56 protein-coding genes, 1 tRNA gene and 1 rRNA gene (1 of these 58 cut by a window edge) are annotated in these 56,263 nt (G+C 71.1%); 20 read left to right on the top strand and 38 right to left on the bottom strand.

The window, feature by feature from the left end; all coding sequences use genetic code 11:
- The 4 genes in view from ACBJ59_RS39065 to ACBJ59_RS39050 are tightly spaced (at most 46 nt apart) and all read right to left on the bottom strand, a layout consistent with a single transcriptional unit that may run on beyond the window.
- Positions 1-531, bottom strand: partial view of an SRPBCC family protein gene (locus tag ACBJ59_RS39065; RefSeq protein WP_364113303.1) — the 5' portion only. It extends 75 nt beyond the left edge of the window; the window shows 531 of its 606 coding nt (coding positions 1-531); its start codon is at positions 529-531; the stop codon falls past the left edge of the window.
- 31 nt (positions 532-562) lie between these two features.
- On the bottom strand, positions 563-940 hold the full coding sequence (locus tag ACBJ59_RS39060) for a hypothetical protein (RefSeq protein WP_375115174.1): 378 nt from the start codon (positions 938-940) through the stop codon (positions 563-565).
- Positions 937-1,299, bottom strand: a complete 363-nt coding sequence (locus ACBJ59_RS39055) for a hypothetical protein (RefSeq protein ID WP_375115173.1) — start codon at positions 1,297-1,299, stop codon at positions 937-939. The genes ACBJ59_RS39060 and ACBJ59_RS39055 overlap by 4 nt, the downstream gene beginning before the upstream one ends.
- A gap of 46 nt (positions 1,300-1,345) precedes the next feature.
- Positions 1,346-2,032, bottom strand: a complete 687-nt coding sequence (locus ACBJ59_RS39050) for a TetR/AcrR family transcriptional regulator (protein ID WP_375115172.1) — start codon at positions 2,030-2,032, stop codon at positions 1,346-1,348.
- 44 nt (positions 2,033-2,076) lie between these two features.
- On the opposite strand from ACBJ59_RS39050, the gene ACBJ59_RS39045 reads away from it, so the two are divergent.
- The gene (locus ACBJ59_RS39045; RefSeq protein ID WP_375115171.1) at positions 2,077-3,435 is read left to right on the top strand and encodes a DHA2 family efflux MFS transporter permease subunit; all 1,359 of its coding nucleotides are present in this window, start codon (positions 2,077-2,079) and stop codon (positions 3,433-3,435) included.
- Positions 3,405-3,899 carry a DUF523 domain-containing protein gene (locus ACBJ59_RS39040; RefSeq protein ID WP_375115170.1) on the top strand — a complete coding sequence of 165 codons (495 nt, stop codon included), beginning with the start codon at positions 3,405-3,407 and terminating at the stop codon, positions 3,897-3,899. Before ACBJ59_RS39045 ends, ACBJ59_RS39040 begins: the two co-directional genes overlap by 31 nt.
- Here the strand turns inward: ACBJ59_RS39040 and ACBJ59_RS39035 are convergent.
- From ACBJ59_RS39035 to ACBJ59_RS39025, 3 genes are read right to left on the bottom strand one after another with little or no spacing between them, the layout of a single operon-like run.
- Positions 3,875-4,261 carry a hypothetical protein gene (locus tag ACBJ59_RS39035; RefSeq protein ID WP_375115169.1) on the bottom strand — a complete coding sequence of 129 codons (387 nt, stop codon included), beginning with the start codon at positions 4,259-4,261 and terminating at the stop codon, positions 3,875-3,877. The two genes, ACBJ59_RS39040 and ACBJ59_RS39035, sit on opposite strands and share 25 nt — an antisense overlap.
- Before the next feature lie 41 nt (positions 4,262-4,302).
- Positions 4,303-4,899: a TetR/AcrR family transcriptional regulator gene (locus ACBJ59_RS39030; RefSeq protein WP_375115168.1), complete on the bottom strand. Its 597-nt coding sequence runs from the start codon at positions 4,897-4,899 to the stop codon at positions 4,303-4,305.
- Entirely contained in the window at positions 4,899-5,396 is a 498-nt protein-coding gene (locus ACBJ59_RS39025; RefSeq protein ID WP_375115167.1) for a hypothetical protein, read from the bottom strand. The genes ACBJ59_RS39030 and ACBJ59_RS39025 overlap by 1 nt, the downstream gene beginning before the upstream one ends.
- A gap of 38 nt (positions 5,397-5,434) precedes the next feature.
- On the opposite strand from ACBJ59_RS39025, the gene ACBJ59_RS39020 reads away from it, so the two are divergent.
- The 8 genes from ACBJ59_RS39020 (at position 5,435) to ACBJ59_RS38985 (ending at position 15,258) form a co-directional block, all read left to right on the top strand.
- Positions 5,435-6,112: a response regulator transcription factor gene (locus ACBJ59_RS39020; RefSeq protein ID WP_375115166.1), complete on the top strand. Its 678-nt coding sequence runs from the start codon at positions 5,435-5,437 to the stop codon at positions 6,110-6,112.
- A gap of 10 nt (positions 6,113-6,122) precedes the next feature.
- Entirely contained in the window at positions 6,123-7,493 is a 1,371-nt protein-coding gene (locus ACBJ59_RS39015; RefSeq protein WP_375115165.1) for a sensor histidine kinase, read from the top strand.
- A 41-nt stretch (positions 7,494-7,534) separates the two neighbouring features.
- Complete coding sequence (locus ACBJ59_RS39010; protein ID WP_375115164.1) at positions 7,535-8,554, top strand: lytic polysaccharide monooxygenase; 1,020 nt, start codon at positions 7,535-7,537, stop codon at positions 8,552-8,554.
- Between the two features lie 155 nt (positions 8,555-8,709).
- The gene (locus tag ACBJ59_RS39005) at positions 8,710-10,080 is read left to right on the top strand and encodes a Dyp-type peroxidase (protein ID WP_375115163.1); all 1,371 of its coding nucleotides are present in this window, start codon (positions 8,710-8,712) and stop codon (positions 10,078-10,080) included.
- 153 nt (positions 10,081-10,233) lie between these two features.
- Entirely contained in the window at positions 10,234-10,914 is a 681-nt protein-coding gene (locus tag ACBJ59_RS39000; protein ID WP_375115162.1) for a GAP family protein, read from the top strand.
- Positions 10,915-11,018: 104 nt separating this feature from the next.
- Positions 11,019-12,857: a VWA domain-containing protein gene (locus tag ACBJ59_RS38995; RefSeq protein ID WP_375115161.1), complete on the top strand. Its 1,839-nt coding sequence runs from the start codon at positions 11,019-11,021 to the stop codon at positions 12,855-12,857.
- Positions 12,858-12,901: 44 nt separating this feature from the next.
- Positions 12,902-14,698: a Na+/H+ antiporter NhaA gene (nhaA, locus tag ACBJ59_RS38990; protein WP_375115160.1), complete on the top strand. Its 1,797-nt coding sequence runs from the start codon at positions 12,902-12,904 to the stop codon at positions 14,696-14,698.
- A gap of 65 nt (positions 14,699-14,763) precedes the next feature.
- Complete coding sequence (locus ACBJ59_RS38985; protein WP_375115159.1) at positions 14,764-15,258, top strand: hypothetical protein; 495 nt, start codon at positions 14,764-14,766, stop codon at positions 15,256-15,258.
- Here ACBJ59_RS38985 and ACBJ59_RS38980 read toward each other — a convergent pair.
- The gene (locus ACBJ59_RS38980) at positions 15,249-16,025 is read right to left on the bottom strand and encodes an SDR family oxidoreductase (RefSeq protein WP_375115158.1); all 777 of its coding nucleotides are present in this window, start codon (positions 16,023-16,025) and stop codon (positions 15,249-15,251) included. The two genes, ACBJ59_RS38985 and ACBJ59_RS38980, sit on opposite strands and share 10 nt — an antisense overlap.
- 62 nt (positions 16,026-16,087) lie before the next feature.
- Here ACBJ59_RS38980 and ACBJ59_RS38975 point away from each other — a divergent pair, with 62 nt between their 5' ends.
- A complete protein-coding gene (locus ACBJ59_RS38975) occupies positions 16,088-16,435 on the top strand; it encodes a hypothetical protein (protein ID WP_375115157.1) in 348 nt (115 codons plus the stop codon).
- Here ACBJ59_RS38975 and ACBJ59_RS38970 read toward each other — a convergent pair.
- On the bottom strand, positions 16,422-16,874 hold the full coding sequence (locus tag ACBJ59_RS38970; protein WP_375115156.1) for a hypothetical protein: 453 nt from the start codon (positions 16,872-16,874) through the stop codon (positions 16,422-16,424). The genes ACBJ59_RS38975 and ACBJ59_RS38970 overlap by 14 nt on opposite strands.
- A gap of 45 nt (positions 16,875-16,919) precedes the next feature.
- Between ACBJ59_RS38970 and ACBJ59_RS38965 the strand changes: the two genes are divergently transcribed.
- The 6 genes from ACBJ59_RS38965 (at position 16,920) to ACBJ59_RS38940 (ending at position 22,680) form a co-directional block, all read left to right on the top strand.
- Positions 16,920-17,897: a helix-turn-helix transcriptional regulator gene (locus ACBJ59_RS38965; RefSeq protein WP_375115155.1), complete on the top strand. Its 978-nt coding sequence runs from the start codon at positions 16,920-16,922 to the stop codon at positions 17,895-17,897.
- Positions 17,898-18,011: 114 nt separating this feature from the next.
- Positions 18,012-18,872: a hypothetical protein gene (locus ACBJ59_RS38960; RefSeq protein WP_375115154.1), complete on the top strand. Its 861-nt coding sequence runs from the start codon at positions 18,012-18,014 to the stop codon at positions 18,870-18,872.
- A 113-nt stretch (positions 18,873-18,985) separates the two neighbouring features.
- Positions 18,986-19,747: an alpha/beta fold hydrolase gene (locus tag ACBJ59_RS38955; protein ID WP_375115153.1), complete on the top strand. Its 762-nt coding sequence runs from the start codon at positions 18,986-18,988 to the stop codon at positions 19,745-19,747.
- Positions 19,748-19,881: 134 nt separating this feature from the next.
- Entirely contained in the window at positions 19,882-20,598 is a 717-nt protein-coding gene (locus tag ACBJ59_RS38950; protein WP_375115152.1) for a cytidylate kinase family protein, read from the top strand.
- Positions 20,599-21,180: 582 nt separating this feature from the next.
- A complete protein-coding gene (locus ACBJ59_RS38945; protein WP_375115151.1) occupies positions 21,181-22,248 on the top strand; it encodes a glycosyltransferase in 1,068 nt (355 codons plus the stop codon).
- Positions 22,249-22,344: 96 nt separating this feature from the next.
- Positions 22,345-22,680: a hypothetical protein gene (locus ACBJ59_RS38940; RefSeq protein WP_375115150.1), complete on the top strand. Its 336-nt coding sequence runs from the start codon at positions 22,345-22,347 to the stop codon at positions 22,678-22,680.
- A 637-nt stretch (positions 22,681-23,317) separates the two neighbouring features.
- On the opposite strand, the gene ACBJ59_RS38935 is transcribed toward ACBJ59_RS38940, so the two are convergent.
- Positions 23,318-23,390: transfer RNA gene (locus tag ACBJ59_RS38935), tRNA-Ala, on the bottom strand.
- A 66-nt stretch (positions 23,391-23,456) separates the two neighbouring features.
- Complete coding sequence (locus ACBJ59_RS38930; protein WP_375115149.1) at positions 23,457-24,371, bottom strand: TetR/AcrR family transcriptional regulator C-terminal domain-containing protein; 915 nt, start codon at positions 24,369-24,371, stop codon at positions 23,457-23,459.
- A gap of 151 nt (positions 24,372-24,522) precedes the next feature.
- Between ACBJ59_RS38930 and ACBJ59_RS38925 the strand changes: the two genes are divergently transcribed.
- Positions 24,523-25,755 carry an FAD-dependent monooxygenase gene (locus ACBJ59_RS38925; protein ID WP_375115148.1) on the top strand — a complete coding sequence of 411 codons (1,233 nt, stop codon included), beginning with the start codon at positions 24,523-24,525 and terminating at the stop codon, positions 25,753-25,755.
- Here the strand turns inward: ACBJ59_RS38925 and ACBJ59_RS38920 are convergent.
- From ACBJ59_RS38920 to nadD, 6 genes are all read right to left on the bottom strand, one after another.
- Positions 25,664-26,599 (bottom strand): fumarylacetoacetate hydrolase family protein, encoded by a 936-nt coding sequence (locus ACBJ59_RS38920; protein ID WP_375115147.1) that lies wholly within the window; start codon positions 26,597-26,599, stop codon positions 25,664-25,666. The genes ACBJ59_RS38925 and ACBJ59_RS38920 overlap by 92 nt on opposite strands.
- Positions 26,600-26,609: 10 nt before the next feature.
- Positions 26,610-27,557: an MBL fold metallo-hydrolase gene (locus ACBJ59_RS38915; RefSeq protein WP_375115146.1), complete on the bottom strand. Its 948-nt coding sequence runs from the start codon at positions 27,555-27,557 to the stop codon at positions 26,610-26,612.
- Positions 27,558-27,606: 49 nt separating this feature from the next.
- Complete coding sequence (locus ACBJ59_RS38910) at positions 27,607-28,008, bottom strand: LysR family transcriptional regulator (protein WP_375115145.1); 402 nt, start codon at positions 28,006-28,008, stop codon at positions 27,607-27,609.
- Between the two features lie 175 nt (positions 28,009-28,183).
- Positions 28,184-28,813: a histidine phosphatase family protein gene (locus tag ACBJ59_RS38905; protein ID WP_364113363.1), complete on the bottom strand. Its 630-nt coding sequence runs from the start codon at positions 28,811-28,813 to the stop codon at positions 28,184-28,186.
- 76 nt (positions 28,814-28,889) lie between these two features.
- Positions 28,890-29,285 (bottom strand): ribosome silencing factor, encoded by a 396-nt coding sequence (gene rsfS, locus ACBJ59_RS38900; protein WP_080046168.1) that lies wholly within the window; start codon positions 29,283-29,285, stop codon positions 28,890-28,892.
- Positions 29,286-29,389: 104 nt separating this feature from the next.
- On the bottom strand, positions 29,390-30,007 hold the full coding sequence (gene nadD / locus ACBJ59_RS38895; protein ID WP_364113365.1) for a nicotinate-nucleotide adenylyltransferase: 618 nt from the start codon (positions 30,005-30,007) through the stop codon (positions 29,390-29,392).
- 87 nt (positions 30,008-30,094) lie between these two features.
- On the opposite strand from nadD, the gene ACBJ59_RS38890 reads away from it, so the two are divergent.
- Positions 30,095-31,126, top strand: coding sequence for a M48 family metallopeptidase (locus tag ACBJ59_RS38890; RefSeq protein WP_375115144.1), 1,032 nt, complete (start codon positions 30,095-30,097; stop codon positions 31,124-31,126).
- Between the two features lie 99 nt (positions 31,127-31,225).
- Here the strand turns inward: ACBJ59_RS38890 and ACBJ59_RS38885 are convergent, their stop codons facing one another.
- The 20 genes from ACBJ59_RS38885 to ACBJ59_RS38790 all read right to left on the bottom strand — a co-directional run bounded on the left by ACBJ59_RS38885 (position 31,226) and on the right by ACBJ59_RS38790 (position 55,026).
- Positions 31,226-32,953 carry a protein kinase gene (locus ACBJ59_RS38885; protein WP_375115143.1) on the bottom strand — a complete coding sequence of 576 codons (1,728 nt, stop codon included), beginning with the start codon at positions 32,951-32,953 and terminating at the stop codon, positions 31,226-31,228.
- A gap of 82 nt (positions 32,954-33,035) precedes the next feature.
- Positions 33,036-33,212, bottom strand: coding sequence for a hypothetical protein (locus tag ACBJ59_RS38880; protein ID WP_364113373.1), 177 nt, complete (start codon positions 33,210-33,212; stop codon positions 33,036-33,038).
- 50 nt (positions 33,213-33,262) lie between these two features.
- Positions 33,263-34,537, bottom strand: coding sequence for a glutamate-5-semialdehyde dehydrogenase (locus tag ACBJ59_RS38875; RefSeq protein ID WP_375115142.1), 1,275 nt, complete (start codon positions 34,535-34,537; stop codon positions 33,263-33,265).
- Positions 34,538-34,558: 21 nt separating this feature from the next.
- Complete coding sequence (gene proB / locus ACBJ59_RS38870) at positions 34,559-35,677, bottom strand: glutamate 5-kinase (RefSeq protein WP_375115141.1); 1,119 nt, start codon at positions 35,675-35,677, stop codon at positions 34,559-34,561.
- A gap of 245 nt (positions 35,678-35,922) precedes the next feature.
- Complete coding sequence (gene obgE, locus ACBJ59_RS38865; RefSeq protein WP_364113377.1) at positions 35,923-37,275, bottom strand: GTPase ObgE; 1,353 nt, start codon at positions 37,273-37,275, stop codon at positions 35,923-35,925.
- Between the two features lie 177 nt (positions 37,276-37,452).
- Positions 37,453-37,710: a 50S ribosomal protein L27 gene (gene rpmA / locus ACBJ59_RS38860; RefSeq protein ID WP_012893687.1), complete on the bottom strand. Its 258-nt coding sequence runs from the start codon at positions 37,708-37,710 to the stop codon at positions 37,453-37,455.
- Between the two features lie 15 nt (positions 37,711-37,725).
- A complete protein-coding gene (rplU, locus tag ACBJ59_RS38855) occupies positions 37,726-38,028 on the bottom strand; it encodes a 50S ribosomal protein L21 (RefSeq protein ID WP_357867130.1) in 303 nt (100 codons plus the stop codon).
- A gap of 217 nt (positions 38,029-38,245) precedes the next feature.
- Positions 38,246-41,359 (bottom strand): ribonuclease E/G, encoded by a 3,114-nt coding sequence (locus tag ACBJ59_RS38850; RefSeq protein ID WP_375115140.1) that lies wholly within the window; start codon positions 41,357-41,359, stop codon positions 38,246-38,248.
- Between the two features lie 471 nt (positions 41,360-41,830).
- A complete protein-coding gene (locus tag ACBJ59_RS38845) occupies positions 41,831-42,598 on the bottom strand; it encodes a TIGR03936 family radical SAM-associated protein (protein WP_375115139.1) in 768 nt (255 codons plus the stop codon).
- 138 nt (positions 42,599-42,736) lie between these two features.
- Complete coding sequence (locus tag ACBJ59_RS38840; RefSeq protein WP_375115138.1) at positions 42,737-44,647, bottom strand: TIGR03960 family B12-binding radical SAM protein; 1,911 nt, start codon at positions 44,645-44,647, stop codon at positions 42,737-42,739.
- A 20-nt stretch (positions 44,648-44,667) separates the two neighbouring features.
- Positions 44,668-44,847 (bottom strand): hypothetical protein, encoded by a 180-nt coding sequence (locus ACBJ59_RS38835; RefSeq protein WP_364113385.1) that lies wholly within the window; start codon positions 44,845-44,847, stop codon positions 44,668-44,670.
- A gap of 4 nt (positions 44,848-44,851) precedes the next feature.
- A complete protein-coding gene (gene rodA, locus ACBJ59_RS38830; protein WP_375115137.1) occupies positions 44,852-45,970 on the bottom strand; it encodes a rod shape-determining protein RodA in 1,119 nt (372 codons plus the stop codon).
- Between the two features lie 328 nt (positions 45,971-46,298).
- A complete protein-coding gene (gene mrdA / locus ACBJ59_RS38825; protein WP_375115136.1) occupies positions 46,299-48,344 on the bottom strand; it encodes a penicillin-binding protein 2 in 2,046 nt (681 codons plus the stop codon).
- Positions 48,341-48,805 (bottom strand): rod shape-determining protein MreD, encoded by a 465-nt coding sequence (gene mreD / locus ACBJ59_RS38820; protein WP_375115135.1) that lies wholly within the window; start codon positions 48,803-48,805, stop codon positions 48,341-48,343. Before mreD ends, mrdA begins: the two co-directional genes overlap by 4 nt.
- The gene (gene mreC / locus ACBJ59_RS38815; RefSeq protein ID WP_375115134.1) at positions 48,802-49,680 is read right to left on the bottom strand and encodes a rod shape-determining protein MreC; all 879 of its coding nucleotides are present in this window, start codon (positions 49,678-49,680) and stop codon (positions 48,802-48,804) included. Before mreC ends, mreD begins: the two co-directional genes overlap by 4 nt.
- Complete coding sequence (locus tag ACBJ59_RS38810; RefSeq protein WP_375115133.1) at positions 49,680-50,711, bottom strand: rod shape-determining protein; 1,032 nt, start codon at positions 50,709-50,711, stop codon at positions 49,680-49,682. Before ACBJ59_RS38810 ends, mreC begins: the two co-directional genes overlap by 1 nt.
- Positions 50,712-51,169: 458 nt before the next feature.
- Positions 51,170-51,580, bottom strand: a complete 411-nt coding sequence (ndk, locus tag ACBJ59_RS38805) for a nucleoside-diphosphate kinase (protein WP_090773482.1) — start codon at positions 51,578-51,580, stop codon at positions 51,170-51,172.
- A gap of 154 nt (positions 51,581-51,734) precedes the next feature.
- Entirely contained in the window at positions 51,735-53,327 is a 1,593-nt protein-coding gene (locus ACBJ59_RS38800) for a hypothetical protein (RefSeq protein ID WP_375115132.1), read from the bottom strand.
- A 68-nt stretch (positions 53,328-53,395) separates the two neighbouring features.
- Positions 53,396-53,740 (bottom strand): DUF4233 domain-containing protein, encoded by a 345-nt coding sequence (locus ACBJ59_RS38795; protein ID WP_375115131.1) that lies wholly within the window; start codon positions 53,738-53,740, stop codon positions 53,396-53,398.
- The gene (locus ACBJ59_RS38790) at positions 53,737-55,026 is read right to left on the bottom strand and encodes a bifunctional folylpolyglutamate synthase/dihydrofolate synthase (RefSeq protein ID WP_375115385.1); all 1,290 of its coding nucleotides are present in this window, start codon (positions 55,024-55,026) and stop codon (positions 53,737-53,739) included. The genes ACBJ59_RS38795 and ACBJ59_RS38790 overlap by 4 nt, the downstream gene beginning before the upstream one ends.
- 187 nt (positions 55,027-55,213) lie before the next feature.
- Here ACBJ59_RS38790 and ACBJ59_RS38785 point away from each other — a divergent pair, with 187 nt between their 5' ends.
- Positions 55,214-56,032, top strand: a complete 819-nt coding sequence (locus tag ACBJ59_RS38785) for a carbohydrate-binding protein (RefSeq protein WP_375115130.1) — start codon at positions 55,214-55,216, stop codon at positions 56,030-56,032.
- Positions 56,033-56,143: 111 nt separating this feature from the next.
- Here ACBJ59_RS38785 and rrf read toward each other — a convergent pair.
- A 5S ribosomal RNA gene (gene rrf, locus ACBJ59_RS38780) occupies positions 56,144-56,260 on the bottom strand.
- Positions 56,261-56,263 lie beyond the last annotated feature (3 nt).

Raw genomic sequence — 56,263 nt, 5'->3', positions numbered from 1 at the left:
GGGCGGGTAGTCGCCACCGCCCACGGTGCCGGGCGGGACGGGCCGGTCGCTCTCGCCGTAGGAGGAGCCGCGCTGGTGCGGCCCCGGCACATCGCCGCGCCACCCGCCGGTCTCGCCGCCGCGCGACTCGATGAAGGTCTTGAAGCGCTTGAGGTCGCCGACGACCCGCATGCGTACGAGCTGCAGCCAGTCACCGGCGGTCTCGACGAAGCCCTCGGGGTCGTACTCCATCTGGAGCGTGATCCTGGTCCTGCTGTCGTCGAGCCGGTGGAAGGTCACCACACCGGCGTGGTGCGGCCGGTCCACGCTGCGCCAGGCGACGCGCTCGTCGGGGTGCTGCTCGGTGATCTCGGCCTCGAACTCGCGCCGGACGCCGGCGATCTCCGCCACCCACGCCGTACGTGTGTCACCGATCTGCTTGACCGACTCCACGCCCTCCATGAACTCGGGAAAGCTCTCGAACTGCGTCCATTGGTTGTAGGCCGCCCTGATGGGGACCTCGACGTCTTCCGAATGTTCGATCGTGCTCATGGGGTGTGCCACTGCCCGGGCAGGGCGGGCGCTAACGCCTGCGCCGCAGCCAGAACAGGCCCACGAGGGGCAGCACGAGGGGGATGAACAGGTAACCCCTGCCGTACGCCGACCACACCGTCTCGTCGGGAAAGGCGGCCGGGTCGAGGAGGCTGAGCGTGCCGATGATCAGCACGCCGGCCAGCTCGATGCCGAGCGCGACCAGCGCGAGGCGGCGGGCGCCGCGCCAGAGCGCGACGGTGAGCAGGATGTAGACCAGCGCCGCGAACGCCGACAGCGAGTACGCCAGCGGCGCCTCGGCGAACCTCCCGGCGATCTGGACGGCCGCCCGCGCCCCGGTGGCCAGCGAGAACAGCCCGTAGACCGCGATCAGCGCCCGCCCTGGCCCGGTCCCGATGGAGGTCGTCACGCCACGCCCTGCCAGATCTGCAGCACCCGGGCGTTCATCACGGCGATCGCGAACCCGGCCACGGCCAGGATCCCCGACCCCCACCTGCTCCGCTCGGCCAGCGCCAGGAACACCCCGGCCGGGGGGATCAGCACCTGCCCGCCGATGTAGCCGAACAGCGTGACCTTGTCGGCGGGCCCTTCGCCGCCCGACACGGCCGCGATCACGAAGCCCGCCTGCACCAGCACGGCCACTTCGAGCAGGCCGAAGCCGACCAGCAGCACCATGCCCATCGGCCGGTTGCGGATCGCGACGATCAGGCTCATCAGCATCAGCAGCAGCGCGCCGGCGATGACGATCGTGGAGACGGTGGTGTTCATCGGGGGTAAGGCTATCGCCCGGGCGCGTCGCCCCCGAGAACGGCCGTCACCCTCGCAGGTGGGCCTCGATCCCGTCCAGCACCCAGTTGAGCCCGCGCTCGAAGTTGTCGTCCGCGCCCTGCACGCCCTGCTCGATCATCGGCGCCAGCCGGGGGAACTCACCGCTCTCGACCAGCTCCCTGATGTACGGCTGCGCCACCGCGGCCCGCTCTGCGTCGTTGACCCCCTGCTCCCTGGGCGCCCCCCGCTCCTGCGCCTCCCGGACCACGAACCCGGTCATGTAGTCGTTGAACACCGCCAGGAACCGCCAGGCCGTCAGCCGGTCGACCCCGAGCCCGTCGAACGCGGCCAGCTTCTGCTCCACGTGCCGCAGCCCGTTGGGCCCGATGTCCACCCGCTGCGAGATCAGCTCGACCCGCCACGGATGCCGCCGCACCAGCTCGCGCTCGCGCCGGGCGAGCAGCAGCAGCGCCTCGCGCCAGTCGCCGGGCAGCGGCCCCTCGACGAGCGTCTCGGCGGCGATCTCGTCGGCCATCAGGGCGAGCAGGTCCTCCTTGCGCTCGATGTAGGAGTACAGCGTCATCGCCCGGGCGTCCAGCTCGGCGGCCACGCGCCTGATGGAGACCGCGGCCAGCCCCTCGGCGTCGGCGACGGCGACGGCGGCGGCCACGATCGCCTCCCTGGTCAGCACGGGGCGGCGGGGCGGCGAGGGTCTCGACCAAACGGAACTCACGGCTCCGAGTCTAGACAGCGTACGAAACTGATACGCTGTACGACATGCGATACGGCGTACGAACTCCTCTCGGGGCCACGGGCCTGGTCGTCCTCCTGGGCGTCGTCATGACGATGCTCGACACCACGATCGTCAACGTCGCGCTCGGCACCCTGGCCCGCGACTTCCACACGACGCTCGCCACCATGCAGTGGGCCGTCACCGGTTACCTGCTGGCCCTGTCGATGACGGTCCCCGTCACCGGCTGGGCGGTGGGCAGGTTCGGCGGCCGGAACGTCTGGCTCGTCTCGCTCGTGCTGTTCATCGCGGGCTCCGCGCTCGGCGCCGCCGCCTGGTCGGTCGCGAGCCTGGTCGTCTTCCGCGCCGTCCAGGGGCTGGGCGGCGGGCTGCTCCTGCCGGTCGGCCAGATGATGCTGGCGCAGGCGGCGGGCAAGGAGCGGATGGGCCGCGCGATGGCCCTGATCTCGATGCCCGCGATGCTGGCGCCCGTGCTCGGGCCGCCGCTCGGCGGGGTGGTCGTGGAGACCCTCGGCTGGCGGTGGCTGTTCCTGATCAACGTGCCGATCTGCGCCGTGGCGCTGGTGGCGGCGTTCGTGCTGCTGCCCCGGGAGCCGGGCGCCGGCGCCCAGGGCCTCGACGTGCGCGGCCTGGCCCTGCTCTCCCCCGGCCTGGCCGCGCTGGTCTACGGGCTCTCCGAGGTGGGCAACGGGGCCTCGCTCCTGCATCCGGCGCTGTGGCTGGGCCTGGCGCTGCTGGCCGCGTTCGCGGTGCGGGCCCTGCGGGGCCCGGGAACGCTGCTGGACCTGCGGCTGTTCGGCGACCGCACGTTCGCCGCGGCGGTGGCGGCGCTCGTGTGCTACTCGGCCGCGATGTTCGGCTTCACCGTCCTCGTCCCGCTCTACAGCCAGCTCGCCGAGGGCGGCGACGCGCTGGACGCCGGGTTGCTGCTGGCGCCGATGGGGATCGGTGCGGCGATCACGATGCCCCTCGCGGGCAAGCTCACCGACAGCAAGGGGCCGCGCGGGACCGGAGCGGCCGGCGTGGTCCTGGCGGTGGCCGGGATCGTGGCGTTCGTGCTGCTCGGCGGGGGTCCGATCCCGATGTTCGTGCTCGGGCTCGGGCACGGGCTGGTGTCGACGTCGGTGATGGCGGCGGCGTTCAGGACGCTGGAGCGGGCCGAGATCCCGGGGGCCACCACGCTGAGCACGATCGCGGTGCGTCTCGCCTCGCCGTTCGGCGTCGCGGTCCTGGCCGTGCTGCTGGAGGTGTTCACCAGGGCCGGGGTGGCGCGGCCGTTCACGTACGCGTTCTGGGTCGTCGTCGCGCTGGCGGCCGTCTCGCTGGTGCCCATCGCGCTCATAGGATCGAAGACGTGGAGAAGATCCTCGTCAGCGCCTGCCTGATGGGCCGCAAGGTGCGCTACGACGGCGGCGCGAAGACCAGCTCCGACGCCTGGCTCGCCGGGTGGCGGGAGGAGGGGCGGCTGGTGCCGTTCTGCCCGGAGGTGGAGGGCGGGCTGCCGATCCCCCGTCCCGCCGCCGAGATCGAGGGCGGCGCGGGCGGGGCGGCCGTCCTGTCCGGCACCGCCCGCGTGCTGGCGACGGACGGCTCCGACGTGACGGCCGAGTTCCTGGCGGGCGCGCGGGCCGCGCTCGCGGTCGCGCGCTCCCAGGGGATCCGGATGGCGGTGCTCAAGGAGGGCAGCCCCTCGTGCGGCGCACTGTCGATCTACGACGGCAGTTTCCAGGGGCGGCGAGCCCCGGGGCAGGGCGTCACGACGGCGCTGCTGGAGCAGCACGGGATCCGCGTGTTCAGCGAGGAGCGGCTGCCCGAGGCGGCCGGCTATCTGCGCACCCTGGAGACGTAGAAGGCCCCGATCAGCCCGGCGGCCAGCACGACGGCCATCGTGCTGTGATACCAGTTGAGCAACGCGCTCGCCGCGCCCCCGCCGTCGCCGAAGGCCAGGGCCAGGATCCCCATCAGCACGCCGCCCAGCGCGGCCGCGTGCGCGTAGATCACGCCGTCCCACGCCCACGCCCGCCCGGCGAGCGCGCCGTACGCCCCGGCGGCGGTGGCCACGGCGCACAGCGACTCGACGACGGCGGCCGGCACGATGACGGGTTCGCGTACCGGGCCGAACGCGATCCCGGCGTGCAGCAGCGCGAACGAGAGGAAGATCAGGGCGTAGAGCGCCAAGAGCCCGCCCAGTGCCCTGCGGAGTGCGTCCATGCCCTCCACGCTGCCACTCCGCGCGGGCTGTCGAATCGTCCCTAGGGAGACCCCTCCGCTACGCCGTCCGGCGTAGGCAGCAGCCGTCTCACCAGGCGGATCGTCTCGTCGATCGTCACCTGGGCGTCCTGGTCCGACTCGCACGCGGCCACCTCGCGGCCCGCCTCGCCCATCATGGTGGTGAGCAGCACCACGAGAACCTGGCTCTCCCGCGTGTCCGCCAGGCCCAGCAGGCGCTTGTTGCCGCCGATCCAGTTCCAGCCGCGCTGCCTGCGCAGGGTGGTGAACTCGATCGGCCCGTCGCTCTCCAGGAACAGCCGGGCCACCTCGCGCTGCTCCCACGACCCTTCCAGGTACGCGCGGGCGCCGGCCAGGAAGCGCTCGGCGGTGCCCTCGGCCGCCTTGGCCGCCTTCGAGGTGCGCTCCTCCTGGCCGTGCATGAACTGCTCCCACAGCGCCAGGAACAGGCCGGGCTTGCCGCCGAAGTGGTGGTAGAGGCTGCCCACGCTGATCCCGGACGCCTCCACGATGTCGGCGACGGTGGCCTCGGCGTACCCCTTGGCCAGGAAGACGTCGCGGGCCGCGCGCAGCAGGGTGTCGCGGGTGCCGCTGGAACGGCTCCAGCGCCGGCTCCTCATCAGTACTCCCAGGTGTCGGTGCGCTGCTCGTGACTGATGCAGAACACGCCCGTCCCGTGCCCGCCCTTGGCCAGGTCCACCCGGATCCAGCCGTCGGCGCGGGCGACCTTCGCGGTGTAGCCGCCGACCGGGGTGGCCGAGACCAGGCGGCAGCCCTCCGGGCCGAGCGTGAACGCCACCTCCCCGCCCTTCACCGTCACCACCTTGAGCTGCTTTCCCGACGTCGAGCTCGGGGTCGGGGTGGGACTCGGCGTCGACTTCGGGGTCGTTTTCGGATTTATCGGCTTTTTTGTGGTCTTCACGGTACGGCGGGGCGCCGGCGTGACCGGCACCCGCGAATTGACATCCGCCGCGACGGTCTGCGCGAGAAACGGTTCGACGTTCACGTCGTCCACGAACTCGTTACGCAGCACCCCGCGCACGCCGAACCACGAGACCGACACGGCGACCACGGTGGCCCCGCACCAGATCGCCGCATATTTCATGGCTCGACGCATGAGAGGAATTATGTACGCCCCCGGTACGGTTGGGGCGCATGGCGACGGTTCTCGTAGTCGAAGACGACGAATTCGTCAGATCGGCGATCATTCACGAACTCGGCCGGCGGCAGCACGCCGTCCGCAGCGCCGGCTGCGCCCTGGACGCGCTCAGGGAGATCTCGCAGGCCCCTCCGGACGCCGTCATCCTGGACCTCGGCCTGCCCGACCTGGACGGCTCCGAGGCGCTGCGCATGGTCCGCGGCATCTCCGACGTGCCGGTCATCGTGGCCACCGCCCGCGACGACGAGGCCGAGATCGTCCGGCTGCTGCGCGCGGGCGCCGACGACTACCTGGTCAAGCCGTTCTCCGGCGACCATCTCAGCGCCCGGCTGGACGCGGTGCTGCGCCGGGCCAGGTCCGCGCCCGAGCCCCGTACGCTGCGGGTCGGCGGCCTGGTCGTGGACGTGGACCGGCGCGAGGCCGCGCTCGACGGCGGGCCGCTCGTGCTGACCAGGCGGGAGTTCGACCTGCTGGCCTACCTCACCGCCCGCGCCGACCGGGTCGTCACCCGCAAGGAGCTGCTGTCCGAGGTCTGGCGGCAGGCCTACGGCGACGACCAGACGATCGACGTGCACCTGTCGTGGCTGCGGCGCAAGCTCGGCGAGAGCGCCTCCCGGCCCCGCTACCTGCACACCGTGCGCGGCGTCGGGTTCATGCTGTCGGCGCCCCGATGAGCCGGGCGCGATGAGGCGGACCCTGGCGGTGCTGATGGTCGCCGTCACCTCGATGGTGGCGCTGGCCTTCCTGGTGCCGCTCGCGCTGATCGTCAGGGAGACCGCGCAGACCAGGGCCGTGGCGAACGCCGAGCGGCAGGCCTCGGCGCTGGTGCCGGTGCTCGCGCTGACCACCGGCGGCGACGACCTCGGGCACGCGATGGCGCGTACGGAGGCGGGCCGGCACGGGCGGCTGGCCATCCACGTCAAGGGCGGGGCGACGGTGGGCGCCTCGCGGGCGCCCGCCGCCGAGGTGGCCGGCGCCGCCGCGCAGACCAGGGCGAGCACGGTCGAGCTGGACGGCGGCTACGTGCTGCTGCGGCCCGTGGCGCTGGACGGCGACCGGAGCGCGGTCATCGAGGTGTTCGTCCCCGCCGACGAGCTCAACCGGGGCGTCCTCGCCTCGTGGGCGGTGCTGACCGGGGTGGCCGTGGTGCTCGTGCTCGGCTCCGTGCTGGTGGGCGACCGCCTCGGGGCCCGGGTCGTACGCGCCGCGCGCCGGCTCGGCACGGCCGCCACCGCGCTCGGCTCCGGCGACCTGAGCGAGCGCATCCACCCCGACGGGCCACCCGAGCTCAAGGCGGCGGCGACCGCGTTCAACGCCATGGCCAACCGGGTCACCCACCTCCTGGCGGCCGAGCGGGAGCTGGCCGCCGACCTCTCCCACCGGCTGCGCACGCCGCTCACCGCGCTCAAGCTCAGCCTGGACCAGCTCGGACCCGAGGCGGAGCCGAGCAGGCAGGCGCTGGGCAGGCTGGAGGGCGAGGTCACCACGATCATCTCGGCGGCCCGCCGGCCGTCGCGGGCGGCCCAGTCATTCGGCGGGTCATTCGGCGGGTCATTCGGCGGGTCATTCGGCGGGTCGTTCGGCGGGTCGTTCAGGGCCTCGTGCGACGCGGCCGAGGTGCTGCGCGAGCGGCTGGCGTTCTGGTCGGCGCTGGCCGAGGACCAGGGGCGGCCGTGGCAGCTGGTCGGGGCCACGCTGCCGGTGCGGGCGCCCGTACCGGCCGGGGAGCTGACGGCGGTGGTGGACGCGCTGCTCGGGAACGTGTTCCGGCACACGGCGGAGGGGACGGCGTTCAGCGTCACGCTGCACGAGGGCCGCGACACGGTCGGCATCCTGGTCGCCGACGCCGGGCCGGGCATCCGGGACCCGGAGGCGGCGCTGGAGCGGGGGGCCAGCGGGAGCGGGTCCACGGGGCTCGGGCTGGACATCGCGCGGCGGCTGGCCGAGTCGACCGGTGGGGTGCTGCGGCTCGACCGCTCGTCTCTGGGCGGGGCTCAGGTGCAGGTCTGGTTGCGCCTTGAAAAGGCATCTAAGACAGCCTTAAAGGACGCTTAAGCCCGATATTTCGGCCGTTGCGGTGCTCCAAGGTGGTCTGCATGCAGATCAACCGCAAGGCGCTCGTCGCCACCCCCCTGGCCACCCCCACGCTGCTCGTGCTGGCGCTCACTCCCGGCACGGCCTCCGCGCACGGCACCATGAGCAACCCGCCCAGCCGCACGATGGTCTGCTACAGCGAGGGCCCGGAGAGCCCGAAGTCGGCCGCGTGCAAGCAGGCGGTGGCGACCGGCGGCACCCAGCCCCTGTACGACTGGAACGAGGTCAACATCGCCGACGCGGCGGGCCGGCACCGCGAGATCATCCCGGACGGCAAGCTGTGCAGCGCGGGCCGCGACAAGTACCGCGGCTTCGACCAGGCGCGGGCCGACTGGCCGGCGACGACCATGACGAGCGGCGCCTCCCACACCTTCAAATACCGGGCGACCGCGCCGCACAAGGGCGCCTTCGAGCTGTACCTCACCAGGGACGGCTACGACCCGGCCAAGCCGCTGAAGTGGTCGGACCTGGAGGCCAGGCCGTTCCACACCGTGCAGAACCCGGCCGTGGCCGACGGCTACTACACGATGACGGCGAAGCTGCCGTCCCGCCAGGGCCGGCACCTGATCTACGCGATCTGGCAGCGCAGCGACAGCCCCGAGGCGTTCTACTCCTGCTCGGACGTGGTCTTCGGGCAGAGCAACCCCTCCCCCGCGCCGACACCCACCGGCACGCCGACGGCGACCCCGAAGCCCACCCCCACCTCCACCCCGAAGCCCACCCCGACCGCCACGACGCAGCCTCCGGGTGACGGCGGCAGCTCCCTGGCGGCCGTCAACGCGGGCGTCGGCGTGTCCCCGGCCACCGCCGTGCCGGGCGGCCAGGTGAAGGTGACCGCCGTCTGCGGCGGCTCGCAGGTGCGTGACGTCACCTCGAACGCCTTCTCCACGGCGCGCAACCGGCCCGGCGTCCCGACGGTCGCGTGGTCGCCGACGCTGAAGGCGGCCCGGGCCGGGACGCACGCCGTGACCGTACGCTGCAAGGACGGCGGCGTCGCCCGGACCGCGATCACCGTGCGCTGATCGGGAAATCCACCCGACCGCATTTTCGGAAACTTTCTCATACCATCGCGAGTCGTACAGGTGGGGCGCGTAGCAAGACGGGGGATTCATGGGAGATTTCCCGATGACGCGCCAGGGGGCCCGATTTCATCGGAAACGGGGAAAGGGACTCGACAATGCCTGTCGACCTGAACAACGAACGACCCCTGGCCTGGGACTCGGCCACGCTCGACGCGGACACCAAGGCGATGCTGGACAATCTGCAGCCGAACATCCTGCGCGCGCACGTCCGTGAACACCTTTCCGTACTGTTCGTCCGGTTCAACAATGTGGCCGAGGGCAAGGCATTCCTGCGCCGCATCGCGACCACGAAGATGAAGTCGGCACGCAAGCACCTGGAAGAAGTACGCGATTTCGCCGCCGGCCGCCGGCGCGGGACGCCGTACGTGGGCATCGGCATCAGCAAGGCCGGCTACCGCGACCTGGGCCACACGGTCGAGGACGTGCGCAAGTTCGGCGACCCGGTCTTCCGCGACGGCATGAAGCGCAGGATCGGCCTGGTCGAGGACCCGCCGGTGGAGCAGTGGGAGCGCACCTACCAGCGGGAGATCCACGCCGTCATCCTGATCGGCGACGCGGAGCCCGGCCCGGTGGCCGCGCTGCGCGAGGAGATCCTCGCCGACCTGCCGGAGAGCGCCCGGCTGCTCGGCGAGGAGAGCGGCCGGGGCATGCGCAACCCGGCCGGCGAGGGCATCGAGCACTTCGGCTACGTGGACGGCCGCAGCCAGCCGCTGTTCCTGAAGGACGAGGTGGACAAGGAGCCGAAGAAGCACTGGGACCCGGCGTTCCCGCTGGGCAACGTCCTGGTGCCCGATCCGTTCGCACCGAACCCCGCCCGTCACCACGGCAGCTACCTGGTGTTCAGGAAGCTGGAGCAGAACGTACGGGCGTTCAAGGAGATCGAGCGGGACCTGGCCGACGGCCTGGGCCTGTCCGGGACCGACCGCGACCGGGCGGGCGCCATGCTCGTCGGCCGCTTCAAGGACGGCACCCCCTTGACGCTCAAGCCCAGGGCGACCGGCGGGCCGGTGGACAACGACTTCACCTTCGAGGCGGACGACGGCTCCAAGTGCCCGTTCAGCGGCCACGTCAGGAAGACCAACCCGCGCTCGTTCGGGCGCGAGGTGCTGATGGCCAGGCGCGGGCAGACGTACGGGGAGCGCACCGACGACCCGTGGGACGACTCCGCGCCCGAGGACCGGCCGAGCGGGGAGGTCGGGCTGCTGTTCATGGCGTTCAACGGCAGCCTGCTCGCCCAGTTCGAGTTCACGCAGCAGAGCTGGGCGGACAACCCCGACTTCGAGGTGCCGGCGACCGGTCACGACCCGGTCATCGGGCAGGGTGATCGCGACATCAAGGTGAGCTTCCCCAAGGTGTGGGGCAAGCCGGAGATGTCCGTCCCGCAGGCTCAGGTGGCCCAGACGGTCACGATGAAGGGCGGCGAGTACTTCTTCGCGCCGTCCCTGGCCTACCTGCGCAACCTGTAGGGCCCCGCTGGGGGCGCCGCGCCCCCAGCGGTTCACCCCGCCACGCGGCCTCTCCTGGCCACCGAGGAGCCCCCGAAATGAGCAGAAGGATGTACGCCTGATTCAGCCCGCCGGAGGAGGCAGGCGCCTGCCCGCAATCGGGATGATTCCCCCATGACGCTCGCACTGCTGCTCACCCTCGCGGCCCTGGCGGTGGTCGACAGCACCAGCTTCGGCACCCTCGGCATCCCCATCTACCTGCTGCTGTCCTCGGACCGGTCGAGGAGCTCCCGGTTGCTGATCTACCTGGCCACCGTGGCGGTCTTCTACTTCCTGGTGGGGGTGGCGCTCATGCTGGGGCTGGCCACGGCGATGGACGCCTTCGGCGACGTGCTGCGCAGCCGGCCCGCGTACATCGTGCAGCTGGTCCTCGGAGTGGGGCTGTTCGCGCTGAGCTTCCGGTTCGACCCGAAGCGGCGGGCGAAGCTGGGCAAGCCGGAGCGGACGTTCGAGCCGCGGGTGGGCGGGCCCCGGGTGATGGTGCTGCTGGGGCTGACCGCCGGGGTGCTGGAGGTGGCGACGATGCTGCCGTACCTGGCCGCGATCGGCATCATGACGACCTCCGGGCTGGCGACGGCGCAGTGGATGCCGGTGCTGGCGGCGTACGTGCTGATCATGATCCTGCCGCCGCTGGCGCTCATGGGGCTGCGCGCGGCGGCCGGGGGCCGGCTGGAGCCGAAGCTGGAGCGGCTGCGGGCCTGGATCAGCAAGCACTCGGCATCGATGCTGAGCTGGGCACTGGCCATCGTCGGGTTCCTGCTGGCCCGGGACGCGGCCGTCTACCTCTTCTTTTAGGTTTTCAGGCGCTTGCAAGCGGGATGATCGATAATGCGGCGCATGCCCCGATTACTCGTGGTCATCCTGATGGTCCTGTCCCCCTGGCCCTCCCCTCCGCGGCGATGGCCCGCGAACCCGCCGGTCAGCTCGTGGTGCTGCTGGACGTCTCCGGCTCGATGGAGGAGAGCGACGGCTCCGGCTCGACCCGGATCGCCGCCGCCCGCAAGGCACTCGACGGCATGGTGGCCGCGGCGCCGGAGGGCGCGCTGGTGGGGCTGCGCTCGTACGGCGGAGGTTGCCAGGACACCGAACTCCACATGCGCCCCTCCCCGCTGGACCGCGACCGCTTCAAGAGCGAGGTGGCCGGTCTGCGCCCCCAGGGCGACACGCCCATCGCGTACGCGCTGAAGCAGGCGGCCAAGGACTTCACCTCCGACGGTCAGAAGACGATCCTGCTCGTCTCCGACGGCGAGGAGACGTGCGGCGGCGACCCGGTCGCCACCGCGCGCAGGCTTGCCGGGCAGGGCATCGGCGTACGGGTGGACGTCGTCGGCTTCCGGGTCGGGAACGCCACGCGGAGCCAGCTCGTCCGGATCTCCAAGGCCGGCGGCGGCAGCTACGCCGACGCCCAGAACGGCGACGAGCTGGCGGGGCGCATGCGCCGGCTGGCCCAGCGCGCGCTCCGGGGCCAGTCGCCGGTGGGCATCCCGGTCAACGGCACCGCCGACCGGGCGTCCGCCCCGGTGCTGAAGCCCGGTGCATACCTGGACGAGATGCCGCCCGGCCCCGACGTCAAGCGGCACTACGCCTTCGACCTGCCCGCCGGCGCCACCGCCTACGTCGGGCTGCGCATCGGCGTCACCGCCCCGCCGGGCGCCAGGGCGCTCATCGGCGAGAGCCTGGCCATCTGGCCGCAGAGCGGCTCCGGCCCCTGCGGCACCCAGGACTTCCTGACCGACCTGCCCACCGGCGGCAGCGCGTTCGTGGTCGGGCAGGGACAGATCACCGAGGGCTCCGGGCCCTGCGAGGCGGCCGGCCGCTTCACGATCGAGGTGACCAACAAGGGCGACCAGGTCCGCGGCTCCACCGCGCCGCTGGAGCTGAATCTGGTCATCGAGCCGCCCGCCACCGACGTCGCCGCCCTCCCCGGGCCGGCCACGGGGGCGGAGACCGCCGAACCGCAGGTGGCGCAGGCCGAGCCGGTGCCCGTGACGGGCAGCGGCTCGTACGGCGACGGCCCCGTGCTCGCGGACGGCCGCTACACCGACACCGTGATCCCCGGCGAGGAGGCGTACTTCCGGGTGCCGCTCAACTACGGGCAGCGCCTGGCGTACCGGATCGAGGTGCCCGCCCTGCCGGAGGCCGACCGCGCCGCGCTGGACGGCGCCCGGCTCCAGCTGTCGAGCTCCATCCTGAGCCCGGAGAACCCCCGGGTGCTCGGCGGCGGCGACCAGGCCTGGCGGGTGACGCTCGGCGATCGGCCGCAGTCGTTCACCGGCACGTCGGTGCCCGTGAACTACCGCAACCGCGAGTCGGACCAGGACCACGTCAAGGACACCACGCTGCCCGGCTACTACAAGCTGTGGGTGCGGCTGTTCACCGACCGGGGGAACCCGTACGTCGAGGTGCCCGTGACGCTGACCGTGGACGTGCAGGGCGAGCCGGCGGGCGTGCCCACGTACGCCGACGCCATGGGCCACGGGCCGCCCGACCGCCAGCAGGGCCTGTCCCTCACGCCCGAGGCGCGGATCGTGACCCCGAGCCCTTCCGCCACCGCATCGCCCCCGCCCTCCTCCGGCCCGCCCTCCTCCGCGCCCGCCACCACGGCGGTCGCGACCGGCTCCCCCGGCTCCTCCGGAGTCCTCCCGCTGCTCCTCGCGCTGGCCACGGCCGCGCTCGCCGTGGTCACGGCCTTCGCGATCTGGATGGTCCGGCGCGGGCGCGGGCCCTCCGGCGGCTGACGGAAGGGCGCCCTTAGGATCAGATCTCCGGGGGGAGATCTGTCATGTTGCGGGCGTTCCTGAGGACCGAGGCGGGCAGCACGAGCGTGCTGCTCGTCGCCACCGTGCTGGCCCTGCTGTGGGCGAACTCGCCCTGGGCCCACACCTACGAGGCGTTCTGGCACACGCCGATGGGGATCTCCTTCGGGGACGCAATGTTCACGCTGGACCTGCGGCACTGGGTCAACGACGGCCTGATGACCGTCTTCTTCTTCCTCATCGGGCTCGAGGTCTCCTACGAGGTGCGGCTCGGGCAGTTGCGTGACCGGCGGCTGATCGCGGTGCCGGCCGTGGCGGCGCTCGGCGGGATGCTCGTGCCGGCCGGCCTCTACCTGCTGCTCAACTTCGGTGGGCCGGGAGTCGGCGGCTGGGGCGTGCCGATCGCCACCGACACCGCGTTCGTGCTGGGCGTGCTCGCCGTGGTGGGGGCCCGGTGTCCCGATCCGCTGCGGGCGTTCCTGCTGACGCTGGCCATCGTGGACGACGTCCTGGCCATCATGATCATCGCGCTGTTCTACACCGCCAGCCTGTCCGTGCCCGCGCTGCTCATCGCGGCGCTGCTGCTGGCGGCCATCATGACGCTGCGGTGGCTGAAGATCTGGCGGGCGCCGGCGTACATCGTGCTGGGGTTCGGGCTCTGGGTGGCCACGCTGGAGAGCGGGATCCACCCCACGCTGGTCGGCATCGCGCTCGGGATCCTCGTCTTCGTGTACGCCCCCACCGACCAGAAACTGCTGCTCGCCGGGGAGGCCGTGCAGGAGTTCACCAGCGAGCCCAGCGCGCTGGCCGCCAGGGAGGCCACGCGGCGGGTCCAGCGGGCCGTCTCCGTGAACGAGCGGCTGCAACTGCGGCTGCACCCGTGGAGCAGCTACGTGATCGTGCCCGTCTTCGCGCTGGCCAACGCCGGGGTGAGCCTCGACCTCGAGACCCTGCGCGCGGCCGCCACCTCCCCCGTCGCCATCGGCGTGGCGCTGGGGCTGCTGCTGGGCAAGTTCGTGGGGATCTCGCTGGGCACCTGGCTGCCGCTGCGGTTCGGGTGGGGGATCCTGCCGGGGAACCTGGTGTGGGGGCAGTTGCTGGGCGGGGCCGCGGTGTCGGGGATCGGGTTCACGGTGGCGCTGTTCATCGTGGACCTGGCCTTCGACGACCAGGCCCTGCACGACCAGGCGAAGATCGGGATCCTGGCCGGGTCGCTGCTGTCCGCCGTGCTGGGGTGGGTGATCTTCCGGATGGCGTGGGACCGGGGCGGGGTGTGCGCGCCGCCCGAGGCCGAGCCCGCCGAGGAGCTCCCCACGATCCTGGCCGTGCCGGTGGGGCCGGACGACCACGTACGCGGTCCCGCGGACGCCCGGGTGACGATCGTCGAGTACGGCGACTTCGAGTGCCCCTACTGCGGGCGGCTGCACCCGATCCTGGAGGAGATCCTCAGGCGGAACCCCGACGTGCGGCTGGTGTTCCGGCACTTCCCGCTGCGGACCCTGCACCCCCGGGCGGCCTCGGCCGCCGTCGTGTCGGAGGCCGCCGCCGACCGGGGCCGGTTCTGGGAGATGCACGACATCCTCTACGACAACCAGCGTTTCCTCACCGACGCCGACCTGGAGCACTACGCCGCCGAGCTGGACGTCGACCCGTGGTCGGCGGTGCCGCGGCACGTCTCCAGGATCGCGGTCGACGAGGTGTCCGGCCGCGACAGCGGCGTGCGCGGCACGCCCACCCTCTTCCTGAACGCCGTGCGCTACGAGGGCGGTCATGACCTCGACTCGATCACCCGTGCGGTGGAAGAAGCCCGGCAGTCCGCGTAGCGTCGTCGGGTCGCCCCCTACCCGCGGGAGTTTCCTTGTTGTCCAATATTTCCAACATCATCAATATGCTGACCTTGGTCGTGATGGCCGTCGTGCTGCTGGGAGGCGCCGCCCTGATGGCGGCCCGCAGGCAGGAGCACGGCCGCGGCTCCGTGCTGGGCATCGTGGGCTGCGTCGTGCTGCTGCTGGGACTGGGGATCAGCGCCCTCTACATCTTCTGGGTGCCCGAACTGGTGGCGACGGCCGGCCCCGACGGCTACGGCCCGATCCTCGCGATACTCAGCCTGGTCTCCTTCGTCTTCCAGGTGGCCGGCACCGGGCTGCTGATCTTCGCCGTGATCGCCCGCCGGACCCCGCGGCCGCAGCCCCAGCAGCCCTACCCGGGACAACCGCAGGCGCCCTGGCAGCAGCAGGGATCCTGGCCGCAGGAGCAGCAGGGGTCCTGGTCACAGGAGCAGCAGCAACCGCCGTACCAGCAGCAGCCGCAGCAGCCGCCGTTCCAGCAGCCTCCCGGCTGGCAGACGCCGCCGCAGCCGCCCTTCGGCGAAGGTCAGCGCTGACCGCCGCCCAGATACCGCCGCCAGGTGATCTCCCCCGCGGGCCGTGCCTTCGTGGTGAGATGCCCGGCCCGGAACGCCCGGCCCAGTCCGCCGGGAATGCGTACGTTCAGGACCGGCCTGCGCAGCCCGCGCGCCCGCAGCCAGCTCCGCGCCGCCTCGGCCATCGTCAGCGCCTCGGGACCGCCGTACTCCTCGATCTCGCCCCCCGGCCCCCGCTCCAGCAGCGACACCAGGTGCGCGGCGAGGTCCCGCACGTCCACCGGCTGCATCGGGATTCCGGGATCGGCGACCACGAGGCCGAGCCTGGCCATCCCCCGGAACGCCTGCTCCACGAACTCGTGGAACTGCGTGGCCCGCACGATCGTCCAGGGCACGCTCCCGTCCCGGACGAGACGCTCGGCCCGCACCTTGGTCCGGAAATATCCCCACGGCACCCGGTCCACGCCCACGATCGAGAGGTAGATCAGGTGCCGCACCCCGGCCTCGCGGGCCGCCGCGAGCAGCACCGACGTCCCGCCGAGCTCGACCCGGAGCGTGTAGCGGCCCTTGTACGGGGCCGAGGCCAGGTGCACGATCGCGTCCACCCCGGACACGGCCTCCGCCACACCCCGGCCGGTGGTCAGGTCCGCCACCACCCAGCGCACGCCCCCGGCCGTGGCCCGCGCCCCGCGGCTGGCCGACCGGACCTCGTACCCCGCCTCGACCAGCGCTTCCAGCACCGCGCGGCCGAGCCGCCCGCTGCCGCCTGTCACGAGTACAGATCTCATGCCACCTGGACGGGGCAGCAGGCGGAAGTGTGACAATGTTGGCTTAACAGACACTCCGCAGCGTGCCTGAGGGAATCATGACTCCAGAGCAGCCGGACCGGCGGGAACCCGATCCCAACCAGACGATCAGGCACCGCTACCCCCACCCCACCCCGCCGCCCCCGCAGCCACCCGACCAGGGACCGCCGGAGGCGCCGTACACGCAGCGGCTCCCCTACACGCCGGACATGCTGCCCGACGTGCCCCTCTACGAGGCCAAGCCGCCGCGGTCGGCCTGGTGGTGGGTGATCGTGGCCGGCGGGCTCGTGCTGCTGATCGCGGCCGTGGCCGTGGCCGCGGTCCTCTGGGTACGCGGCAACGCCGAGACCGGCCCGCGGGCGGCCCCGGCGGGGACCGTCAGGCTCGCGTGAAGTCCATCGTCCAGTTCGTCTCCCACGTGCGCCCGTCGTCCTCCGAGAACGCCTGCTCCCAGCGGGCGGCGCCGTCGCCGATGACCGTCCAGACGAACCGGCAACGCACCGGCCTGCCCTCGTAAGTCTCCTGGCCATAGAACTCGCCCCGGTCACCCTCGAACGCGCCCACCATGGGCGAGGTGTCGAGCACGCCGCTGGCGCTGCTGGCCCAGTAGATGGACCACTGCCGGGTCTGCGGGTTGTACACGCGGACGGTCAGACCGCTGAAGCCCTTCGTCGGGCACTCGATCTCGTCGAAGCTGGCCGCGCCGCCGAAGTGCCGGGTGGCGACCGAGTAACCGGGGAACTCGTCCCATTCGTCGCTGCCGGACAGGGGCTTCACGAGCCGGCGGTTGGTGACGTTCCAGTGGCCGGCGAGAAAGTCGAAGTCGTTCATGTGGGACAACGTACGCCCGGGTCACTGACAGGTAGTGTCAGTGATATGCGCGCCTCTCGCCTGGTCTCCATCCTCCTGCTGCTGCAGACGCGTGGCCGGATGACCGCGCAGGAGCTGGCCGGGCGGCTGGAGGTGTCCGTACGCACCATCTACCGCGACGTCGAGTCCCTCCACTCCGCCGGCATCCCGCTCTACGGCGACGCCGGTCCCAAGGGTGGCTACCAGCTCCTCGACGGCTACCGCACCCGCCTCACCGGGCTCACCACGGACGAGGCCGAGTCCCTGTTCCTGGCGGGCCTGCCGGGGCCGGCCGCCGAGCTGGGGCTGGGCGCGGTGGTGACGGCCGCGCAGCTCAAGCTCATGGCCGCGCTGCCGGTCGAGCTGCGCGACCGTGCCGGGCGCATCCAGGAGCGCTTCCACCTCGACGCGCCCACCTGGTACCGCGACCGGGAGCCGGCGACCTACCTGCCCGCCGTGGCCGACGCGGTCTGGAACGAGCGGCGCATCCAGGTCAGATACCGGCGGTGGAAGGCGCCGCAGGAGGTGGAGCGGCGGCTGGAGCCGTACGGGCTGGTGGTCAAGGCCGGGCGGTGGTATCTGGTGGCGCGGTCGGACGATGGCGTACGCACCTACCGCGTCTCGCAGATCCTCGACCTGCACCCGCTGCCCGAGGGGTTCGCCCGGCCGGAGGGTTTCGACCTGGCGGCCTACTGGCAGGGCTACCTGGCCGAGTTCGAGGCCAGGCTGCGGTGGGGCGAGGCCGTGGTGCGGCTGTCGCCGCGCGGGCTGCAGCGCCTGGCCGACCTCATGACCCCCGGGGTGGTGGCGGCGGCCAGGGAGAGCGCCCAGCCGCCGGACGACGACGGGTGGACGCGGGTCACGGTGCCGATCGAGTCGATCGAGCACGCGGTGGGCGAGTTCCTCAGGCTGGGCACGGACGCCGAGGTGCTCTCCCCGGGCAAGCTGCGCCATCGGCTGGCCGCGACGACGTCCGAGCTGGCCCGGCGCTACCGCACCTCCTGAGCCGACGTACGGGTTGGCCCCGCGCCATCGCGCCTCCTGAGCCGGCGGCGTTCCCTGCCGTGTTTGTGGGGATAGTTCGGGTAGAGGAAACCCCCGCCCCAGAGAGCGCGCGCCATGGACCTCCACGAGCGCCTGCTGGTCCAGGTCAGCGCCAGGGACGTCTACGACGCGGCGGCGCTGGCCGGGCACCCCGGCTCCGGCCTGGTCTTCACCGGCCAGGCCGCGCACGACGCGGTCCGCATGGTGCGCCGGCACGGCTACGACGGCCCCCTGCTGGCCGACCGCCGCCGTTACGCCGGGTCGGCCCGGGTGCGGGGCACGGCACGGCTCTCGCCCGACTGGATCGCGGACCAGGTGGAGGCGGGAGCGACGGCCCCGCTCACCGATTCCGGATATGTCGGTGAAGGGGACCACGAAGCCCTGCACACCATCCTCGAACAGGCCATCCAGTGGGAGAACGCGATCGCGGTGCTGCCCGTGCACGCGCGGTGGGTCATCGAGGACCGGCGGACGCTGCTGCGCACGGTGAACGACTACGGGGCGCCGGTGGCGCTGGTGGTCGAGGACGGGCCGCCGTACCGGCCGGTGCCGCTGCCCCTGCTCTCGGCCGGGGTCGAGGCGCTGGCGGCACTGGCGTACGGGGCGGGCTGGGCCGCGGTCGGCGTACGCGAGGTGCTGCGGCACCTGTATCCGGAGCCGCACGAGATGCGCGGCGGCTGGCGGCGGGGCGGGGCGCGCAGCGCGTTCGTGCCGGAGTCGCTGGAGTTCGTGCCGGTCGAGCGACTCGGGGAGGGCACGTGCGGCTGCTCCACCTGCCACGGCCGCCCGCTGCGCCACCTGGCTGGGGCCGAGGAGCTGGTGGTGAACACGCACAACGCCAAGGTCCTGCACCGCCTGCACAACCGCCTGCTGCGCTCCACCCATCGGGAACAGTGGTGGCGGGAGCTGACGGACGCCGCCGCACCCGCCCGATGACTGTGCGGAAGATCACCCTCAGCAGTTGGGCCCTTCTCTGAGGCGGACGGGCTGTCCATGGACCGTTGTTGTTCAGCCGTGGGTTGTCGGCGCTGCCTCCTACGATTCGCCTCATGCGTGAGTTCTTCATGGTGGGTGGGCGGAAGCTGTCGTATCTGGACTTCGGTGGTCCGGGAAGGCCGCTTCTGGCCCTGCACGGGCACTACAACGAGGCGTCAGCGTTCGCGTCGCTTGCAGAAGCGCTGGCGCCGCGGTGGCGGGTGATCGCGCTCGATCAGCGCGGTCACGGAGAATCCGACCGTGCCACCAGTTACGAGCGGGACGACTACATAGCCGATGTCGTCGCCTTCCACCGGCATCTGGGAGTCGGCCCGGTGCCGGTGCTGGGTCACTCACTGGGCGGGGTGAACGCCTACCAGTTCGCCGCCCGGCACCCCGACAAGGTCAGCAGGTTGATCGTGGAGGACATCGGCGCGGTCGTCGACTGCGACTGGTCGTTCACCACGCGCCTTCCCCTTCCCGCGCCGTCTCGAGAGGCTCTGGTCGCGGCTCTGGGCGCGACGGCGCCTTATCTGGAGTGCTCGTTCCGGCAGAAGAGGTCGGGCTGGAGGTTCTCCTTCGGCATCGAGGACACCGTGACGTCTCAGAAGGCGCTCAACGGCGATCACTGGGACGACTGGACAGCGGTGTCCTGCCCCATCCTGCTGGTCCACGGAACACGGAGCGACGAGTTGTCGGCCGGTCACGCCCGGACCATGGTCGCCCGCGGTCGGCGGGCCCGCCTGGTCGAGCTGGCGGCCGGTCACGTCGTGCATCACGATGCTCCAGAGCAGTTCGCCGCCGCGGTCACCGACTTTCTGTCGGAGCCCTGCTGAGCTGTCGGGCTCAGGCTGCCAGGTCGGCGTCGTCGAGGCTGTGTGTGGCGGCGATTGCGAGTGTTCGACGGCTCGGTCCTGGATCTGGCAGGCGTCCGTGTGGGCGGCAAGGAGTCAGTGCGTACAGAGACACCGTGAGAGAGGCAGAAATGGACCAAGGCACCCGCGGCGAGCTCATCGGTCGGCTGGCCGAGGCGATCAGGTCCGTCACGACCGCGCACCCGCTGCGGGTCGCCATCGACGGGCCGCCCGCCGCCGGCAAGACCACGCTGGCCGACGAGCTCGCCGTCGTCCTGCGCGCGCAGGACCGCGCCGTCATCCGCGCGACCATCGACGACTTCCTCTTCCCCCGTGCGCAGCGCTACCGACGCGGCCAGTACTCGGCCGAAGGCTGCTACTTCGACGCCCACGACCACGCCGCGCTGTGCCGGGTCCTGCTCGATCCGCTGGGTCCGGGCGGAGACCGAAGGTTCCAACACGCGGTCTACGACAGGGACACCGACACCCCATCGTCCCCGCCGGCCACGACCGCCGCCGCGGACACCGTCCTGCTCTTCGACGGCGTCTTCCTCCTGCGCCCAGAACTCATCGCCCGGTGGGACCTGCGCATCTTCGTGTCCGTCCCCTTCGAGCAGACGGTAGATCGCGCCCGGGACCGAGGTACGGCGCTGGCCGGAGCCGCCGCCGACACCGCCGAAATCGAACGGTCCTGGCGCCACCGCTATATCCCCTCCCAACAGCTCTACTTCGCCACAGCCCGCCCAACCGACCACGCCGACATCATCGTGTACAACGATCAGCTCCAACGGCCGGCCTGGGAAGTCCGCCCACACTCGGCGACGCGACCCTGAATGAGACTGCATCGCACGAGCCCTCCGAGTTCACGGTGGTCCTCAGCCGACCGCGGTGCCCGCCAGCCGGACGGCACACCGCCAGGTGATCCAGCACTGACACACTGTCTCCATCGAAGGCCGGACCGCACTGCAGTCCGGCCTTTCTCGACTTGAACACCCGTTGGGAACAAGCCCTTTCGGATGATTCTGGGTGCTCTCCCGTCATGACCGAAAGGAGGACCACCAGCTACGTGTCGTTGCGAATCACCGCCGCCCCTACGCCCCGAGACAACACCGGCAGGGGCCAAGGGCATGGGCGGCGCACCCTCGGGGCCCCCGCCCATCAAACCCTCCATCCACCTCCGTCCACAGGACAACCCGGACACCCGGTTCCCCCTCCACAGAACCCGATTCGGGCCTCCGGCACCCACCCCACGCGGAGCATCCTCATACCCGCCCCACCCACCATCACCATCAGCATCACCAAGGGAGCCAGAGGATGCCCGGAGGCCCGCCCACACTCGGTTTCAGCCTGATCGTCTACGCCACCGTAGGGCTGATCACCCTGGTCGCGCTCAAGCTGAAGCGGAGGCGACACAGGTGAGCCCGACCCCTACCACCCTGACTGTCACGGTCATCATCCCCGCCCACAACGAGGAGCTCGGCCTCCCCGCCACCCTCCGTTCCATCCAGGCCCAGTCGGTCCCACCGGAGAAGGTCATCGTGGTGGACGACGCCTCGACCGACCGCACCGGCGAGGTGGCGGCCTCCTACGGCGTCACCGTCCTGCGCCCACCCCGCAACCTGGGCAGCAAGGCCAAGGCCCAGAATCACGCCCTCCCCCACTGCGACACGGACCTGGTCCTGGCCGTGGACGCCGACACGGTCCTGGCCCCCGACTACATCGAGCGCATCAAGCCCGCCTTCTCCGACCCTGAAGTGAACGTGGCGGCCGGAAACGTGCAGACGAGGTTCGCCCGCACACCATGGGAGCGCGGCAGATCCACCGAATACCTCTTCGGCTTCCACTGGCACCGCCCGATCCAGCAACTGGCGAACAGCCCCATGGTCTGCTCGGGCTGCTGCTCGGTGTTCAGACGTACGACCCTGACCGAGTTCGGCGGCTTCCCGGAGCGCACCATCGTCGAGGACATGGACTTCACCTGGAGCCAGCAGCTCGCCGGCCACCGGGCGGTCTACGTCGCCGACGCCATGGCCTGGGCCGCCGACCCGGAGAGCCTCACCTACCTCCGCAAGCAGGTGTGGCGCTGGATGGCGGGCTTCATGCAGAATGTCCGGCTCCACCTCCCCCGCCTGGTCACCCGCAAGCCCATGCTGGCCACCTGGATCATCGTGGCCCTCCTGGAGATCCTCCTGGCCCCGCTGTGGTGGGCGACCCCGCTGGTGCTGACGCTCGCCCTGCACGAGCCGGTGGCCCGCACGATGGCGTGGTGGGCGGGCGGCGAGCTCCTCCTGACCGTCCCCGCCCTCCTCTACGCGGCCAGACGCCGCCGCCTCCCCATCGGCCAGGTCCTGTTCAATCTGCCCTTCGTCTACCTGAACAAGGCCGTCAACCTCTACTACGCCTGGAAGGCCCTGGTGGTCGAGCTCGTCATGGTCCCCCTCCACCTCTCCCAAGGCCTGGTCATCTACGAAAAGGGGCGCTGACCGACCACAAATCTGTCACCGATCAACTACACAGAGTAGCCATAAGATTGGAGGCGATCGAAGTGTCAACCACAACCGAAGGGACGTACACCGCCCATGCTCGCTCGCACCATCACCGTGGCCGCCTCCTGCCTGGCACTGGCACTGTCTCCCTGCGCCCCCGCCCAGGCCGCCACCGGCACCTTCAGCTACCGCTTCCCCACCGAATACGGCGGCCTGGGCACGGGCGAGCTGACCCACCCGAGGAGCGGAGTCTGCATCAACCTCCCGGAGGTCCGCGACACGGAAGACAGCGCCCACACCCCATCGAACGCCACGGACTCCACGGTCACGGTCTTCACGGGCATCGACTGCACCGGCGACTACTACTCCCTGCGCCCCGGCGGCCGCGCCTCCAGCCGCCTCCTCCTCAAGTCAGCCGTCTTCTCGTAGACCCGAGAAGCGCCCGCCCACCCGCGCCAACCGACCACCCCTCGGCCCGAACAGACCACCGGACCTGAAAGGCCACTCGAAAGCCGGACCCGGCGGACCACCCACCGCCGGGCCGGCACCGCGGCGACCGGGCAACCGGAGGACCGGGGATCGAAGGTCGGGGATCGGGGGTCGGAGGTCCGGGGGGGAACCGTCTTCCCTTGGGCATCAGCTCCCGGTTGCCGCAACCGGCCCGAGCAGCGCACCCCCGAGACCAGCAACTCCACGGGACAGCCAACACCGCATAGGCCAGCCGCCTCACAGGGCAGCCGCCCCACAGACCAAGCCGCCCCACAGACCAGCCGCCCACCAGCCGGAACCTCCACGAAACGACCGGCCCGGAGCAGACAACCCCCCGCACGACGAAACCCGGCCGGAACGAGCAGTCACCCAGCCCGCCTGATGACTCGACCGCGCACCCACAGCACTTGGGACTTCCGCGTGCGTCGACAACGCGATGTACAGCCACCCGATCCGACCGCTGGGGCCCCGGCGCCGAAGATCACGCGCTGCCGGAGCGACGTCCAGCCCTTCGCCCCATCAACGTCCACGGAAAGGAAGGGGGAGCAGGCCCAAGCCTGCCGACAACCACAAGGGGTGGAGCTATGGGGATTCGAACCCCAGACCTCCTCCATGCCATGGAGGCGCGCTACCAACTGCGCCATAGCCCCTGGTCACCGCTTCGGGTCCACCCGTTGCGGCGCTCCGAGAGCATATAGCCATCCGCCCTCATTCGCCTAATCGCGCCGCCTTTCCCGAACCCTGGCCGCCGCCACCAGCACGGCCAGCCCGTCGAGGTGCCGGCGCAGTGCGAACTCGAAGATCGAGTCCAGGTCCATGTCCAGCCCGGGCCCCGCCACCACCTTGGCGAGGGTGGGAAAGGCACCGGAGGTGAACAGCTCGCGCAGTTCCGCCTCCCGCGCCTGCATCCACTCGTCGTCCGTGACTCCGGTCTCCGTCCGCGCCTGTTCCTCGGCCTCCAGGCTCACGGCCGTGCCGCGGACCAGGTTCACGAGGGACAGCGCGGCGTGCAGCATCGTGTTCGCGTCCAGGCCGAGCCCGTCCACCGCCCGCAGCAGCCGCTCCGTGTGCGCCATGCCGTTGCGGACGAACTCCGGCCGGGTCAGCGAGATGGCCTGGGCCAGCCACGGATGGCGCCGGTGGATGCGCCACTGCTGCCGCAGGGCCAGTTCGAGCTGCTCCCGCCAGCCGCGGGGGATCCGGTCGGGCGGCGGGTCATCCCCGTACACGGTGTCGGCCATCAGGTGCACGAGCTCGTCCTTGCCCGCCACGTACCGGTACAGGGACATGGCCGAGGCGCCCAGCTCGGTGGCGATGCGGCGCATGGAGACGGCGGCCAGCCCCTCCCCGTCGGCGATCCCGATGGCCGCCCGCACGATGCGCTGCCTGGTCAGGTCCTGCGCGGGCGCCTCGCGCCCGGCCACCACGGTGCCCACCCCCGGTACGGCCCGCGCCACCCCCTCCTCCTGCAACCGGCTCAGTACTTTGCTGGCCGTGGCCATCGCCACCCCGAACTCCCGGACGATCTGCCGCGTGGAGGGCAGCCGGTCGCCCGCTGCCAGCTCCCCCGCCGCGACGCGGCGCCTGAGCTCCTCGACGATCCGGAGGTACGGCGCGTCCGCTCGATCCACCAACCGCCCCTTCCCGAAGGCGCTCTAGTGCACCGCCCCCGCCCGCCCGCGAGACCGCATGCCACCGCACTAGTGCACCAGATAGCAATATTGCCTGGTAAACCACCCCATTCTAGAGTGCGCGTACACCGTAAACGAGAGGGCACCAGAAATGCGCGACCTCACCATCCTGATCTCCGGCGGCGGCATAGCGGGCCCCGCCCTCGCCCACTGGCTCGAACGCCACGGCAACCACCCCACCATCGTCGAACGCGCCCCCGCGATCCGCCCGGGCGGCCAGGCCGTCGACTTCCGCGGCGCCCCGCAACTCGACGTGCTCGCCCGCATGGGCATCCTCAACGCGGTACGCCGGGCCCAGACCCGCATGGGCGACATCAAGATCGTCGATGCCCGCGGCAGGCGCCTGTCGAGCCTCCCGTCGGAGGCGTTCAGCGGTGAGGTGGAGATCCTGCGCGGCACCCTGAGCCGCATCCTCCACGACGCCACGGACGCCGAGTACGTCTACGACGACTCCATCACCTCGCTGACCGAGACCCCGGCGGGCGTGCACGTCACGTTCGAACGAGCGGCGCCCAGGACGTTCGACCTGGTCGTGGGCGCGGACGGCCTCCGCTCCCAGGTGCGGGAGCTGGCCTTCGGCGAGGCGCAGCTCCGCCACCTGGGCATGTACGGCGCGATCTTCTCCGTCCCCGGCACCTACGACCTCGACCACGAGGGCTTGATGTACAGCGCCCCGGGCAGATGCGCCACCATCATGAGCACCGGCGGCCGCACCAGGGCCGCGCTCGACTTCGCCGCGCCCCCGCTCACCTACGATCACCGCGACCGCCACGCGCAGCGGATCCTGGTCGAGAGCGCCTTCGCCGGCCTGGACTGGGAGATCCCGCACCTGCTCGACCAGATGCGCCGGGCCGACGACTTCTACTTCGCCCCCGCCGCCCAGGTCGTCCTGCCCCGCTACTCCTCCGGCAGGCTGGCCCTCCTGGGCGACGCGGGCTACGCCCCGGGCCCGGGCGGCATGGGCACCGGCCTGGCGCTGATCGCCGCGTACGTCCTGGCCGGCGAGCTGGCCGAGGCCGGCGACCACGAGACCGCCTTCACCCAGTACGAGAACCACATAAGGCCATATGTCGAGGTCTGTCACCGCCAAGCGCAGGGAGCCGACAAATACCTGGTTCCGCAGAAGAAGTCGCAGATCTGGCGCCGTAATCAGATGATGCGCCTGCTGCCGTACATGCCGGGCAAGAGCCTCATCAAACGCATGACCGACCGGGCCGCCGCCGCCATCACCCTCAAGGACTACGACGCGCCTCCAGGGAGTCCCCGACCGGCTCGGCGCCCTCCACGATCCGGCACCGCTGCACGCCCAGCAGGTCGACGCTGATCGTCACCGTGTCGCCGGGCGCCAGCGGCGCGTGCGCCTCCAACCCCAGCCGCCCCCACAGCTCGGCCAGGCACCCACCGCCGCACGTACCCGACCCGAGCACGTCCCCGGGCCGCACCTCGGTCCCTCGGGACGCGTACGCGATCATCTGCGCATAGGAGAACGACATGTTGCTCCACCGGTCCCCGCCCACGGTGAGCCCGTTGACGGCCGCGGTCATCGACAGGTCGTACGCGTTGCCCGACCGATACGGCTCCAGCTCGTCCGGCGTGACCAGCACGGGCCCGAGCGTCGTGGCGGTGTCCTTGCCCTTCACCGGCCCCAGCAGCACCTCCATCTCGGCGAGCTGGAGATCCCGCGCCGACCAGTCGTTCATGAGCACGTACCCGGCGATGTGCCCGGCGGCCTCCTCGACGCCCAGGTTCCGCCCGCCGCGCCCGATCACCGCGGCCACCTCCAGCTCGAAGTCGAACACGCCGCACCCCGGCGGCAGCGGCACGTCGTCGTGCGGCCCGATCACGGCGTAGGGGTTGGTGAAGTAGAAGGCCGGCGCCGCGTACCACTGCTCGGGCACGGTCGCCCCCATCAGCTTGGCCACGCCCTCGACGTGCTGCTCGAACGTCATGAAGTCGCGCACGGTCGGCGGCTCGGGGACGGGCGCCCGCAACCGTACGGATTCGAGCGGCACCACCTCCGCGGGATCGCGCAGCGCGGCCGTACCGGCGGCGGGCAGGTCGCCGAGCAGGTCGACCAGCCGCACCCCCGGCGGCAGGGCGTACACCTCCTCGGAGACCAGCAGCCCGGCGCGGTCGCCCTCGCGCCCCGCATACGTGACGAACCTCATCGAAGCCTCCTCAGACGGCCGTGGGAAAGGGGCCGCGGTTCCACTCCACGGCGTCGCCGAACGCGGTCAGGAGGTCCACCTCGCCGCCCGCCGCGTCGGCATACGCCCGGTGGAGGTTGAGCACGATCCGTTCCGCGTCGGCCCACCCCTCGAAATCCCGCAGGTCGGCGCGCCGGGCCGCGTCCAGGGGGCTCAGCCCCCGCTCGTGCCCGTCCCGCGCGGTGTCCGCCACGAACCGGTAGTAGCGCTCGTGGTCGGCCAGGATGCCCGGCAGCGCGTCCCCGTCCGCCAGCGGGCCGTGCCCGGGGACGACGTGGTCGGCGCCGAAGCCCGCCAGCCAGTCCAGCGACCGCAGCGCCCCGTCGAGCGACCCCATCAGCACCAGGGGCGTGAGCCCGTGGAAGAGCAGGTCGCCGGTGAACAGCACGCGCTCCTCCGGCAGCCAGACGACCACGTCGCCGCCGGTGTGCGCGGGATGCCCGGGATGGAGCACGTCGATCCGCCGCCCGCCGCTGTAGAGCGTCAGCTCCGAGCGGAACACGAGCGACGGCGGCCGCCGCGTCACCGCGCCCCAGTCGGGCACCGGCGACCAGAACGGCGGGCATCCGTCGATGACGAAGTCCGTCAGCACCGCGTCGCGCACGCTCTCGTGACCGACGATCACGGCCTGCGCGGGCAGCAGGCTGTTGCCGTAGGTGTGGTCGCCGTGCTGGTGCGTGTTCACCGCCGCCCTGATGGGGTCGTCGCCGGTGGCCGCTGCGAGGGCGCGCAGGAATCTCCGCGTACGCTCCTCGGTGGCGCAGGTGTCGATGACGATCGTGCCGTCGTCCCCGGTCACCGCGCCCGCGTTGTTGACCCACCACGTGCCGTCGGGCTGCACCCACGCGTGCACCCCGGGAACGATCTCATGGAGAGCCGCCGCCTCGAGCCTCGTGTTGGTGATGCGCTGATGTCCCATGCGCACGACTTCACCACGGGCCCCGCACGGGGATCATCAGCAGGAAAGGTTACGATCCCCCCGCAACCACGCGCCCTGCCGCAACGTCAGGCCCCCGCTCGGCGTCCCGCAGCGGGTCCCCCGGCGCAAGATCCCGCAGCGGGTCCGCCGCCCCACGATCGCGCAGCGGGCCCGCCGGCCCAGGATCCCGCAGCGGGTCCGAACGGGCGACCTCGGCCAGCGCGTCCACCGCCGCCAGCACGCGGCGGGCCTCCGCGATCAGTCGCTCCCCCGCGGGGGTCAGCACGACCCTCCGGCTCGTACGCTCGAACAGCCGCCGCCCGACCTCCCGCTCCAGCCGCTGGATGTGCCGCCCGAACGGCTGCGCCGCGATGAAATGCCGCTGCGCGGCGCGGCCGAAGTGCAACTCCTCCGCGAGCGTGACCGCATAACGAAGTGACCGAATCTCCATCGACGAACCTTCCCCGATGACAGCGGCCTGCCGTCCCAGGCCGCCCCGGTGTCTGTCGCCGACTGATTCGTCCGAAATCGCTCCCTGTATGAGGGCACTGTATGAAGGCGCTCTATGAGGGTGCTGTATGAAACGCCGTAGGTCAGCCGTACGGCCCCCGAGCCGTACGAACTGCTTATGCCTCGGCCTCGGGCTTGTCGTCGCTGTGCACCGGCTCGGGCAAGGTGCCGGCGTTGTGCTCCAGCAACCGCCACCCCTTGCGCCCTTCCTGCAGCACGGACCAGGAGCAGTTGCCCAGCCCGCCCAGCGCCGGCCACAACTGCTCGGGCAGCCCGAGCAGCTCGCAGATCCCGAGCCGCAGCGCCGCGCCGTGCGAGGCCACGACCAGCAGGCCGTCGTCGTCGATCCGGGACGCCCACCGGCGCATGGCGGCCGCCACCCGCACGGCCACGTCGGTGACGGGTTCGCCGTCGGGAGCCTCCCAGGCGGCGTATTCCTCGGGCCAGCGCGCGGCGATCTCCTCGCGCGTGAGCCCTTCCCACTGCCCGCCGCCGCGTTCGCGGAAGTCCTTGTCGACCGCCACGTCGAGCCCGGCGATCCGTCCCAGCGCCAGCGCGGTGTCATTGGCCCGCTGCAGGTCGGAGGAGACGATCAGGGTGGGCCGCAACGAGGCGAGCAGCGACGCGGCCCGCGCCGCCTGCGCGACGCCGGTCTCGTCGAGGGGGATGTCGGAATGCCCCTGGAAGCGCTGCTCGACGTTCCACAAGGTCTGCCCGTGACGCAGGCACACGATGCGCCTGCTCATGCGGATCCCTCGCCGGGCCGCCCGGGATCGGCGTGAATCTCGCTGATGTGGCTGATGGTTCGTCCGCTCCGCTCGCTCACGCGCGCGCCCGCTGCAGGTTGGCCTGCATCACGCTCTCCGGCAGCGAGATGGCCGGGCAGTCCTTCCACAGGCGCTCCAGCGCGTAGAAAGTACGGTCTTCCTCGTGCTGGACGTGCACGACGATGTCGATGTAGTCGAGCAGAACCCAGCGGCCCTCGCGCTCTCCCTCGCGGCGCACGGGCTTGGCGTCGGCCTCGGTGCGCAGCCGCTCCTCGATCTCGTCGACGATGGCGCGTACCTGGCGGTCGTTGGTGGCGGAGCAGAGCAGGAAGGCGTCGGTGATGACGAGCTGTTCGCTCACGTCGTAGGCGAGGATGTCATCGGCCAGCTTGTCGGCCGCGGCCTCCGCGGCGATGCGCACGAGCTGGACGGATCTGTCAGATGCGGTCACGATGCGGGTCTGTCCTCCTGTGTCGGCAGCATGCCCTTATGTTGAGGGTACCCTTCCAGCCCGAAACCCCTCACCTACGCCGCGACTTCTCCTGCGCGACCGCTTCAGCCGGCCGCGTGATACAAGCGCCGCTTGTTGATGTACTGGACGATTCCGTCGGGCACCAGATACCAAATCGGCTCCCCCTTGGCCACCCGCTGACGGCACTCGGACGAGGAAATGGCCAGCGCGGGGATCTCCAGCAGCGTCACCCGGCCTTCCGGCAGGCCAGGGTCGTGCAGCGTGTGCCCGGGACGCGTACAACCGACGAAATGCGCCAGCTCGAACAGCTCGTCGGCTTCCTGCCAGTCGAGTATGGCGCCGAGCGCGTCGGCGCCGGTGATGAAGTACAGCTCAACCTGCGGACCGTAAATTTCCGCAATATCGCGCAAAGTATCGATCGTGAACGTCGGCCCCGGACGATCGACGTCCACCCGGCTGACGGAGAACCGGGGATTCGACGCGGTCGCGATGACGGTCATCAGATAGCGGTCCTCGGGCGCCGACACCTCGCGCTCCGACTTCTGGTACGGCCGTCCGGTCGGCACGAAGACGACCTCGTCCAGCTGGAAGTGGTGAGCCACCTCGCTGGCCGCGACAAGGTGCCCGTGGTGGATGGGATCGAACGTCCCACCCATCACCCCCACTCGCCGCATCCCTTGCACACCAGGCGCGTTCATCATGAAACGGACCTTACGCGGGCGCTCTACCACAACATGATGGGACCCCCCTTCGTGATGGCCGCGCATCACTTCCGTTGCGGACGTAGCATGCCGGGCATGACGACCACCCCGGACCGCAACCGCGTCCAACTGCCCGGCATCTCGTCCCGAGCCTACGAACACCCCGCAGACCGGTCCGCCCTGGTCGCTCTGCGCAAGTTGAGTGGGTTCGACACCGTTCTGAAGCAGATGTCCGGCCTCATCAGCGAGCGCCGGCTGCGCCTGATGTACCTGGCGTCGGCCGTGCGCGTGAGCGAGACCCAGTTCCGCTCCGTCTACGACATGGGCCGCGACGCCGCCTACACCCTCGACCTGCACCGGATCCCCGAGATCTACATCCAGCAGGACCCGCAGGTCCAGGCCAAGGCCATCGGCTTCGACGACCCGTTCATCGTCGTGACCACCGGCCTGCTCAACCTCATGAACGAGGAGGAGCAGCGCTTCGTCATCGGCCACGAGACCGCGCACATCCTGTCGGGACACGCGGTCTACCGGACGATGCTCGACATCCTCACCCGCCTCGCCACCCGCGTCGCCTGGATCCCGCTCGGCTACATCGGCCTGCGCGCGATCGTCGCCGGCCTGGAGGAGTGGTACCGCAAGTCCGAGCTGTCCTCCGACCGCGGCGGCCTGCTCGTCGGGCAGGACCCCGAGGCGGCCAAGCGGGCGCTGATGAAGCTGGCCGGCGGCGACTACACCCACGAGATGAACATCGAGGCGTTCCTGGAGCAGTACCAGGAATACGACACCGCGGGCGACCTTCGCGACGGCTTTCTCAAGGTCCTCAACCTGCTCGGCACCACCCACCCGTTCGCGGTGGTGCGTGTGGCGGAGCTGGACAAGTGGCAGCGCAGCGGCGAATACGAGCGGATCATCGGCGGCGACTACCCCCGCAGGGAAGACGACCCCAACGCGAGAGTGACCGACGAGATCAAGGCCGCGGCCGAGTCCTACCGCGCGTCCTGGCAGCAGTCGCAGGACCCTTTCATCGGCGTCCTGCGTGACGTGGCCGAGGGCGCGGTCAACGCGGGCGAGCGCATCTTCAACCGCTTCTCCCGCCGCGACGGTGGACAGGGCTAGCCGTTCCGCCACCACGCGGCCGACCTGCTTGTTCAGCCGCGTCGGCCCGCCGTGGCGGAACGGCGGGCCCCAGGCGTACGCGAACTGACCCATCACGGGTCAGAGCAGAAGTGCGATAGCGCGTACGGCGGCCGCGCACAGGGCGACGAACCCGCCCAGCACGGCCAGTGCGCGCAGCCCTTCCCTGCGCAGGTCGGGCAGTCGCTGCCCGATCCGCTCGATCTCGCGCCCGGTGATCCCACCGCACAACATCCCGAACACCACGCCCGCCACCGTCACAGGCGCGGCCTGCTGCCACCAGTCGGAGTCGATCCGGCCACCCCCGGTGGCCCAGAGCGCTCCCCCCGACGCCACCGCGACGGGCACGCCCGGCCACACGGCGGCGGTCACGGCGGCCCCGGCCAGCGCGACCGGGAAGAGCAGCACCCGCAGCGCCACCCGCGTACGCCGCGAGCTGCGGTTCCTGACCATCCAGTGGCCCATCCACAACGTCCTGGTCAGCACCACGAACGCGGCCGTGATCGCGATCGAGGCGATCGGCTGGATCACCGACGCCACCACGCACGGCACGGCCAGCACCGCCAGCAGCAGCAGCGCGCCGTTGCCCGCGGGCAGGGTGGTGGCCGACTCCGCCCGGAGCCCGGTCCTCCGCCCGGTCTGCGGCTTCGTCGCCGCCCTGCTCCTGACGGCCGCCGCCGTCCGCTGCCGGGGCGCGGTCACCTTGGCCCGCGCCCCCGTGGACTTCCCCTCCGCACCCGTACGGGTCCGCGGCGCCGGCACCTTCCCCTCGGCCCGGCTGCGCGCCACCGCCGCGCCCTTCGCCTCGGGCACGGGCCGGCTCCCGGTACGCCCGCGCGGCGGCGGCACCTTGCCCTCGGCCGGCACCACGTTGGGTCTGCTGCGGGCCTTGGCCTCGCCACGGGGGGCCGCGGCGGCCTCCTCCGAAGGCCGGCTCCGCACGGCCGTGCCCCGGCCGGCGGGCGGGCCGCCCTCCTCCGGCGCGTCGGCTGCAGGAGGCTCGGCGTCGGCCGCGCTGGTGGCCCGGGCCAGCCTGGACAGCCGATCGGCCAGCAGCGCCGCCGTGGGCCGCTTGCCGGGCTCCCTGTTGAGCGCCGCGCGCACCAGCGGCAGCAGCTGCACCGGCACGCCCTTGAGATCGGCCTGCCCGTTCAGCACCGCGTACATCTGCGCCTCGGCCGTGCCCCGCCCGAACGTCGGCCGCCCCGTCGCCGCGAACGCCACCGTGGCGGCCCAGGCGTGCACGTCGGCGGGCGCGTCCACCTGCTCGTCGGCGAAGATCTCCGGCGCCGTGTAGCCCGGCGTGCCGAGGAACGTGCCCGTCATGGTGAGCCGGGTCGCGTCGAGCACCTGGGCGATGCCGAAGTCGATCAGCACCGGCCCCGAGGTGCCCATGATGATGTTGCCCGGCTTGAGGTCGCGGTGCACGACCCCGGCCGCGTGGATGATCGCGAGCGCGGCGGCGATGCCCTGGGCCATGTCGACGAGCTGCGACACGTCCAGGGGGCCGCTCTGGCGGACGCGGTCGAGCAGCGTGGCGCCCTCGATGTGCTCCATGACCAGGTAGGGGCGGGCACAGCTCAGGTCGGCGTCGAGCACCTTGGCGACGTACGGGCTCTCGACCCTGCGCAGCGCGCGGACCTCGCGCTCCAGCCTGACTCGCGAGGTCTCGTCCTCGGCCAGGTCATGCAGGACCTTGAGGGCGACATGCTCGCCACGGCGGGTGGTGGCGAGGTAGACCTCACCCATCCCGCCCCGGCCGAGCCGCTCGACCAGGGTGTACGGCCCGACCTTGCCGAGCTTGCTCACCGTCCCTCCCCGCCCGGCGCGCCCATAAGGGACACAACCCTAGCGCCGGTACGCGAGTTGCCGCTTGAGGCACGCCGAAGGTTTATCGGCGTGTGTGATCGGAGAGCATGCTGTCGAGCCCGGCCGTGGGCTCCTCCGACAGCCGCTTGCGTCCCTTCCTGCGCCAGTTGACGTGTCCACGGCTCTCCAGCCAGAGCAGCAACCGGTCGGCGCCGAACAGCACCGCGGCCGAGAAGACGAGGGCGACGACAATTTCCATGTCCCCCAGTCAATCCACGGCACCCCGCGCCGGTCAGGCCGACACGCCGGTCAACAAGCCGTCACCGTGCCCTCTGACGTGCGCATATGCCCCTCACCCGTATAGATCCACTTGGTCGAGGTGAGCTCGGGCAGCCCCATCGGGCCGCGTGCGTGCAGCTTCTGCGTGGAGATGCCGATCTCCGCGCCGAACCCGAACTCGCCCCCGTCGGTGAACCTGGTCGACGCGTTGACCGCCACGGCCGCCGAGTCGACGAGCGAGACGAACCTGCGCGCGGCCCCCTGGGAACGGGTGACGATGGCGTCGGTGTGGCCGGAGCCGTAGCGCCTGATGTGCGCCACCGCCTCCTCCAGCGAGCCGACGACGGCGGCGGCGATGTCGAGCGAGAGGTATTCGGCGTAGAAGTCGTCCTCGGTGACGGGCACGACGCCGGTGCCGTAGCCGGCGATCCGCTCGTCGCCGTGCACGGTCACGCCCGCCTCACGCAGCGCCTCCAGAGCCTTGGGCACGAACGCGTCGGCCACCTTCTCGTGCACGAGGAACGTCTCGGCGGCGTTGCACACCGACGGCCGCTGCGCCTTGGCGTTCACCAGGATCTGCACCGCCACGTCGACGTCGGCCTCGGCGTCCACGTAGACGTGGCAGTTGCCCACGCCGGTCTCGATCACCGGCACCGTGGACTCCTCGACCACCGAGTTGATCAGCGACGCGCCGCCGCGCGGGATCAGCACGTCCACCAGGCCGCGGGCCCGCATGAGCTCCTTGACCGAGTCGCGGGTCTGCCCGGGCACCAGCTGGACGGCCCCGGCGGGCACCTCGGTGCCCTCCAGCGCGTCCTGCATGATGCCCACCAGGGCGGTGTTGGAGGAATAGGCGCTCGACGAGCCCCGCAGCAGCACCGCGTTGCCGCTCTTGAGGCAGAGCGCGGCGGCGTCGACGGTGACATTGGGGCGGCCCTCGTAGATGATGCCGATCACGCCCAGCGGCACCCTGAGCTGGCGCAGCTCGAGCCCGTTGGGCAGCGTGCCGCCCCGGACGACCTCGCCGACCGGGTCGGGCAGGTCGGCCACCTGGCGCACGGCCTCGGCGATGGCGGCGACCCGGGCCTCGTCGAGCCGCAGCCGGTCGATCATCGCCTCGGACGTGCCCTGCTGCCTGGCCCGCTCGACGTCCGGGGCGTTGGCCTCGACGATCTCCGCCGCGCGGGCGACCAGGGCGTCGGCGATCGCGCGCAACGCCCGGTCCTTGGGCGCCCGCGGCAGCGGGGCCAGCTCGGCAGCGGCCTCTCGTGCCGCGCGGGCGACCTTCAGGAACTCTTCGGACATCGCGTGCTCCTCATCGGGATGTCAGCTGTGGGCTTCCAGTATGACGATGTCGTCGCGGTGGATCAGCTCGCGTTCATATTCCGGACCGAGCGTGCTCGCCAGCTCCCGCGTGGAGCGCCCGAGCAGGCCCGGGATCTCGGTGGCGTCGAAGTTCACCAGCCCGCGGGCCACCACGAGGCCCTGAGGGCCGCACAGGTCCACCGGATCGCCCGCCGCGAACTCACCCTCCACCCCCGTCACCCCGGCCGGCAGCAGCGACTTGCGGCGCCCCACGATGGCCTCCACGGCCCCCTGGTCGAGGTGGAGGCGGCCGCGTCCAGTGGTGGCGTGCGCGAGCCACAGCAGGCGCGTGCCGGGGTGGCGGCCGCCGGGGTGGAAGTAGGTACCCACGTCGGCCCCGGCGAGCGCCTGGGCGGCGTGAGCGGCCGCGGTGAGCACCACGGGCACGCCCGCTCCGGTCGCGATCCTGGCCGCCTGCACCTTGGTCACCATGCCGCCGGTGCCGACCGCCGCACCGTTCTTGCCCAGCTCGACCCCGACCAGGTCCTCCGGACCCCGGATCTCCGCCAGCCGCCGCGAGCCGGTGCGGCTGGGCGGGCCGTCGTAGAGCGCGTCCACGTCGGACAGCAGCACCAGCGCGTCGGCGTGGATCAGATGCGCCACCAGCGCCGCCAGCCGGTCGTTGTCGCCGAAGCGGATCTCGTCGGTGGCCACGGTGTCGTTCTCGTTGACGATGGGCACGATGCCCAGCTCCAGCAGCCGCGCGAGCGTGCGCTGGGCGTTGGCGTGGTGCGCGCGCCGCATCATGTCGTCGGCGGTCAGCAGCACCTGGCCCACGCGCAGGGAGTAGCGGGCGAAGGAGGAGGTGTAGCGGGCCACGAGCACGCCCTGCCCGACGGAGGCGGCGGCCTGCTGGGTGGCCAGGTCGCGCGGTCGCGCGCTCAGCCCGAGCGGGCCGAGGCCCGCCGCGATCGCTCCGGAGGAGACCAGGACGACCTGCGTCCCGGTACGGCGCCGCGCCGCCAGCACGTCCACAAGGGCATCGACGCGATCGACGTCGATCATGCCCTGGGGGGTGGTGAGCGAGGAGGAGCCGACCTTGACAACGACCTTCGACGCTGAGCTGATCTGTTCCCGCACGTCTGGCAGCCTATCCGCTCGGGCTTCCGGCAAATGACTACACCGACTGCACCGACCCGTCCCACCCCCACAACACAGGCCCCACGGCACCCGCCGACGCCACCCGGCACCCCCACACGCCGCCCCCGGCATCCCCACGCGCCGCCTCCCCCACCCGGCACCGAGCCGCCCAGCCCATGGACGGGCACGGGCGACTGTCGGCGAGGCGCGTGCGTATGCGCGGGGCAGGGGCCAGGGCGGGGCTACTAACCCAGGCGGTTGTCGGTCCCCCGAGGCCCGGTCCGCACCGACTCGGCGTTCAGCGTGGGCTGCCAGTCGAAGACGTAGCCACCCTCCATCGGCCCGATGACCACCTCGGCCCCGGCCACGGCACCGGCCTTGGCCAGCTCCGCCTCGACCCCCAGCCGCTCCAGTCGGTCGGCCAGATAACCGACCGCCTCGTCGTTGGTGAAGTCCGTCTGCCGGATCCACCGCTCCGGCTTCTCGCCGGTGACCTGGAACATGTTCTCGTTGACCCGCCGCACCCGGAACCCGGTGTCCCCGAGCTGCTTGGGCCTGATGACCAGCCGCGTGGGCTCCTCGACCGGCTTGTTTGCCCGGGCCGCCGCGACCCACTCGCCCATCGCGTACGTGAGCTCCCGCAGCCCGTCGTGCGTGGCCGCCGAGATCGTGTACACCTTCAGCCCGCGGGCCTCGAACTCCGGCTTGACCAGCTCGGCCAGCTCCCGCGCGTCGGGCACGTCGGCCTTGTTCAGCACGATCAGCCGCGGCCGGTCCTCGAGCTTGCCGTACGCCTGCAGCTCCGCCTCGATCACCTCGTAGTCCGTGATCGGATCGCGCCCGGGCTCCATGGTGGCGCAGTCGATGACGTGCACGAGCATGTCGCACCGCTCGACGTGCCGCAGGAACTCGTGCCCGAGCCCCTTCCCCTGCGACGCGCCGGGAATCAGCCCGGGCACGTCGGCGACGGTGAACACGTTCTCTCCGGCCGTCACCACCCCCAGGTTGGGGATCAAGGTGGTGAACGGGTAGTCCGCGATCTTCGGCTTGGCCGCGCTCAGCGCCGCGATCAGCGAGCTCTTCCCCGCGCTCGGGAACCCGACCAGCGCCACGTCGGCGACGCTCTTGAGCTCCAGCATGACGTCGAGCGCGTCCCCCGGCTCGCCGAGCAGCGCGAACCCGGGCGCCTTCCGCTTGGTGGAGGCCAGCGCGGCGTTGCCGAGCCCGCCGTGCCCGCCCTGGGCGATCACGTACCGCGTGCCGGCCCCCACGAGGTCGACCAGCACCTCACCCGTCGCGGCGTCCTTCACCACGGTGCCGTTGGGCACGGGCAGGATCACGTCCTCCCCGTTGGCGCCGTCGCGGTTGGAGCCCTGCCCCTGCTTGCCGTTGTCCGCCTTGCGGTGCGGCCGGCGGTGGTAGTCGAGCAGGGTCGCCGTGTTGGGATCGACCTCCAGGACGACGTCGCCGCCCCGGCCGCCGTTGCCCCCGTCGGGGCCGCCGAGCGGCTTGAACTTCTCCCGGTGGATGGAGGCGCACCCGTTTCCCCCGTCACCGGCGCTGATGTGCAGGACCACCTGGTCCACAAAGTCCGGCATCCCGGCATTTCCTCCATCGCCCCACCAGGGGCATCTCATTCCAACAGCGAGGCCGACCGGCCCCGCCCCCCGTTCGCTCCAGACACCCCGGAAAACGCCAAGGGGTGGATCGACACCCGATCGGTTCGATCCACCCCTGAAGCAACAAACCCGAGGTCGACGGAGAAGGAGGAGACCTTACTCCGCGACAGGAACGATGCTCACGGCCCGACGGCCGCGCTTGACACCGAACTGCACGTGACCGGCGGCCAGCGCGAACAGCGTGTCATCGCCACCGCGGCCGACGTTGTCGCCGGGGTGGAAGTGGGTGCCACGCTGACGGACGATGATCTCGCCCGCGTTGACCAGCTGACCACCGAAGCGCTTGACGCCCAGACGCTGGGCGTTGGAGTCACGACCGTTCCGGGTGGACGACGCGCCCTTCTTGTGTGCCATCTCTCAAACTCCCGTTCAGGCCTGCTCGATACCGGTGATCTTCACCTGGGTGTACCGCTGACGGTGCCCCTGGCGCTTCTTGTAACCGGTCTTGTTCTTGTACTTGAGAATGCGGATCTTCGGGCCCTTGGTCTCGCCGAGAATCTCGGCGCTGACCATGAACTTGCCCGCCTCGGTGGTCACGTCGCCATCGTTGACGACGAGCACCGTCGGCAGCGAAACCGAAGAGCCGACCTCGCCGGCGACCTTGTCCACCTCGAGGACGTCACCGACGGAGACCTTCTGCTGCCTGCCGCCGCAACGAACGATCGCGTACACCGCGGAACCCTTCTACTGACTCACTGTTGTTTTTCGAACATCAGCCACCTCACGCAGAGGCGACCGCCGAATGCTGCGCCTGTCATTCGGCCTGTCTCAAACCGACGAACCGAGTAAGCGCGCCAACAGGGCACGCCACCTGACGCACCGGTTCACCAGGGTACCGGATTAACGGGCCCCTAGGCGAACCGGACGGATCGTCGGAAGCCGGTCGAGGCTACTCGGCCGACTTGGCTCGGCGGGAGCGTCGCCGCCCTCTGCCGGAAGTCTGGTTTGCCTGGTCGTCCTCGGTCGGGACGTCTTCAAGCGCACCGGTCACGGTATCACGGCCGGCGGAGTCCTTGGCCGCGGAAACCTTGTCCGAGACCGTCTTCTCGATGGCCATCTTCCCCTGCGTGCCACGCGGCTCCGGCTTGGTCTCGACCGGCTCCGTGGAGACGATCAGGCCGCGCCCGTTGCAGCAGTCGCACGGCGTGGAGAACGCCTCCAGCAGCCCCTGACCGACCCGCTTACGCGTCATCTGGACCAGGCCCAGCGAGGTCACCTCGGCCACCTGGTGCTTGGTCCTGTCGCGGGCCAGGCACTCCAGCAGCCGCCGCAGCACCAGGTCGCGGTTCGACTCCAGGACCATGTCGATGAAGTCGATGACGATGATGCCGCCGATGTCCCGCAGCCGCAGCTGGCGGACGATCTCCTCGGCCGCCTCCAGGTTGTTCCTGGTGACGGTCTCCTCCAGGTTGCCGCCCTGGCCGGTGAACTTGCCGGTGTTGACGTCGACGACGGTCATCGCCTCGGTACGGTCGATCACCAGCGAGCCGCCGCTGGGCAGCCACACCTTGCGCTCGAGCGCCTTGCCGAGCTGCTCGTCGATCCGGTACGACTCGAACACGTCGCCCTGGTCGCCGTCCCACCTCGACAGGCGCTCGGCCAGGTGCGGAGCGACGTACTTGACGTAGTCGTCGACCGTGTCCCAGGCGTCCTCGCCCTGCACGACCAGCGAGGTGAAGTCCTCGTTGAACACGTCGCGCACGACCCGGATGGTCAGGTCGGGCTCGGCGGACAGCAGCTCCGGCGGGCTGGCCGACTTGGCCTTCTTCTGGATGCTCTCCCACTGCGCCGACAGCCGGGCCACGTCGCGGGCCAGCTCCTCCTCGGAGGCGCCCTCGGCCGCCGTACGCACGATCACACCGGCGTTCTCCGGCATGACCTTCTTCAGGATGCTCTTGAGCCGCGTGCGCTCCTTGTCGGGCAGCTTGCGGCTGATGCCGGTCATCGAGCCGTCGGGCACGTACACCAGGTAGCGACCGGGCAGGCTGATCTGCGACGTGAGCCGGGCGCCCTTGTGGCCGATCGGGTCCTTCGTGACCTGCACGAGCACCGACTGGCCGGACTTCAGGGCCGACTCGATCCGCTTCGGCTGGCCTTCCAGCCCGGCGGTGTCGAAGTTCACCTCACCGGCGTACAGGACGGCGTTCCTGCCCTTGCCGATGTCCACGAACGCGGCCTCCATCGACGGCAGCACGTTCTGCACCTTGCCGAGGTAGACGTTGCCCACGTAGGACTGGCTGGCCTCCCGGTTGACGTAGTGCTCGACGAGCACGCCGTCCTCCAGCACCGCCATCTGCGTACGGTCGCCCTGCCTGCGCACCACCATCATCCGGTCCACGGACTCGCGGCGGGCCAGGAACTCCGACTCGGTGATGATCGGCGGGCGCCTGCGCCCGAGCTCGCGGCCCTCGCGGCGGCGCTGCTTCTTGGCCTCGAGCCGGGTCGAGCCGCGCACGCTCTGCACGCCGTCGGTGGCGGTGTCGAGCGAGCCCGTACGGCCCGAACGCGGCGCGCGGATGCGCACCACCGTGTTCGGCGGGTCGTCGGTGGCCGGCTCGGCACCCTCGTCGCCACCCCGGCGACGGCGGCGGCGACGACGGCGGGACGAGGTGGCCTCCTCTTCCTGGCCCTCCTCGGCCTGCTCCTCGTCGGCCTCTTCCTCGGCCTCCTCGCCGTCCTCGGCCTCGTCACGCTCGCGCGCCTTGCCACGGCCCCTGCCGCCCCTGCGGCGGCGACGGCGACGGCCGCCGCCCTCTTCCTCTTCCTGCTCGTCGGAGGTGTCGACGTCGGTCTCTTCCTCGATCACCGTCTCGTCGACCGGCTCCTCGGCCTCCTCGGGCCCGGCGACCGGCTGCGGCGGCTCGGCCCGCCGGGTGACGACGGGCTTGGCACGGCTCGGGTCGGGCGCCTGGAACAGCGGCGCGAAGATGGCCGCGGGCCGCTGGAACGCGGCACCCGGCTCGTCCTGCCTGCGCGCGGACAACCCGAACGGGTCGGCGAGCAGGCTGGGCCGCACGTTCTCCTCGTCGAGGTCCTCGCCGGCGGGCTCGTCGTCGAGCGGCTCGTCCTCCGGCAGGATCTCCAGAATGTCCTCGTCGGCGTCCTCGGCCACACCGGCCTCCGCCTCGACACCACCGCGCCCACCGGCACCGGCAGCCACCTCGCCGCCCACAGCCGCGACGTCGCCACCGGCAGCGGCCACGTCACCGGCCTGCGCCGGCACGTCACCGGCCGCCTGTCCCGCCGCGGCCGCGCGCACGTCGCCGGCCGCCACACCTTCGGCCGCCTCACGAGCGGCATCCTCGTCACCGGCGGCGGCAGCGGCGCCGCGCCCAGCGCGAGACCGGCCGCCTGCGCGACCTTCCGCCTTGGCACCCGTGCGAGCCGCCCGGCGACCTGCGCGAGCCCCTGCGGGACCCTCTACCCCAGCACCTGCGGCAGCCTCCGCCTCGGCGCCCGCGGCAGCTGCCGCCTCAGCACCCGCGGGAGCCTCCGCGCCGGCACCGGCCTCGGCCGTCACTCCGCCGTCCAGCCCGCGAGCCGTCGTCCCGGCGTCGCCACCGGGACCCGCCTCGACGCCGAACGGCGCGGCGGCCTCGCCACCGCCGGAAGGCGCCACGACTTCGGCACCCTCGGCGCGACCGGCCGGAACCTCACCGGCACGGGCAGCGGAGTCCTCCACGGACCGCACCTCGGCGGCGGCCGTCACGGCCTCCTCCGGCTCGGCCTTCTTACGCGTCCTGCGCCGCTTCACCGGCTCGGCGGCCTCGACCGCGGCCTCTGCGGGCGCCCCCTCCTCCGGGAGCGCCTCAGCCTCGGCCTCGGCGGCCTTCTTCGTCGTACGCCGCCGCGTCGTCGTGGCGGTGGACCGCGTCCTGGCGGCCCTCTTCGGCTTCTCAGCCACGGCCTCGGCGACAGCATCGCCCACGGCCGCCTCGACCGGGCTCTCCCCGGCGGGCGCCGCCCCCGTCTCGGGGGTCACCGCACCGCCCTCGGTGCCCACGCCGGAAGGCGCCTCGGCACCGGCAGCAGCCGTACCAGCGGTCGCCGTAGCAGCGGTCGCCGCTTGGGAGGCGGCCGCGAGAATCTCAGGCGCAGGCTCTCCCGCCGCCCGCTGAGCGGCGGTGCGCTGCACCGGCTGCACCTCAGCCACCGACGGCGCCGCCTGCGCGGCGGGAACTGTGACCGGAACGGAGGCCGGCTCCTCGGGCAGCTCCGGCGGAGGACCCGCGGGGCGGCTGGCGGAGCGGCGACGCCTGGTCACCTTGGGCTGTTCAATTGTCTCCCCGTCAGGGCCAGTGGCCCCGGCGTTGGGCTCGTTATCGAGCATGCGGGCGCTCTCCCGTCAGCTCCCGGGCGCGTCGCCGCGCCGCGCAGGAGCCCTCGTGTCTCGTTGTCCGCCGGCGTTCCCGAGTCGGGGGCGCCGGCGCCAAGTCCTGTCAGCGGTCGTGCCCGGCTCTCGCCGATCACTTCCTTAACCGGCGACGTGCTCACTCGCCGGTCCCGCCTCGCCGCCGCGCGTGGTGTCGCGGTCCAGGTCGAGCGGGTCAGCAAGTCCACCGGTGCTGGCGTCGAGCGGCCCCTGCGCCAGCCTGGTCACCTCGGGGGGAACCGGCGGCGCGAAGTCGGCCACAAGGCGCAGCCCTGTGAGCACATCGTCGGGTCGAACGGCAGGCGTCATGTGCCGAACAACCATGCGCAGTATGACACACGGTTCTCCAAGCACCTGAGCTGCGGATCTGTCTGTTCCCTCGGACACCACGAGCCCCAGGACCGCCTGCCGCGCGTCGAAGCGGCGGGGACCCTTCTTGGTGAGGCGCTCGACTTCCACCGTGCCTTCCGCGAGAAACTTCTCCACCGCCACCTCGGCGAGCTCGCGATCGGCACTGGGCAGCCGCACCTCCCAGTCGGAGACCTCCAAGCGATCGGCCAGCCCCCCCGGACCTGCCTCCACAACGTCGAGCACATCGAGCCCGGGCGGCAGCGACTCGTCAAGCCTCTGCTTGACCTGGTCGGGGTCGCACGGCGTGGTAACACCGATCTCGAGGTATTCGGCTTCGCTGGCGACGCCGGTCGGCGCCGCGCCCGCGTAGGAGATCTTCGGGTGGGGCGAGAAGCCCGCGCTGAAAGCCACCGGAATGCCGGCACGGCGAACCGCTCTCTCAACGGCCCGCGAGATGTCGCGGTGACTGGTGAAGCGCAGGCGGCCGCGCTTGGCGTAACGCACACGCAGGCGCTGCACCGTGGGCGCGGGCGGAGGCCCTTCGGGAACAGGTTTCAGAGCTTGTCGTCCTTCCCTTGTAAGAGTTCCTTCGTCTCAGGATAAGCCGCGCTGGTGCGTGAACGTGTACGCCGAGACACGGCTCGCCCACTGAGCGCGCTAGACCACCGTAAGAGGAAGGAGTTTCCGCCCCGTGGGACCGATCTGAATTTCTGTGCCCATGGTCGGGCAGACGCCGCAGTCGTAGCACGGAGTCCAGCGGCAGTCCTCGACCTCACCGCCGGAGACGGCCTCCTGCCAGTCCTGCCACAACCATTCGCGGTCGAGCCCGGCGTCGAGGTGGTCCCACGGCAGGACCTCGTTCTCCTCCCGCTCGCGCGTGGTGTACCAGTCGACGTCGACTCCCGCCTTCTCGGCGGCGGCCATCCAGCGCTCGTAGGAGAAGTGCTCGCTCCAGCCGTCGAACCGGCCGCCGCCCTCCCAGACGGCCCTGATCACGGCGCCGACCCTGCGGTCGCCCCGCGACAGCAGGCCCTCCACGATGGACGGCTTGCCGTCGTGGTAGCGGAAACCGATGGCCCGGCCGTACTGCTTGTCGCCCCTCAGCGAGTCGCGCAGCGCCTTGAGCCGCCGGTCGACGGTCTCGTGGTCGGCCTGCCCGGCCCACTGGAACGGCGTGTGCGGCTTGGGCACGAAGCCGCCGATGGAGACCGTGCAGCGGATGTCGCGGCTGCCGGTCGCCTCGCGGCCCGCCTGGATGACCTTCTTGGCCAGGTCGGCGATGCCCAGGACGTCTTCGTCCATCTCGGTGGGCAGCCCGCACATGAAGTAGAGCTTGACCTGCCGCCACCCCTGCGAATAGGCCGTGGTGACGGTGCGGATCAGGTCTTCCTCGGTGACCATCTTGTTGATCACCTTGCGCATCCGCTCCGAGCCGCCCTCGGGCGCGAACGTCAGGCCCGAGCGCCTGCCGTTCCTGGAGAACTCGTTGGCCAGGTCGATGTTGAAGGCGTCGACCCTGGTCGAGGGCAGCGACAGCGAGGTGTTGGTGCCCTCGTAGCGGTCGGCCAGGCCCTTGGCCACGTCGGCGATCTCGGAGTGGTCGGCGGAGGACAGCGACAGCAGGCCGACCTCGTTGAAGCCGGACTCCTTGATGCCGTTCTCGACCATCGCGCCGATCGTGGTGATGGAACGCTCGCGCACCGGACGCGTGATCATGCCTGCCTGGCAGAACCGGCACCCGCGCGTGCAGCCGCGGAAGATCTCCACACTGAATCGCTCGTGCACCGTCTCGGCCAGCGGCACCAGCGGTTTCTTCGGATAGGGCCACTCGTCGAGGTCCATCACGGTGTGCTTGTGCACCCGCCACGGCACGTCGGCCCGGTTGGGCGCGACCCGCTTGATGCGGCCGTCGGCGTGGTAGTCGACGTCGTAGAACTTCGGCACGTAGACCCCGCCGGACTCGGCGAGCCGCATCAGCAGCTCGTCACGCCCGCCCGGTCTGCCCTCGGCCTTCCACTCGCGGATGACCTCGCTGATGGCGATGGAGATCTGCTCCCCGTCGCCGAGCACGGCCGCGTCGAGGAAGTCGGCGATGGGCTCGGGGTTGAAGGCCGCGTGGCCGCCCGCGAGCACGATCGGGTCGTCCTCGCCGCGGTCCACGGCCAGCAGCGGAATGCCGGCCAGATCGAGGGCGGTCAGCATGTTGGTGTAGCCGAGCTCGGTCGAGAACGAGACCCCGAGCACGTCGAAGGCGCGCACCGGCCGGTGCGCGTCGACGGTGAACTGCGGGACGCCCTCGGCCCGCATGAGCGCCTCCAGATCGGGCCAGACCGCGTAGGTGCGCTCGGCCAGCGTGCGGGGGAGCTCGTTGAGGATCTCGTAGAGGATGGCCACACCCTGGTTGGGCAGCCCGACCTCGTAGGCGTCCGGGTACATCAACGCCCACCGAACGTCGGCGGAGTCCCAGTCCTTGACGGTCGAGTTGAGCTCACCCCCGACATACTGGATGGGCTTCTGCACCTTGGGCAGCAGCGCTTCCAGGCGGGGGAATATCGACTCGACAGTCATACCGTCCAGGGTAGCGGCGCTCAGACGGTGGCAGGTCCGGGGATGTCGATGTCGTTTCCGCTGAGCACCATGATGTGGTGCCCCTCGTAGCAGGTCAGCTCGACGGCGATGACACCGCTCTGGAGGTTGTGTACGCCGATGACATGGTTCGCGGGCAGCAGAAAGCGCTCCTCGCACTCATCGCAGTAGGCCAAGAACATACCTCTAATTAAACGACTGTCTTCGCACCCGGATGGCTTGAAGCAGCCCAATCGCAATGAGATTGGCAAAGGTGGCGGTGCCGCCATATGACACGAATGGCAGCGGCAGCCCGGTGATCGGCATGATTCCGATCGTCATGCCCACATTGATGAACGTCTGGAACGCGAACCAGCACACGATCGTGCCCGCGACCAGCGTCCCGAACCTGTCCTCACACTGCCTGGCGATCTTCAGCCCGCGCAGCAGCACCACCCCGAGCAGCAGCACCACCGTGACCGACCCGAGGAACCCGAACTCCTCGCCCGCCACCGTGAAGATGAAGTCGGTGTGCTGCTCGGGCACGAACCGCCCGGTCGTCTGCCCGCCCCCGAGCAGCCCCTTCCCGAGCAGTTGCCCGGAGCCGATCGCGATCATCGACTGCGTGCTGTTGTAGCCGACCCCGCGCGGATCCACGCTCGGATCGACGAACGCGGTGAACCGCGCCACCTGGTACGGCTCCAGCATCTGGAAGTAGAACACCGAGAACACCCCGGCCCCCGCCGCCAGCGTCAGCACCCCGATCCACCGCTTGCGCACCCCCGAGATGATCAACCCCGCGGCCGTGATCACCCCCAGCACCAGCGCCGTACCCAGGTCCGGCTGGAGCATCACCAGCCCGATCGTGATCCCGGCGGCGATCAGCGCCAGCACCACGTCGAGCCCGCGCGGCCGATCCGTCCCCTCTGCCGGCTGCGCCAGCAACATCGCGATGATCAGCAGCAGCCCCACCTTGGCGAACTCGGACGGCTGCACCGCGAACCCACCGCCGAGCAGGATCCACGAGTGCGACCCGTTGATCGTCGCCCCCAGCGGCGTGATCACCAGCCCCAGCCCCACCAGCGACAACAGGAACACCAGAGGCGCGTACGCCCGCATCGCCCGGTGGTCCACCATGGCCACGATCCCGCACAGGACCACGCCGATGACCTCGTTGAGCAGGTGCTTCTTCACCAGCCCCGTCGAGCCCGGCGCCCAGGTCCTGGTGGACGACCACACCAGCAGCGTGCCGATCACGCACAGCCCGGCCACCGCGACCAGCATCAGCCCGTCGAGCCGCCGCACCGTCGAGTTCTCGCGAGCCATCCGCCGCAACAAGGAGGGCCGCCGAACCGCCACCGTCCGCGCCATCACCCCTCAACCCCCAACCCAACCTCAACACCCAAACCCCCACCGCTCCCCCAGCCCACGCCAACCCCGCCTAGAACCACACCCCACCCAGGCATCCCCCAAGCTCCAGATTCAACCCTGCCCCCCACACCCCCGCGCATCCCGAGCACCACCCACCCGCATCTCCCGGCAACCGGCCCCACCCCGGCCGAACGCCCGCATTTCCGAGCAAGCGCCCCACCGCCCGCCGAACGCCCGCACTTCCGTGGGACCGCCCCAGCCCCCGCCACCACCACTCGCCCGCTCATCCCCCGGCCACCATCCCGTCGGGCGAGAACGTCGGCAGGCGCGTGGTCAGCCGCCCACCCGGCACGGCGGGCTTGCGCTTGATGCCGTAGATCCCCTCGTAGATCTCCCGCACGGCCGGGGCCGCCGTCTGCGCCCCCATCCCACCCTGGGACACCATCACGACCACCACGTACTGCGGGTTCTTCGTCGGCGCGAACGACGCGAACCACGAGGTGTCCTTCTTCCCCCAGACCTCAGCCGTACCGGTCTTGCCACCCACCCGCACCTTGTTCATCGGGAACCCGGCGAAGGCCCCCGCCGCGGTGCCGTCCTGGGCCACCTGGCTGAGCGCGTTCTTGATGTACAGGCGCTCCTTCTGGCTGAGCGGCAGCTTGCCCACCACCGGCACGGGTATGGTCCTGACCACCTTGCCGTCGGGCCGCACCTGCGCCCACCCGATGCGCGGGCTGCGCAGCTTGCCGTCGCTCACCAGCGCCATGTACGCCCTGGCCAGCTGCATCGGCGTCACCAGCACGTCACCCTGGCCGATGGAGAAGTTGGCCGAGTCACCCGGCCGCAGCAGGAACCCCTCGGTGCAGTTCTCCAGCGCCAGCCGCTTCAGGAACTCGGCCCGCGCCCTGTCCTTCACCTCCGGATAGCCCTTGCGCGACCGCTCGCAGTTGACCGCGCTGGTCTTGTTCCACAGGTCCTTCTTCCAGGCCCGGTCGGGGATCCGGCCGGAGGACTCGCCGGGCAGGTCCACGCCGGTCGGGTTGCCGAACCCGAACGACCTGGCCATGTTGGCGAACACCTCCTTCGTGGCCTTCTTGGGATGCCGCCCGCCGTCCTTGAGGTATTGCTCGTACGCCGCCCGGTAGAAGATCGTGTCGCACGACTTGACCAGCGCCGTGTGCAGGGAGAGCGTGCCCAGCGCGATGCCGCGGAAGTTGTTGAAGGCCCGGCCGCCCACGGCGTAGGAGCCCGGGCAGGAGTATTGGCCGTTCAGCGGATAGCCCGCCCGCAACATCGCCGCCACCGACGAGACCTTGAACGTCGAGCCCGGCGCGAACTGGCCGTTGATCGCCCGCGACACGAGCGGCTTGCCGGACTTCTCCGACAGCAGCCACTGGTATCCGCGCGCCGAGATCCCGCCTCCCCAGATCTCCGGGTCGTAGCCGGGCGCGCTGGCCAGGGCCACCACCCGACCCGTACGCGCGTCGAGCACCACCCCGGCCCCTCCGTCGGCCCCCGGCGCGGACTTCATCGCCTTCCCGAGCGCCTTCTCCACCACCGCCTGCACCCGCGAGTCGATGCTGGTCACCAGATGGTCGCCCGGAATGGGCGTCACCTGCTCCTCGACCCCGAGCGCCTTGCCCATCCGGTCGACCTGCACCCTGCGCAGGCCGGCCTTGCCCCGCAGCGCGTCGTCGTAGACGTATTCGAGCCCGTCACGCCCGGCCAGGTCCACCCCGGAGAAGCTGGCCTTCAGCCCTTCACGCTTCTCCAGCTCCGCCTCGGTGACCGGCTGCAGGTAGCCGAGCATCTGCGCCCCGGCCCGGCCCCCCGGATATTGCCGGACGGAGTGGATCTCCGCCGTCACCCCGGGGAACTCCTCCTGCCGCTCCAGGATCTGCAGCGCCTCGCGCGTGTCCACCTTCTCGTCCAGCGGAACCGGCTGGTACGGCGACCCCGTCCAGCACGGCTTGCCCACCCCCGGCCCGCAGGGCGTGATGCGCTGCTGCAGGTCCGCGACCGGCTTCCCGAGCACCGCGGACAGCTTGCGCAGCACCTTGATGCCGCCGTCCTTCATCCTGGACAGGCGGGTCCTGTCCACGGAGACCACGAGCGCGGTCTTGTTCCGCACCAGAGGCCGTCCGGACGAGTCGAGGATCTGCCCCCGCACGGCGGGCACGATCACCGCCCGCGTCCGGGTCTCCGTCGCCCGCGTCACGAACTCCTGCCCGCGCACCACCTGCACCTGCCACAGCCGCACGGCCAGCACCACGAGCAGCGTCAGCACGAGCAGGTGCAGCACCAGCAGCCGGGCCCGCATCCTCATCATGTCGAGAACCTCGCCTGTCTGCCCCGCATGGTCAGCCAGATCACGACCGGCGAGACCACCAGCGTGTAGACGATCGTGACGGGCACCTGCTCGGTCACCGTGGACATCGTCACCCGCGGATCGGAGATCAGCCCGCCCACGGCCGCCGCCAGCAGCGGCGCCATCAGCACGCACAGCACGACGGTGGTCACGGGCCCGCCCGCGCCCCGCCCGGCGACGTAGCCGACGAGCGCCATCACGAACGCGTACTGGCCGGCCAGATGCGCGGACGGCGGCATGACGTCGACCAGCAGGCCGGCGAAAAACCCGAGCACGGCCCCGGGCGCGGGCCCCCGGGCCAGCGCGGCACCGATGACGGCCAGCAACACCAGATCGGGCGCGCCCCCGGCGGGCAGCGGCACCCGGTTGACCAGCATCACCTGCGCCAGCAGCGCCAGCACCACGGAGACTCCCCCGATCACCGCGCCCCCTCCTTGGCGGGCAGCACGGCGTCACGGGGATCCCGCTTGGGCGCCTCCACCACCACGCCGACCGCGTCCAGCGCAGTCAGATCCGCGTACGGCCGGGCATAGGCGATCCGCGTCAGCTCCCCGGGGGTGGACTCCACCCGCTCGATCACCCCGATCGGCACCCCCGGCACGTACGGCGTCCCGTGCTGGGACCCGAAGCTCACGATCCGCCCGCCCCTGCTCATCGGCGCCGTCGAGTCGAGCAGCCGGAACTGCACGAGCCGCCCGTGCTCCCCCACCCCGTGCACGACGCCGATCTCCTTGCCCCCTTCGAGCCGCGCCCCGGCGGCCGAGGCGGGATCGCTGATCAACACCACCGTCGAGGTGCGCGAGGAGGCGTGCACGACCCGGCCCACCAGCCCGTCGCCGTTGAGCACGGTCATCTCCGGCCGCACCCCGTCGTTCGTGCCGACGTCGATCTGCACGGCGTCCTCGAACCCCGGCTGGCCGCGCCTGGCGACCACGGTGCCCGTGACCACCCGGTATCCCCCGGCCCCGGCCAGCCCCAGGAGCTGCTTGAGCTCCTTGGCGCGGTCGGCGTCGAGCTTGCCGGCCAGCAGGCCCGTCCGCAGCTTGGCGTTCTCCTCCTTGAGCGCCTCGATGCGATCCTTCGCGCTCGGGGCGGTCAGGATCGCGTGCACGAACCCGCCCACGGGCCGGACGACCCCGCCGCCGATTTGCTCCGCCGTGCCGAACAGATAGGCCCCGGCCGCGCGCAGCGGGCGCAGCGGAGAGCTGTCGCCGGCGCGGTGGTCAACGGTCAGGATGACCAGCGCCGCCGTCAGCAGCACTCCCAGGATCAGCCGGGCACGGCGTGAGTCTCTCATCAGTGTCGCGACTCCGGCACCAGGACCTGCTGGAGGGCCTCGAACTCCTCGGCGCACTTGCCGGAGCCGATGGCGACCGAGTCGAGCGCGTTGTCGACCAGGTGCACGGGCATGCCCGTCTCGGCCTTGACCCGCTCACCGAGCCCCTTGAGCAGGGCGCCCCCGCCGGTGAGCGCGATGCCGCGGTCCATGATGTCGCCGGACAGCTCGGGCGGGCACTTGTCGAGCGTGGTCTTGACCGCGTCGACGATCGCGTTGACCGGCTCCTCGGTGGCCTTCCTGATCTCCTCGCTCGACACGATGATCGTCTTGGGCAGCCCGCTGACCAGGTCGCGCCCGCGCACCTCCGCGTGCGACTCCTCGCCGAAGGGACACGCCGAGCCGATGGCGATCTTGATCTCCTCGGCGGTGCGCTCGCCCAGCATCAGCGAGAACTCCTTCTTGGCGAACGCGATCACCGCCTGGTCGAGCTCGTCACCGCCGATCCTGATCGACTGGCTCGTGACCACGCCGCCCATCGAGATGATCGCCACCTCGGTGGTGCCGCCGCCGATGTCGACCACCATGTTCCCGGTCGGCTCGTGCACCGGCAGCCCAGCCCCGATGGCGGCGGCCATGGGCTCCTCGACGATGTAGACCTTCCGGGCACCCGCCTGGTATCCGGCCTCTTTCACCGCCCGCTGCTCAACACTCGTGATGCCACTGGGCACGGCGATGATGATGCGCGGCTTTGCGAAATGCCGGCGTTTGTGCACCCTCTGGATGAAATATCGCAACATCCGTTCGGTGACGTCGAAGTCTGCGATCACGCCGTCCTTGAGCGGGCGGACCGCGATGATATTGCCAGGCGTACGACCGATCATTCGCTTGGCTTCGATGCCGACCGCCACGATCTTGCCGGTCGCGGTGTTGATCGCGACGACTGACGGCTCATTGAGCACGATGCCGCGGCCACGCACGTAGACCAACGTGTTGGCGGTGCCCAGGTCGACCGCCATGTCACGGCCGAGGAACGCGAGCTTGCTGCCCATGGGGAACGGAGCCCTCCGTAACGTCGTTCGCGAGTGACTACGGATTGAATTCGAATCGTAACGTGACGTACCCACCGATGGGCGCAATGAGCCATCGCGCCCGTCAAAAATCTCCAGCCCCTACCTCAACCGCAATTTTGCCCGGATTGCACCACAACATCCGACCGAGCGCTGGAACGATCCAACTTCCAACCCTGAGGAACCCTACGGTAAGCGCCCGACAAAATCCGCCCCGCAACACCGGCTCCCGAACCACCGGCGACGCGAGCAACCATACGGCCGGTCACCGACAGAAATGCCCCCGCGGAAAGTCCCCACCGAAAGAAGCCCCGAGAAAAGCCCCCGCACAAAGCACACGCGCCCGCACAGCCGAAGCCGCACGGGCGCGCGAGGAACGAACCTCCCCCAGACCGCCACGAACAGGCCGCGGCGCGAGCGGGGCGAGAGGTCGGGATCGGCTAGAACCGGTCCGGGAAGAAGATCTTGATCTCCCTGGCGGCCGACTCGGGCGAGTCGGAGCCGTGGACGACGTTCTCGCCGATCTCGAGGGCGTGGTCGCCGCGGATCGTGCCGGGAGCCGACTTGACCGGGTCGGTCGCGCCGGCGAGCGCGCGGAAGGCCTCGACGGCGCGCGGACCCTCGAGCACCAGGGCGACGAGCGGCCCCGAGGTGATGAACTCGACGAGCTCGCCGAAGAACGGCCGCTCGGAGTGCTCGGCGTAGTGCGCCTTGGCGGTGTCGGCGTCGAGGGTGCGCAGGTCCATCGCCACGACCTTGAGGCCCTTGCGCTCCACACGGGCGATCACGTCACCGATGAGGCCGCGCTTAACCCCGTCGGGCTTGATCAGGACAAGAGTGCGCTCGGACACTTGAAGTTCTCCTTCGAACAGAGTGGGGTCGCGGCTGCGGGCCGCGAAGACGCTCGCGGGGCACGTTTGCCCGCACGTCGCCGTAGCAGGGCCCTCAGCTTACCGTCCCGAGCCCCTGCCCTCGTTTCCCGCGGGAAGCCCGGGCCGCGAGTTCCTACGACGAAGCGGCGTCCTCGGGCGAATGCCCCTGCGGCGGCACCGCCGGCGCGGACGGCCCCTCGCCCTCACCGGCGGCCCCGGCGCTGCCGAAGGCGCCCTTGGCCGACACGGGCAGCACGACACGCGGGATCGCGCCGGTAGGCCGGTCCTCGTCGTCCCCGCCATCCTCGGCATCGGTACGCTCCGGCGCCCGTACGAGCAGCACGTCCTTGGGAGAGGGCATGCCCGCGCAGGGAACGGGCGGTGTGTCAGGCTCGTCGTCCGCACCCCCCGGCGACCCCCGCCCGGGACGACGCGCCATCACGGCGGCCAGCACGATGATCGCCACCACCAGGAACCCGCCGATCAACGCCCACCAGTGCAACGCCCCCACGAAGCTGTCGACGAGCTCCTGCGCCGAGCGCACCCCGTCCAGCATCGACATCTGCACCCCCGTGCCGAGCAGGAACCCCGCCAGCACCCCCGCGCAGCACAGCGACAGCCCGAACGTCGCCGTACCGATGCCGACATCCTGCAGCGCGGCCGTCAGCGCCACCGCCGCCCCGGCCGCGAGCAGGCTGAACGGCACCGCCAGCACCAGCCCGTCAGCGGACGGCACCACGAGCCGCACCGAGCACAGCCCGACGACCATGGCCAGCAGCCCCAGCGGCGCCAGCCAGCGTCCGGACGTCCGGCACAGCAGCCGCACCGCCACCGAGGAGGCGATCGCGAGCAGCCCGGCCACGCTGTACGGCACCCACAGCCCCCGCAGCCCCGGCCCGCCGAGACCGCCCATCTCCACCAGCGTCACCTGAGCGGCGCTGGGCACCAGCACGACGCCGACCGCCACCATCGTGAACGCCAGCGTACGGCTCTCCGCGGCCCCGATCGAGGCCAGCGCCAGCAGTCCCACGACCGCCACGACCGCCAGCAGGATCACGGGAATGGCCCGCCACCCCTCGCTGGCCGTGCTGATCGCCACGGCCGCGATGCCCGCCGCGGGCACGGCGGCGAGCAGCAGCCGGCTGCCCTCGCGGCCGACGGGACCGGGCGCGGCGGGCCTCCCGGACAACATCCACACCGCCAGGTGAGCGGCGGCCAGGCCGAGCGCGACCCCTGTCACCAGCGGGTACGGCTGCAGCGTGACCCGCCAGCTGTCCACCGCGTCGAGCGGCCACAGCGCCAGCGCCTGCGCCGTGAGCAGGCTCAGGCTGAACACTCCCACCCACAGCGCCCGCAGGGCCGGCAGGCGGTGCCACACGGCCGCCAGCGTGGCGGGCAGGATCAGCCCGGCGCCGATGCCCCGAGCCACCCGCACCGCGCCGACGACGAGCTCGGAGCCCGCGTAACCGCCGGCGGCGTCGGACAGCGCCATCAGCGCCAGCCCGCCGACCAGCAGATGAGCCACCGGAACCCGGCGCAGCGCGGCGGCCGCGAGAGGGACGGTCAGCATCAGTGCGGGCAGTGCGAGCCCGTGCGTGCGCATGAGCCCGGCCTGGTCGAGGTCGCCGGGCAGCAGCCTGGCGACGACGGAGAGCGTGTTGGGTATCGCGACCACCGCCAGGGGCAGCGACACGACGACGAGCAGCCCGAGCAAGGTGTCGAGCAACCATTGATGTCCGAGGCGCGCCTGATGCGGCGGCCGCGAAATCGGGGGGACGGCCATGTTGGCCGACTTTAGCGGGAAGTAGCGCCCTCGACACGGCGAGCGACCATAATCGCCGTGATCCACAGTGCCGCGAAGATCGCGCCGAGGAAGAACATGGTCGGTACGAGGAAGCCCGCGCAGATGGCCAGGACCTGTACGACGCTGCCGAGAACGTAGCCGAAAGGCCTCTTGAGCAGGCCCGCGGCGACCACGCACAACACGGCGAGACCGATGCCGACCGTCACCGCGAGCCAGGGCTCCGCCCCCACCACGGCGATCGCCACGGGCGTGATGAGCCCGGCGACGATCGCCTCCATGCCGAGCACGCTGGAGCCGAGCCTGCGCATGCCGGGGGTGACCGCGAAGTTCATCATGTGCCGTCCGCCTTGAGCAGCTGCCGCGCGTCGCCCGCCGTGACGACGGATCCGGTGATGAACACGCCCGTGCCGCTGAACTCGCCTGCGGCGTCGGCGATGCCGATGCCCCTGTCGATGGCGTCGTCGAGCCGGTCGACGACGTGTACGCGATCCTCACCGAAGAGCGGCACCGCCAGCGCCGCCAGCTCCTCCGGCGACATGGACCTGGGCGAGGAGTTACGCGTGACGATGATCTCCTCGAGGATCGGCTCCAGCAGCTCCAGCAGCCCCTCGACGTCCTTGTCGCGCATGACCGCGACCACGCCGATCATCTTCGCGAAGTCGAACGCCTCGTGCAGCGCCTCCAGGGTCGCCTGCATGCCACCCGGGTTGTGCGCCGCGTCGATCACGACCGTCGGGGTGCGCCGGACGACCTCCATCCGCCCCGGCGAGGACGCCTGCGCGAACGCCTGGCGGACGAGCTCGACGTCGAGCGGATCGTCACCGCCCGTCAGCGCCTCGACGGCGGCCAGCGCGCACACCGCGTTGCTCGCCTGATGGGCGCCGTAGAGCGGCAGGTAGACCTCTTCGTAGACACCCTTGAGCCCGCGCAGCGTGAGCAGTTGCCCGCCGATCGCCACCTCGCGGTTCAGCACCCCGAACTCGAGCCCTTCGCGCGCGACGACCGCGCCCACCTCGGCCGCCCGCCGCATCAGCACCTCGGCGGCGGCGAGCTCCTGCTGGGCGAACACGGCGGTGGCGCCGGGCTTGATGATGCCCGCCTTCTCCGAGGCGATGCTCGGGATGTCCGGGCCGAGCCGGTCGGTGTGGTCGAGCGAGATCGGCGTGACCACCGACACCGTCCCGTCGGCCACGTTCGTGGCGTCCCAGGACCCGCCCATGCCGGCCTCCACGACGGCGACGTCGACCGGCGTATCGGCGAACGCCGCGAACGCCATGGCCGTCAGCAGCTCGAAGAACTGGATCCGTCGCCCCTGGGTGTCGGCCAGCTCGACATAAGGAATGATCTCCTCATAGACCTGGCTGAACCGCTCCTCGCTGAGCAACTCCCCGTCCACGGTGATCCGCTCGCGCATCGACACCAGGTGCGGGCTGGTGAACCGCCCCACCCTCAGGTTGCGCTCCCTGAGCAGGGCCTCGACCAGCCGCGCAGTGCTGGTCTTGCCGTTGGTGCCGGCGATGTGTATGACAGGGTACGCCCGCTGCGGCGAGCCGAGCAGGTCAAGAAGGGCCGCGATCCGATCGAGCGTCGGCTCGAAATCCCACTCGACGCCACGATCCATGATCGCGCGTTCAACCGCACGATAATCCACCCCTTAACCCTACTGACCGCCGATAGCGCTCCGTCCGCGGGGCGAACATATTGCGGACCGTATAGAAAAATGGAGGGTACTCACCGCGACGGCCGGGGTGCCACCTTGGGAAACAGCCCGCCCCACCCCCCGGCGGGCCGCTCAAGAGGAGGCCATCGTGGAAGGCGAGCACACTCGCGCGGGAGAGCAAGGCGGCATCAGCAGAAAGACGCTGTTCAAGGCGGCTCTCATAGCGACACCCGTACCCTTACTGATCGGAGAGGTCCCGGCCCTGGCCCGGAAGGCGGCCGGGAGCGGCGGACCGCTCAGCCCCACCCCCTACTGCGACGACGGCGACGACCCCACGCCCCCGCAGACGGAGGGCCCCTACTTCAAGCCGAGCTCCCCCCAGCGCACGGTCCTCCCCGGCACGGGCACGGCGCTGACAGTCAGCGGGTACGTCTTCGGCCTGGCCTGCCAGCCCCTGGCCAACGTGCTGCTGGACTTCTGGCAGGCCGACAGGAACGGCGCGTACGACAACGTCACGTACAACTTCCGCGGTCACCAGTACACCGACGCCCAGGGCGCCTTCAAGCTCACCACCATCGTGCCCGGCCTCTATCCGGGGCGTACGCGGCACATCCACGTGAAGGCGCAGGCCCCGGGGCGGCCGGTCCTGACGACGCAGCTCTACTTCCCCGGCGAGCCCCGCAACAACACCGACACCATCTTCGATCCCGCCCTGCTCATGAACGTGCGCACGGTGGGGACGGGCAGGGAGGCCACGTTCGACTTCGTGCTCAACGTCCCGGGCGTTCCGCCCACGGACCCCCCGACGAGTCCGCCTCCGGGCGGCGGCACCTGGCGGGTTGGGGTGACCTACCAGGCGGGTGACCAGGTCACGTATGGAGGCGCGGCGTACCGCTGCCTCCAGGGGCACCAGTCACAGGCCGGCTGGGAACCACCCAACGTCCCCGCCCTGTGGCAACGCGCCTGACCTTCAGGTCCCCGAACGCAAGAGAGGGCCACCTCAGCTGCTGGGGGTGGCCCTCATTGCACACAAAAAAGGGCCCCGACGCGTTGGCGTCGGGGCCCTCCCCAAAAGATTGTCCGGCGGTGACCTACTCTCCCACACCCTCCCGAGTGCAGTACCATCGGCGCTGAGAAGCTTAACTTCCGGGTTCGGAATGTAACCGGGTGTTTCCTTCCCGCCATAACCGCCGTAACC

Source organism: Nonomuraea sp. MTCD27 (assembly GCF_041950495.1).
Taxonomy (GTDB): domain Bacteria; phylum Actinomycetota; class Actinomycetes; order Streptosporangiales; family Streptosporangiaceae; genus Nonomuraea.
Note: the sequence above shows the minus strand (reverse complement) of the source record. Positions and strands in the feature narration are given on the sequence as shown.

Coding starts and splice junctions, on each gene's coding strand:
- ACBJ59_RS39055 (WP_375115173.1), bottom strand. CDS start 1,299: ATGAACACCACCGTCTCCACGATCGTCATCGCCGGCGCGCTGCTGCTG.
- ACBJ59_RS39045 (WP_375115171.1), top strand. CDS start 2,077: ATGCGATACGGCGTACGAACTCCTCTCGGGGCCACGGGCCTGGTCGTC.
- ACBJ59_RS39035 (WP_375115169.1), bottom strand. CDS start 4,261: ATGGACGCACTCCGCAGGGCACTGGGCGGGCTCTTGGCGCTCTACGCC.
- ACBJ59_RS39030 (WP_375115168.1), bottom strand. CDS start 4,899: ATGAGGAGCCGGCGCTGGAGCCGTTCCAGCGGCACCCGCGACACCCTG.
- ACBJ59_RS39025 (WP_375115167.1), bottom strand. CDS start 5,396: ATGCGTCGAGCCATGAAATATGCGGCGATCTGGTGCGGGGCCACCGTG.
- ACBJ59_RS39020 (WP_375115166.1), top strand. CDS start 5,435: ATGGCGACGGTTCTCGTAGTCGAAGACGACGAATTCGTCAGATCGGCG.
- ACBJ59_RS39015 (WP_375115165.1), top strand. CDS start 6,123: ATGAGGCGGACCCTGGCGGTGCTGATGGTCGCCGTCACCTCGATGGTG.
- ACBJ59_RS39010 (WP_375115164.1), top strand. CDS start 7,535: ATGCAGATCAACCGCAAGGCGCTCGTCGCCACCCCCCTGGCCACCCCC.
- ACBJ59_RS39005 (WP_375115163.1), top strand. CDS start 8,710: ATGCCTGTCGACCTGAACAACGAACGACCCCTGGCCTGGGACTCGGCC.
- ACBJ59_RS39000 (WP_375115162.1), top strand. CDS start 10,234: ATGACGCTCGCACTGCTGCTCACCCTCGCGGCCCTGGCGGTGGTCGAC.
- ACBJ59_RS38995 (WP_375115161.1), top strand. CDS start 11,019: ATGGCCCGCGAACCCGCCGGTCAGCTCGTGGTGCTGCTGGACGTCTCC.
- nhaA (WP_375115160.1), top strand. CDS start 12,902: ATGTTGCGGGCGTTCCTGAGGACCGAGGCGGGCAGCACGAGCGTGCTG.
- ACBJ59_RS38985 (WP_375115159.1), top strand. CDS start 14,764: ATGCTGACCTTGGTCGTGATGGCCGTCGTGCTGCTGGGAGGCGCCGCC.
- ACBJ59_RS38980 (WP_375115158.1), bottom strand. CDS start 16,025: ATGAGATCTGTACTCGTGACAGGCGGCAGCGGGCGGCTCGGCCGCGCG.
- ACBJ59_RS38970 (WP_375115156.1), bottom strand. CDS start 16,874: ATGAACGACTTCGACTTTCTCGCCGGCCACTGGAACGTCACCAACCGC.
- ACBJ59_RS38965 (WP_375115155.1), top strand. CDS start 16,920: ATGCGCGCCTCTCGCCTGGTCTCCATCCTCCTGCTGCTGCAGACGCGT.
- ACBJ59_RS38960 (WP_375115154.1), top strand. CDS start 18,012: ATGGACCTCCACGAGCGCCTGCTGGTCCAGGTCAGCGCCAGGGACGTC.
- ACBJ59_RS38955 (WP_375115153.1), top strand. CDS start 18,986: ATGCGTGAGTTCTTCATGGTGGGTGGGCGGAAGCTGTCGTATCTGGAC.
- ACBJ59_RS38940 (WP_375115150.1), top strand. CDS start 22,345: ATGCTCGCTCGCACCATCACCGTGGCCGCCTCCTGCCTGGCACTGGCA.
- ACBJ59_RS38925 (WP_375115148.1), top strand. CDS start 24,523: ATGCGCGACCTCACCATCCTGATCTCCGGCGGCGGCATAGCGGGCCCC.
- ACBJ59_RS38920 (WP_375115147.1), bottom strand. CDS start 26,599: ATGAGGTTCGTCACGTATGCGGGGCGCGAGGGCGACCGCGCCGGGCTG.
- ACBJ59_RS38915 (WP_375115146.1), bottom strand. CDS start 27,557: ATGGGACATCAGCGCATCACCAACACGAGGCTCGAGGCGGCGGCTCTC.
- ACBJ59_RS38910 (WP_375115145.1), bottom strand. CDS start 28,008: ATGGAGATTCGGTCACTTCGTTATGCGGTCACGCTCGCGGAGGAGTTG.
- ACBJ59_RS38905 (WP_364113363.1), bottom strand. CDS start 28,813: ATGAGCAGGCGCATCGTGTGCCTGCGTCACGGGCAGACCTTGTGGAAC.
- nadD (WP_364113365.1), bottom strand. CDS start 30,007: ATGATGAACGCGCCTGGTGTGCAAGGGATGCGGCGAGTGGGGGTGATG.
- ACBJ59_RS38890 (WP_375115144.1), top strand. CDS start 30,095: ATGCCGGGCATGACGACCACCCCGGACCGCAACCGCGTCCAACTGCCC.
- ACBJ59_RS38880 (WP_364113373.1), bottom strand. CDS start 33,212: ATGGAAATTGTCGTCGCCCTCGTCTTCTCGGCCGCGGTGCTGTTCGGC.
- ACBJ59_RS38875 (WP_375115142.1), bottom strand. CDS start 34,537: ATGTCCGAAGAGTTCCTGAAGGTCGCCCGCGCGGCACGAGAGGCCGCT.
- obgE (WP_364113377.1), bottom strand. CDS start 37,275: ATGCCGGACTTTGTGGACCAGGTGGTCCTGCACATCAGCGCCGGTGAC.
- rpmA (WP_012893687.1), bottom strand. CDS start 37,710: ATGGCACACAAGAAGGGCGCGTCGTCCACCCGGAACGGTCGTGACTCC.
- ACBJ59_RS38840 (WP_375115138.1), bottom strand. CDS start 44,647: ATGACTGTCGAGTCGATATTCCCCCGCCTGGAAGCGCTGCTGCCCAAG.
- ACBJ59_RS38835 (WP_364113385.1), bottom strand. CDS start 44,847: ATGTTCTTGGCCTACTGCGATGAGTGCGAGGAGCGCTTTCTGCTGCCC.
- rodA (WP_375115137.1), bottom strand. CDS start 45,970: ATGGCTCGCGAGAACTCGACGGTGCGGCGGCTCGACGGGCTGATGCTG.
- mrdA (WP_375115136.1), bottom strand. CDS start 48,344: ATGATGAGGATGCGGGCCCGGCTGCTGGTGCTGCACCTGCTCGTGCTG.
- mreC (WP_375115134.1), bottom strand. CDS start 49,680: ATGAGAGACTCACGCCGTGCCCGGCTGATCCTGGGAGTGCTGCTGACG.
- ACBJ59_RS38810 (WP_375115133.1), bottom strand. CDS start 50,711: ATGGGCAGCAAGCTCGCGTTCCTCGGCCGTGACATGGCGGTCGACCTG.
- ACBJ59_RS38795 (WP_375115131.1), bottom strand. CDS start 53,740: ATGATGAACTTCGCGGTCACCCCCGGCATGCGCAGGCTCGGCTCCAGC.
- ACBJ59_RS38790 (WP_375115385.1), bottom strand. CDS start 55,026: ATGGATCGTGGCGTCGAGTGGGATTTCGAGCCGACGCTCGATCGGATC.